Annotated in this window: 52 protein-coding genes and 2 pseudogenes (1 of these 54 running past the window's edge); 30 read left to right on the top strand and 24 right to left on the bottom strand. The window is 74.8% G+C overall.

Annotated features, from left to right (window positions below):
* Positions 1-589 carry the 3' portion of an HpcH/HpaI aldolase family protein gene (locus ACI79P_RS16120; RefSeq protein ID WP_456582062.1) on the top strand. 149 nt of this gene lie to the left of the window's left edge, so only the last 589 of its 738 coding nucleotides appear in the window; its start codon lies off the left edge, out of view; the stop codon is at positions 587-589.
* A 9-nt stretch (positions 590-598) separates the two neighbouring features.
* Here ACI79P_RS16120 and ACI79P_RS16115 read toward each other — a convergent pair whose 3' ends face one another.
* Positions 599-1,894 carry a D-arabinono-1,4-lactone oxidase gene (locus ACI79P_RS16115; RefSeq protein ID WP_456582061.1) on the bottom strand — a complete coding sequence of 432 codons (1,296 nt, stop codon included), beginning with the start codon at positions 1,892-1,894 and terminating at the stop codon, positions 599-601.
* Positions 1,895-2,020: 126 nt separating this feature from the next.
* Here ACI79P_RS16115 and ACI79P_RS16110 point away from each other — a divergent pair, with 126 nt between their 5' ends.
* The 3 genes from ACI79P_RS16110 (at position 2,021) to ACI79P_RS16100 (ending at position 4,930) form a co-directional block, all read left to right on the top strand.
* Complete coding sequence (locus ACI79P_RS16110; RefSeq protein ID WP_456582060.1) at positions 2,021-2,881, top strand: patatin-like phospholipase family protein; 861 nt, start codon at positions 2,021-2,023, stop codon at positions 2,879-2,881.
* Between the two features lies 1 nt (position 2,882).
* Positions 2,883-3,965: a 1-acyl-sn-glycerol-3-phosphate acyltransferase gene (locus tag ACI79P_RS16105; protein ID WP_456582059.1), complete on the top strand. Its 1,083-nt coding sequence runs from the start codon at positions 2,883-2,885 to the stop codon at positions 3,963-3,965.
* A 116-nt stretch (positions 3,966-4,081) separates the two neighbouring features.
* The gene (locus ACI79P_RS16100) at positions 4,082-4,930 is read left to right on the top strand and encodes an MsnO8 family LLM class oxidoreductase (protein WP_456582058.1); all 849 of its coding nucleotides are present in this window, start codon (positions 4,082-4,084) and stop codon (positions 4,928-4,930) included.
* Positions 4,931-4,950: 20 nt separating this feature from the next.
* On the opposite strand, the gene ACI79P_RS16095 is transcribed toward ACI79P_RS16100, so the two are convergent.
* Positions 4,951-6,012: a TerC family protein gene (locus ACI79P_RS16095; RefSeq protein WP_456582057.1), complete on the bottom strand. Its 1,062-nt coding sequence runs from the start codon at positions 6,010-6,012 to the stop codon at positions 4,951-4,953.
* 100 nt (positions 6,013-6,112) lie between these two features.
* On the opposite strand from ACI79P_RS16095, the gene ACI79P_RS16090 reads away from it, so the two are divergent.
* From ACI79P_RS16090 to ACI79P_RS16065, 6 genes and pseudogenes are all read left to right on the top strand, one after another.
* Positions 6,113-6,406 carry a winged helix-turn-helix domain-containing protein gene (locus ACI79P_RS16090; protein ID WP_456582056.1) on the top strand — a complete coding sequence of 98 codons (294 nt, stop codon included), beginning with the start codon at positions 6,113-6,115 and terminating at the stop codon, positions 6,404-6,406.
* Between the two features lie 28 nt (positions 6,407-6,434).
* Positions 6,435-7,106, top strand: a pseudogene (locus tag ACI79P_RS16085) (sulfotransferase family protein); the annotation flags it as partial.
* Between the two features lie 190 nt (positions 7,107-7,296).
* Positions 7,297-7,701 (top strand): hypothetical protein, encoded by a 405-nt coding sequence (locus tag ACI79P_RS16080; protein WP_456582055.1) that lies wholly within the window; start codon positions 7,297-7,299, stop codon positions 7,699-7,701.
* A gap of 72 nt (positions 7,702-7,773) precedes the next feature.
* Positions 7,774-9,333: a phospholipase D-like domain-containing protein gene (locus ACI79P_RS16075; RefSeq protein ID WP_456582054.1), complete on the top strand. Its 1,560-nt coding sequence runs from the start codon at positions 7,774-7,776 to the stop codon at positions 9,331-9,333.
* A gap of 89 nt (positions 9,334-9,422) precedes the next feature.
* The gene (locus ACI79P_RS16070; protein WP_456582053.1) at positions 9,423-9,875 is read left to right on the top strand and encodes a DUF1905 domain-containing protein; all 453 of its coding nucleotides are present in this window, start codon (positions 9,423-9,425) and stop codon (positions 9,873-9,875) included.
* A 29-nt stretch (positions 9,876-9,904) separates the two neighbouring features.
* Positions 9,905-10,390, top strand: coding sequence for a cupin domain-containing protein (locus ACI79P_RS16065; RefSeq protein WP_456582052.1), 486 nt, complete (start codon positions 9,905-9,907; stop codon positions 10,388-10,390).
* 105 nt (positions 10,391-10,495) lie between these two features.
* Here ACI79P_RS16065 and ACI79P_RS16060 read toward each other — a convergent pair whose 3' ends face one another.
* The 4 genes from ACI79P_RS16060 to ACI79P_RS16045 all read right to left on the bottom strand — a co-directional run bounded on the left by ACI79P_RS16060 (position 10,496) and on the right by ACI79P_RS16045 (position 16,811).
* Positions 10,496-11,167: a hypothetical protein gene (locus tag ACI79P_RS16060; protein ID WP_456582051.1), complete on the bottom strand. Its 672-nt coding sequence runs from the start codon at positions 11,165-11,167 to the stop codon at positions 10,496-10,498.
* A complete protein-coding gene (locus tag ACI79P_RS16055) occupies positions 11,164-13,152 on the bottom strand; it encodes a multicopper oxidase domain-containing protein (protein WP_456582050.1) in 1,989 nt (662 codons plus the stop codon). Before ACI79P_RS16055 ends, ACI79P_RS16060 begins: the two co-directional genes overlap by 4 nt.
* Positions 13,153-13,645: 493 nt before the next feature.
* Positions 13,646-15,259: a glycosyl hydrolase family 28-related protein gene (locus tag ACI79P_RS16050; RefSeq protein ID WP_456582049.1), complete on the bottom strand. Its 1,614-nt coding sequence runs from the start codon at positions 15,257-15,259 to the stop codon at positions 13,646-13,648.
* A gap of 58 nt (positions 15,260-15,317) precedes the next feature.
* On the bottom strand, positions 15,318-16,811 hold the full coding sequence (locus ACI79P_RS16045; RefSeq protein WP_456582048.1) for a sugar transferase: 1,494 nt from the start codon (positions 16,809-16,811) through the stop codon (positions 15,318-15,320).
* Between the two features lie 144 nt (positions 16,812-16,955).
* On the opposite strand from ACI79P_RS16045, the gene ACI79P_RS16040 reads away from it, so the two are divergent.
* Together ACI79P_RS16040 and ACI79P_RS16035 are read left to right on the top strand one after the other, a co-directional pair.
* Positions 16,956-17,879: a sulfotransferase family protein gene (locus ACI79P_RS16040; RefSeq protein ID WP_456582047.1), complete on the top strand. Its 924-nt coding sequence runs from the start codon at positions 16,956-16,958 to the stop codon at positions 17,877-17,879.
* Positions 17,876-19,129 (top strand): glycosyltransferase family 4 protein, encoded by a 1,254-nt coding sequence (locus tag ACI79P_RS16035; protein WP_456582046.1) that lies wholly within the window; start codon positions 17,876-17,878, stop codon positions 19,127-19,129. The genes ACI79P_RS16040 and ACI79P_RS16035 overlap by 4 nt, the downstream gene beginning before the upstream one ends.
* Here the strand turns inward: ACI79P_RS16035 and ACI79P_RS16030 are convergent.
* Genes ACI79P_RS16030 through ACI79P_RS16015 form a run of 4 tightly spaced genes read right to left on the bottom strand, consistent with a single transcriptional unit; the run spans position 19,092 to position 23,990 of the window.
* Positions 19,092-20,246 (bottom strand): glycosyltransferase family 4 protein, encoded by a 1,155-nt coding sequence (locus tag ACI79P_RS16030; RefSeq protein WP_456582045.1) that lies wholly within the window; start codon positions 20,244-20,246, stop codon positions 19,092-19,094. The two genes, ACI79P_RS16035 and ACI79P_RS16030, sit on opposite strands and share 38 nt — an antisense overlap.
* Positions 20,247-20,269: 23 nt before the next feature.
* Positions 20,270-21,196 carry a sulfotransferase family protein gene (locus ACI79P_RS16025; RefSeq protein WP_456582044.1) on the bottom strand — a complete coding sequence of 309 codons (927 nt, stop codon included), beginning with the start codon at positions 21,194-21,196 and terminating at the stop codon, positions 20,270-20,272.
* Positions 21,193-22,590, bottom strand: a complete 1,398-nt coding sequence (locus ACI79P_RS16020; RefSeq protein ID WP_456582043.1) for a lipopolysaccharide biosynthesis protein — start codon at positions 22,588-22,590, stop codon at positions 21,193-21,195. The genes ACI79P_RS16025 and ACI79P_RS16020 overlap by 4 nt, the downstream gene beginning before the upstream one ends.
* On the bottom strand, positions 22,587-23,990 hold the full coding sequence (locus ACI79P_RS16015) for a hypothetical protein (RefSeq protein ID WP_456582042.1): 1,404 nt from the start codon (positions 23,988-23,990) through the stop codon (positions 22,587-22,589). Before ACI79P_RS16015 ends, ACI79P_RS16020 begins: the two co-directional genes overlap by 4 nt.
* 148 nt (positions 23,991-24,138) lie before the next feature.
* Here ACI79P_RS16015 and ACI79P_RS16010 point away from each other — a divergent pair, with 148 nt between their 5' ends.
* Entirely contained in the window at positions 24,139-25,011 is an 873-nt protein-coding gene (locus tag ACI79P_RS16010; protein WP_456582041.1) for a sulfotransferase domain-containing protein, read from the top strand.
* Between the two features lie 54 nt (positions 25,012-25,065).
* On the top strand, positions 25,066-25,983 hold the full coding sequence (locus ACI79P_RS16005) for a Wzz/FepE/Etk N-terminal domain-containing protein (protein WP_456582040.1): 918 nt from the start codon (positions 25,066-25,068) through the stop codon (positions 25,981-25,983).
* A 61-nt stretch (positions 25,984-26,044) separates the two neighbouring features.
* On the opposite strand, the gene ACI79P_RS16000 is transcribed toward ACI79P_RS16005, so the two are convergent.
* The 4 genes from ACI79P_RS16000 to ACI79P_RS15985 form a co-directional block, all read right to left on the bottom strand.
* Positions 26,045-26,998, bottom strand: a complete 954-nt coding sequence (locus ACI79P_RS16000) for a UDP-glucuronic acid decarboxylase family protein (protein WP_456582039.1) — start codon at positions 26,996-26,998, stop codon at positions 26,045-26,047.
* 134 nt (positions 26,999-27,132) lie between these two features.
* Positions 27,133-28,785: a peroxidase family protein gene (locus ACI79P_RS15995; protein WP_456582038.1), complete on the bottom strand. Its 1,653-nt coding sequence runs from the start codon at positions 28,783-28,785 to the stop codon at positions 27,133-27,135.
* Positions 28,786-28,979: 194 nt separating this feature from the next.
* The gene (locus ACI79P_RS15990) at positions 28,980-30,632 is read right to left on the bottom strand and encodes an ABC transporter permease (RefSeq protein WP_456582037.1); all 1,653 of its coding nucleotides are present in this window, start codon (positions 30,630-30,632) and stop codon (positions 28,980-28,982) included.
* Positions 30,629-31,549, bottom strand: coding sequence for an ABC transporter ATP-binding protein (locus ACI79P_RS15985; RefSeq protein ID WP_456582036.1), 921 nt, complete (start codon positions 31,547-31,549; stop codon positions 30,629-30,631). Before ACI79P_RS15985 ends, ACI79P_RS15990 begins: the two co-directional genes overlap by 4 nt.
* Positions 31,550-31,624: 75 nt before the next feature.
* Here ACI79P_RS15985 and ACI79P_RS15980 point away from each other — a divergent pair, with 75 nt between their 5' ends.
* Positions 31,625-32,119 (top strand): GbsR/MarR family transcriptional regulator, encoded by a 495-nt coding sequence (locus ACI79P_RS15980; RefSeq protein ID WP_456582035.1) that lies wholly within the window; start codon positions 31,625-31,627, stop codon positions 32,117-32,119.
* 14 nt (positions 32,120-32,133) lie between these two features.
* On the opposite strand, the gene ACI79P_RS15975 is transcribed toward ACI79P_RS15980, so the two are convergent.
* On the bottom strand, positions 32,134-32,607 hold the full coding sequence (locus ACI79P_RS15975) for a hypothetical protein (RefSeq protein WP_456582034.1): 474 nt from the start codon (positions 32,605-32,607) through the stop codon (positions 32,134-32,136).
* A gap of 285 nt (positions 32,608-32,892) precedes the next feature.
* Between ACI79P_RS15975 and ACI79P_RS15970 the strand changes: the two genes are divergently transcribed.
* Positions 32,893-33,825, top strand: coding sequence for a sugar phosphate isomerase/epimerase family protein (locus tag ACI79P_RS15970; RefSeq protein ID WP_456582033.1), 933 nt, complete (start codon positions 32,893-32,895; stop codon positions 33,823-33,825).
* A gap of 85 nt (positions 33,826-33,910) precedes the next feature.
* Here ACI79P_RS15970 and ACI79P_RS15965 read toward each other — a convergent pair whose 3' ends face one another.
* On the bottom strand, positions 33,911-34,510 hold the full coding sequence (locus ACI79P_RS15965) for a TetR/AcrR family transcriptional regulator (RefSeq protein WP_456582032.1): 600 nt from the start codon (positions 34,508-34,510) through the stop codon (positions 33,911-33,913).
* A gap of 42 nt (positions 34,511-34,552) precedes the next feature.
* Here ACI79P_RS15965 and ACI79P_RS15960 point away from each other — a divergent pair, with 42 nt between their 5' ends.
* Positions 34,553-35,740 carry an MFS transporter gene (locus ACI79P_RS15960; protein ID WP_456582031.1) on the top strand — a complete coding sequence of 396 codons (1,188 nt, stop codon included), beginning with the start codon at positions 34,553-34,555 and terminating at the stop codon, positions 35,738-35,740.
* On the opposite strand, the gene ACI79P_RS15955 is transcribed toward ACI79P_RS15960, so the two are convergent.
* Both ACI79P_RS15955 and ACI79P_RS15950 read right to left on the bottom strand, forming a co-directional pair.
* Positions 35,737-36,615 (bottom strand): polysaccharide deacetylase family protein, encoded by an 879-nt coding sequence (locus ACI79P_RS15955; protein WP_456582030.1) that lies wholly within the window; start codon positions 36,613-36,615, stop codon positions 35,737-35,739. The genes ACI79P_RS15960 and ACI79P_RS15955 overlap by 4 nt on opposite strands.
* Positions 36,612-37,619 carry an asparaginase gene (locus ACI79P_RS15950; RefSeq protein ID WP_456582029.1) on the bottom strand — a complete coding sequence of 336 codons (1,008 nt, stop codon included), beginning with the start codon at positions 37,617-37,619 and terminating at the stop codon, positions 36,612-36,614. The genes ACI79P_RS15955 and ACI79P_RS15950 overlap by 4 nt, the downstream gene beginning before the upstream one ends.
* Before the next feature lie 176 nt (positions 37,620-37,795).
* Between ACI79P_RS15950 and ACI79P_RS15945 the strand changes: the two genes are divergently transcribed.
* Complete coding sequence (locus tag ACI79P_RS15945) at positions 37,796-38,188, top strand: hypothetical protein (RefSeq protein WP_456582028.1); 393 nt, start codon at positions 37,796-37,798, stop codon at positions 38,186-38,188.
* Between the two features lie 25 nt (positions 38,189-38,213).
* On the opposite strand, the gene ACI79P_RS15940 is transcribed toward ACI79P_RS15945, so the two are convergent.
* Positions 38,214-39,401 (bottom strand): transcriptional regulator, encoded by a 1,188-nt coding sequence (locus tag ACI79P_RS15940; protein ID WP_456582027.1) that lies wholly within the window; start codon positions 39,399-39,401, stop codon positions 38,214-38,216.
* A 128-nt stretch (positions 39,402-39,529) separates the two neighbouring features.
* On the opposite strand from ACI79P_RS15940, the gene ACI79P_RS15935 reads away from it, so the two are divergent.
* Both ACI79P_RS15935 and ACI79P_RS15930 read left to right on the top strand, forming a co-directional pair.
* Entirely contained in the window at positions 39,530-41,353 is a 1,824-nt protein-coding gene (locus ACI79P_RS15935) for a flavin-containing monooxygenase (RefSeq protein WP_456582026.1), read from the top strand.
* Positions 41,354-41,501: 148 nt separating this feature from the next.
* Positions 41,502-42,323, top strand: a complete 822-nt coding sequence (locus ACI79P_RS15930) for an SRPBCC family protein (protein WP_456582025.1) — start codon at positions 41,502-41,504, stop codon at positions 42,321-42,323.
* A gap of 91 nt (positions 42,324-42,414) precedes the next feature.
* On the opposite strand, the gene ACI79P_RS15925 is transcribed toward ACI79P_RS15930, so the two are convergent.
* Together ACI79P_RS15925 and ACI79P_RS15920 are read right to left on the bottom strand one after the other, a co-directional pair.
* Positions 42,415-43,236, bottom strand: a complete 822-nt coding sequence (locus ACI79P_RS15925; protein ID WP_456582024.1) for an alpha/beta fold hydrolase — start codon at positions 43,234-43,236, stop codon at positions 42,415-42,417.
* 72 nt (positions 43,237-43,308) lie between these two features.
* Positions 43,309-44,823, bottom strand: a complete 1,515-nt coding sequence (locus tag ACI79P_RS15920; protein WP_456582023.1) for a flavin-containing monooxygenase — start codon at positions 44,821-44,823, stop codon at positions 43,309-43,311.
* A 195-nt stretch (positions 44,824-45,018) separates the two neighbouring features.
* Between ACI79P_RS15920 and ACI79P_RS15915 the strand changes: the two genes are divergently transcribed.
* From ACI79P_RS15915 to ACI79P_RS15900, 4 genes are all read left to right on the top strand, one after another.
* Positions 45,019-45,324, top strand: a complete 306-nt coding sequence (locus ACI79P_RS15915) for a muconolactone Delta-isomerase family protein (protein ID WP_456582022.1) — start codon at positions 45,019-45,021, stop codon at positions 45,322-45,324.
* A gap of 46 nt (positions 45,325-45,370) precedes the next feature.
* A complete protein-coding gene (locus ACI79P_RS15910) occupies positions 45,371-45,583 on the top strand; it encodes a hypothetical protein (protein WP_456582021.1) in 213 nt (70 codons plus the stop codon).
* Positions 45,584-45,710: 127 nt separating this feature from the next.
* On the top strand, positions 45,711-46,718 hold the full coding sequence (locus ACI79P_RS15905) for an SMP-30/gluconolactonase/LRE family protein (protein WP_456582020.1): 1,008 nt from the start codon (positions 45,711-45,713) through the stop codon (positions 46,716-46,718).
* Positions 46,719-46,778: 60 nt separating this feature from the next.
* A complete protein-coding gene (locus tag ACI79P_RS15900; RefSeq protein ID WP_456582019.1) occupies positions 46,779-47,990 on the top strand; it encodes an MFS transporter in 1,212 nt (403 codons plus the stop codon).
* Here the strand turns inward: ACI79P_RS15900 and ACI79P_RS15895 are convergent.
* From ACI79P_RS15895 to ACI79P_RS15885, 3 genes are all read right to left on the bottom strand, one after another.
* Positions 47,926-48,627: a hypothetical protein gene (locus tag ACI79P_RS15895; protein WP_456582018.1), complete on the bottom strand. Its 702-nt coding sequence runs from the start codon at positions 48,625-48,627 to the stop codon at positions 47,926-47,928. The genes ACI79P_RS15900 and ACI79P_RS15895 overlap by 65 nt on opposite strands.
* 88 nt (positions 48,628-48,715) lie before the next feature.
* Positions 48,716-49,171 carry a hypothetical protein gene (locus tag ACI79P_RS15890; RefSeq protein WP_456582017.1) on the bottom strand — a complete coding sequence of 152 codons (456 nt, stop codon included), beginning with the start codon at positions 49,169-49,171 and terminating at the stop codon, positions 48,716-48,718.
* A 244-nt stretch (positions 49,172-49,415) separates the two neighbouring features.
* A complete protein-coding gene (locus ACI79P_RS15885) occupies positions 49,416-50,900 on the bottom strand; it encodes an AAA-type ATPase lid domain-containing protein (protein WP_456582016.1) in 1,485 nt (494 codons plus the stop codon).
* 190 nt (positions 50,901-51,090) lie between these two features.
* Here ACI79P_RS15885 and ACI79P_RS15880 point away from each other — a divergent pair, with 190 nt between their 5' ends.
* From ACI79P_RS15880 to ACI79P_RS15855, 6 genes and pseudogenes are all read left to right on the top strand, one after another.
* Positions 51,091-52,134: an amidohydrolase family protein gene (locus ACI79P_RS15880; protein WP_456582015.1), complete on the top strand. Its 1,044-nt coding sequence runs from the start codon at positions 51,091-51,093 to the stop codon at positions 52,132-52,134.
* Positions 52,135-52,147: 13 nt separating this feature from the next.
* Positions 52,148-52,369: pseudogene (locus ACI79P_RS15875) on the top strand (iron-sulfur cluster assembly protein); the annotation flags it as partial.
* 342 nt (positions 52,370-52,711) lie between these two features.
* Positions 52,712-53,080, top strand: a complete 369-nt coding sequence (locus tag ACI79P_RS15870) for a hypothetical protein (RefSeq protein WP_456582097.1) — start codon at positions 52,712-52,714, stop codon at positions 53,078-53,080.
* A complete protein-coding gene (locus tag ACI79P_RS15865) occupies positions 53,077-54,102 on the top strand; it encodes an NAD(P)-dependent alcohol dehydrogenase (RefSeq protein WP_456582014.1) in 1,026 nt (341 codons plus the stop codon). Before ACI79P_RS15870 ends, ACI79P_RS15865 begins: the two co-directional genes overlap by 4 nt.
* A gap of 116 nt (positions 54,103-54,218) precedes the next feature.
* Entirely contained in the window at positions 54,219-55,256 is a 1,038-nt protein-coding gene (locus ACI79P_RS15860; protein ID WP_456582013.1) for a zinc-binding dehydrogenase, read from the top strand.
* Positions 55,257-55,408: 152 nt separating this feature from the next.
* Positions 55,409-55,819 (top strand): YciI family protein, encoded by a 411-nt coding sequence (locus tag ACI79P_RS15855; protein WP_456582095.1) that lies wholly within the window; start codon positions 55,409-55,411, stop codon positions 55,817-55,819.
* The last annotated feature ends 103 nt before the right edge of the window (positions 55,820-55,922 follow it).

The raw sequence follows: 55,922 nt of genomic DNA, 5'->3' as shown, positions 1-55,922 counted from the left end.
GACGGCCGAGGCGGACCTCCCCGGCACCTGCGCGGCCATCACGGCCGCGGGCTCGGTGCCGTTGGTCCGCACCCGCAGCTCCCTGTTCCCCGACATCGGGCGGCCGCTGGACCTCGGCGCCCGCGGTGTGATCGTGCCCAACGTCCGCGACGCCGGCCACGCACGCGAGATCGTCGCCGCCTGCCGGTACGCACCCGCCGGTGGGCGGTCGATCGGCCGGCTCTCGGGCGGGGCCGACGAGCCGCTGGTGATCCCGATGGTGGAGACGGCGTCCATGCTCGACGACCTGGACGCGGTCCTCGGCGTCGAGGGCCTGGACGGGCTGTACGTCGGCCCCGCCGACCTCGCGCTCTCCCTGGAGCTGACCGGGGACGCCCACCGGACCGAGCTCGGCTCGGTGCTCTCCTCGATCATCGCCCGCGCGCGGGCCGCGGGCGTGCCCGTGGGGGTGCACGCCCGCAGCGGCGAGGAGGCGGCCGGCTTCGCCGCGGAGGGCGCCACGGTGGTGACGGTGGCCGTCGACGCAGTCGTGGTGGCCGAGGCCGCCGCGCACCACCTCGGCGTCGCACGGGACCGCGCCACCGGCTGACGGCGCCGGTCAGGTGAAGGCGTCGACGGTCCGGTCGAGGTAGTCGTTGCGGAAGGCCCCGCGCGGGTCCAGCCGCCGGACGAGCGCGCGGAACCCCGGCATCCGCGGGTACAGCGCGGCCAGCTCCTCGGCGCCGGTGGTGAACACCTTGCCCCAGTGCGGTCGCGCCCCGTACGGGCGCAGCGCCGCCTCGATCTCGGGCAGGAGCGCGCGCACCCGGGCCTCCTCGGGCAGCCAGGTGAAGTGCAGCGCCAGGACGTCCCCGCCGTACGCCGGGCTCAGCCAGAGGTCGTCCGCCGCCACGGTGCGCAGCTCGCTGACCTGGAGCAGCGGGGCGATGCGGGACGCGAGGGAGCGCAGCGCGTCGCAGGCCTCCCGGCCGTGCCGCCGCGGCACGAAGTACTCCGTCTGCAGCTCCTCGCCGCTGCTGGGGGTGAAGCCGGTGCGGAAGTGCGGCAGCCGCTCGTGCCACTCCCCGGGGAGGCCCAGCTGGTCGGTGAGGTTCTCGACCGGCGTGCCCGGCAGCATGTGGGTGGGCTCCGTCGCGGCCCGCGCGCCGAAGAACTCCTCCGGCGCGACCTCGTGCTCGTCGGGGCGCGCCTTCACCCACACCTGGGTCACCTCGCGCCAGTCGGTGAACACGCTGACGCTGTAGGCGGCGTCGGCGACGGCGTCGAAGTCGGCGAACAGCCGCTCCCAGGTCAGCCCGACGTAGACGTCGGTGCGCACCTGGAACGCCGGCTGGACCCGCAAGCCGATCCGGGTCACCACGCCGAGCGCGCCCAGGTGCACGACGGCGCCGGCGAAGTCGGGGTCCCCGTGCGTCAGCGTCTCCAGCTCGCCGTCGCCACGCACGAGCTCGAGCGCCGCCACGGCGGTGCTCAGCGACCCGTTCCGGTTGCCCGACCCGTGGGTGCCGGTGGCCGTGGCGCCCGCGACGGTGATGTGCGGCAGGGAGGCGAGGTTGTGCAGCGCGAACCCCTGCTCGGCGATACGCGGCACCACCTCGCTGTAGCGGGCGCCGCCGGGGATCCAGGCGAGGCCCGCGCCGTCGGGGCGGCGCTCCACCTCGACCTCGCCGGGCAGCCGGTCGAGGGAGACCAGGTCGGCGGTGGTGTCGGCGATGTCGTTGAAGCAGTGCCGGGAGCCCAGCACCTTGACCCGGTCGCTGCCGGCCACGAGGGCCTGCAGCTCGGCGAGGCTCGCGGGCCGGTGCAGCCGCGCCGCCCGGTAGGCGACGTTGCCGGCCCAGTTGGTCCCCGGCTCCGCCGCGTCCGCGGGGGTGGTGGACGACGTCTGCTGCATGCTGGCTCGCGTTCTCCTCCGGGTGACGGTCCCGCGGACTACCGGGGGCCGATGATCCCCGATGGCGGCAGCCGCCCGCGGCCCGCCTGCCCTGCCCGGCCCGCGCCCGGGTGACACGATGCCGGCATGGCATCGCCGGGGGCCGCGGCCCGGCAGGGCAGGACGGCGTTCGTCCTCGGGGGCGGCGGGGTGCTCGGCGCGGCCGAGGTGGGCATGCTGCTGGCCCTGGCCGAGGCCGGCATCCGGCCCGACCTGGTGGTGGGGACGTCGGTGGGGGCGATCAACGGGGCGCTCGTGGCCGCCGACCCGGCCCCGGACGCGGTGGGCCGGCTCCGCGCGGTGTGGGAGGACCTGGCCGAGCGCGGGGTCTTCGCGGGCTCGGTGCTCGCCCGGCTCGGCACCCTGGTGCGCACCCGCACGCACCTGCACCCGCGCGAGCCGCTCCGCGACCTGCTGGAGGCCCATCTCCCGGTGCGGACCTTCGCCGAGCTCCGCATCCCCTTCCAGTGCGTCGCCTCGAGCATCGAGCGGGCCGCCGAGCACTGGTTCACCGACGGCCCCCTGGTCGACGCGGTCCTCGCGTCGTGCGCCGTCCCCGGGCTGCTGCCCGCGGTCGAGATCGACGGCCAGCACTACCTCGACGGCGGCCTGGTGCACAGCATCCCGGTCGGCCGGGCGGTGGCCCTCGGGGCCGAGACGATCTACGTGATGCACGTCGGCCGGATCGACCGGCCGCTGCGCCCGCCGTCCCGCCCGTGGGAGGTCGGGCTCGTGGCCTTCGAGATCGCCCGGCGGCACCGGTTCGCGGCCGACCTGGCCGCGCTGCCGGCGGGGGTGACGGTGCACGTGCTGCCCTCGGGCGGTGCCCCTGCGCCGGGAGCCGGGGACCTGCGCTACCGCGATTTCTCCGGCGTCCCCGACCGGATCGACCGGGCGCACACGGCGGCGCGGGACTACCTGGGGCGCTCCGGCGCCGGGGCGGGCTGACGTGCTGCCCCCGCGGCGGGTGCGCCGGTTCACCGGCCCCCTGCTGGTCGTGGCGCTCGTGGCCGCGGTCCTGCTGCTGCCCGTGCTGGTCCTGGTGGCGGCCGTCGTCTCCGTGTGGCTGCCGGGGCACTGGCGCGGTCTCCGGCTGCTCTGCTTCGCGCTGCTCTACCTCGCGCTGCAGGTGGCCGGGCTGGTCGCGGCGGGGGCGCTGTGGGTGCTCAGCGGATTCGGTCGCCGGCTGACCTCGCCGAGATCCCGCGCGGCGCACTACACGGTGCTGCGGCTGCTGCTGGACGCGCTGATGCGGGCCGCCCAGCGGCTCTTCGCCCTCCGGCTGGTCACCGACGGCGCCTCGTGGTCACCGCTGGACGACGGGCTCCCCGGCTCGACCAACGCCATGGTGGTGCTCTCCCGGCACGCCGGTCCCGGCGACTCGTTCCTGCTGGTGCACACGCTGATGGACCGCGACCACCTGCGCCGGCCGCGCATCGTGCTCAAGGACGTGCTGCAGCTGGACCCGATGATCGACGTCTACCTCAACCGGCTGCCCAATCACTTCCTGCCGTCGGGGCCCGCGGACGGGTACAGCCCGGAGGAGGCGATCGCCGACCTGGCCCGCGACCTGGGGGAGGAGGACGCGCTGCTCATCTTCCCCGAGGGGGCGAACTTCACCACCCGGCGGCGCACCCGGGCCATCCAGCGGCTCCGCGACCGGGGCCTCCTGGCGGCGGTGCGCCGCGCGGAGGAGATGCGGCACGTGCTGCCGCCCCGCCCCGCCGGGGTGGCCGCGGCCCTGGGCGCCGCGCCGCACGCCGACGTGGTGTTCGTGGCCCACACCGGGCTCGAGCACCTGAACACGCCCCGCGACGTCTGGCGCGGTCTGCCCATGGACAAGACCCTGCACCTGCGCTGGTGGTTCGTGCCCGCCGCCGAGGTCCCGCGCGACCCGGCCGAGCAGCTCGACTGGCTCTACCGGTGGTGGGAGACGATCGACACCTGGGTGTCCACCACGTCCGCGGCCGAGGACGCGGCACGGGGCCAGCCGGAAGCCGGGCGGTCGGCGCCCGGTTGCACCCCCGCGTGAGGCTCTCGCTGCTCGACCGCTCCCGCACCCGCGCCGGTCACCCCGAGACGGCGGCCCTGCGGCACACGGTGGAGCGGGCGGTCGCGGCGGAACGGCTGGGCTAGGACCGGTTCTGGGTGGCGGAGCACCACGGCGTGCCGGGCATCGCCTCGGGCGCGCCCGCGGTGCTCCTGGCGGCCGTCGGTGCGCGCACGGGGACGATCCGGCTGGGGTCGGGCGGGGTGATGCTGCCCAACCACCAGCCCCTCGTGGTGGCGGAGCAGTTCCTGGTGCTGGCCGCGCTCCACCCCGGTCGGGTCGACCTCGGGGTGGGCCGCTCCCTCGGTTTCACCGCGCCCGTGCGCCGGGCCCTTCGCCGCACGGGCGAGGAGCCCGACGCGTTCGCCGCCGACGTCGCCGAGCTCCGGGGGTACCTGGAGCGGACGGCCGAGGTGACCGCCCGCCCCGTCGTCGAGGAGCCGGTCCCGCTGTTCGTCCTGGCCACGGCGACGGGGGCCGGCGTCGCGGCCGGGCTCGGGCTCCCGCTCGTGCTCGGCGGCCCGGTGCTGGACCGGCCCGAGCTCGGCGACGTGCTGGCGGGCTACCGGCGCGATTTCCGCCCGCACCGGGGCAGCCGCCCGCACGTCACCGTCTCGCTGGACGTCCTGGTCGCCGACACCGACGAGGAGGCCCGCGAGCTGGCGTTGCCCGAGGTCTGGGCGATGGCCCGTTCCCGGCGCACGGGCGTGTTCGACCTGCTGGAGCCGGTGGCGGCCATCCGGGACCGTCGGTGGGACGACCTGGACGCGCGCCGGGTGGAGCAGGGGCTCGCCGCCGTGGCCGCCGGCCGGCCGGCGACCGTGCGCCGCCGCCTCGAGCAGCTCGCCGAGCGCACCGGCGCCGACGAGCTGCTCGCGAGCGGCTCCACCCATGACCGGGCGGCGCTCGCCGCCTCCGATGCCGCCCTCGCCTCCCTGCTGCGCTGACGGCGTTCCCGGCCGCCGGGTCAGGTGCGCAGCGACTCGTCGGTGCGCTCCTGCTCCGCCGCGGCCGAGGTGCGGCGGCGGCGCCACACCGGCTCGAACGCGGCGTCCTCCTCCGGCGTCGCGACCGCGAACGGCGGGACGGCCGGCGCCGGCAGGGCCTGCCGCCCCTGGCCGCGGGTGGCGCGGAGGCTGAGCCAGATCGAGGTGCCGATGATCGTCGCCACGACGGCCAGGCTGATCGTGGTGGGGATGTAGAAGACATCGATCTTCAGCAGCATCTTGAGGCCGACCCACACGAGCACCAGGGCCAGCCCGGTCTTGAGGTACACGAAGCGGTGGATCAGGTCGGCGAGCAGGAAGTACATGGCCCGCAGCCCGAGGATGGCGAAGGCGTTGGCCGTGAAGACGAGGAACGGCTCGTCGGTGACCGCGAAGATCGCCGGGATCGAGTCGACGGCGAAGACGACGTCGGTGACCTCGACGAGCACCAGAACGGCCAGCAGGGGGGTGGCCAGCAGCCGTCCGCCGCGGCGGACGAGGAAGCGCTGACCGTGGTAGACGTCGGTCATCGGCACCCAGCGGCGGAACAGCCGCAGCGCCCGTGACTGCGCAGGGTCCAGGTGCTCGTTCCGCTGCCGGAGTATCCGGTAGCCGGTGAACAGCAGGAACGCGGAGAACAGGTAGAGCACCCAGCCGGCGGAGCTGGCGATCAGCACCGAACCGCCGGCGATGAACAGGCCGCGGAAGACCAGCGCCCCGAGCACGCCGAGGAAGAGCACCCGGTGCTGGTACTCCCGGGGGACGGCGAAGTAGGTGAAGAGGACGGCCCAGACGAAGACGTTGTCCACGGCCAGCGACTTCTCGATCAGGTAGCCGGCGTAGTACTGCTGCCAGAGCTCGGCCCCGTAGGACCACCACACCCAGGCGCCGAAGCCGACGCCGATCGCGACCCACACGGCCGACCAGGCCGCCGCCTCCCGCACCCCGATGACGTGGGCGCGGCGGTGGGCGAACAGGTCGACGGCGAGCATCGCGAGCACGAGGCCGAGCACGGCGGCCCAGAGCCACAGGGGGACGTCCACGAGCGTTCTCCTCCGGTCGGTGAACCAACCGGAGGTCTCTCCCGGCTCCTGCCGGAGCCCACCTCGCCGGGAGCCCACGGGGACCCGTACTGACGACGAGGTGCTGGGGGGTACTCCCCTCCGCAAGAAGAGTGGGCACGTCCTCCTCGCCGTCGCGGCGGACCCCGACGCGCGGGTGGAGGAGGTCGCGGCGACCGTGGGCATCAGCTCCCGGGGCGTGCTGGCCATCCTGCGGGACCTCGAGGAGGCGGGTTACCTGACCCGGACCCGGCGCGGCCGGAGGACGCACTACGAGGTGAGGCCGCACCAGCACTTCCGGCACCCCGCGACCGCCGGTCACGAAGTCGACGAGCTGCTGCGCATCTTCGTCCCGGGAGCCGGCCCGGCGGGCTGAGTGCTGCCGGCGTCGCCCGGGCCGGCCCGTGGACCTGGATAGGTTGGGGCCGTCGACGGCTCGCCGACCACCCACCCCTGGGGTCGGCACGCATTCGGGAGGTGTCGTGCGCCGGATCTTCGTCGTGGGCTGCCCGCGGTCGGGCACCACGTTGCTGCAGTCGTTCCTGGCGGCGCACCCGCAGGTCCACTCCTTCCCGGAGACCCACTTCTTCCACCAGCTGCGGCCACCGCGCGGTCTCCGGCACGCGGTGGGGCTGGCGGCGAGCGGGACGGCCCAGCGGCTCGACGACGTCGCCGGCTCTCCCCGTCGTCGGCGGCCCGCGCTGCCGACGGTGCGGGGCTACGGTGCGGCGTTCGTCGCGATGGCGGACGCCGCGGCGCGCGAGCGCGGGGCCTCCGCCTGGGTCGAGAAGACGCCGGCGAACATCTACGCCCTCGACCTCGTCGAGCAACGGGTGCCCGGTGCGCGGGTGGTGCACATCGTGCGGGACGGCGTCGACGTCGTCGCCAGCCTGTGCGCCGTCGCCGCGGGCTGGGGCACGCCCTACACCGTGGACACCGCCGTCGACCAGTGGGCGGAGTGCGTGGCCCTCACCGACCGGCACCGGGGCCGGGAGGGGCACTCCGTCGTCGGCTACGACGGCCTCGTGCAGGACCCCGAGGCCACCCTCTCCGTGCTCTGCGGCGAGCTCGGCCTGCCGTACGCGGACGAGATGGTGACCGGGCGCGCCACGGCGGCCCGGGGCCTGGTCAAGGACTTCGAGCACTGGAAGGCCGACAACGCCGGGCCGCTGCGCGACGGGGCGGGGCGGCGGTCTCGGGCCGGGGCGCCGGTCGCGCCGCGCGACCGCCGCCACGACGGGGGGAACGGCCCTACAGTGCGGCAGCATGGCGCGCCGGTCGACGCTCGTGGTGGTCTCCTCCGTCCAGCTCGCCGCGCAGCTCGCCGGCCACGTGCTCGCCCTGCGGCGGCGCCGGCACTTCGACGTCCCGCTGATGACGGGGAGCCCCGAGCACGTCGGCCGGGACTGGTGGTGGTTCGGCACGGCCTTCAGCGCGCCCTCGTACCTGGTGGCGATGCAGACGTGGGCGGTGCTCCGGTTGCTCCGCGGCCCGGACGACCGCGCGCGCTGGGTGCTGCGGTGGGTCGGCGCCGGGATGACGGTCGGGTACGCCACCGAGCGGTGCGTCCGGGCGCGGGTCCGCCCGGGCGGCGCCGACCCGCTGGAGACGCCGGTGGTCGTGACCGGGTGGGGCTGCGCTGCCGGCATGGCCCTCCTCGCCCGCCGTTGACCACCCGTTCGTGCGGCCGGGCGCGCGTGGGGCCTTGGTGACCCGCGCCGAGGCGGGCACACTGCGCGTGTGATGGGCGGCGGAGAGGCGAGCACCGATCCCGGGATCAGGCTCCCCGAGCCGCACGGGACCGACGGGCGGCCGCGGCCGGGCGCGCCGCTGCTGATCCCCGGCGAGACCTGCTGGCGCATCGAGCGGGCCACCAGCTTCGCCATCTTCGTCGACGCGGCCGACTACTTCGCCACCCTCAAGCGCGCGGTGCTGCGCGCCGAGCGCCGGGTGCTGTTCATCGGGTGGGACTTCGACCCGCGCATCCGGCTGGACCCGCTCGGCGGCGGCCGGCCGGAGGACGATCAGCTGGGCGCCGTCCTCGAGCAGGCGGTGGCGGCCAACCCGGAGCTGGAGATCGGCGTCCTCCAGTGGGACCTCGGCATGCTGCGCGCGCTCGGCCGCGGCCTGAAACCCATCGTGCTGCTGGACCGGAGCACCCCCGACCGCCTCACGTTCGCCGTCGACACCCACCACCCGGTGGGCGGGGCCCACCACCAGAAGATCGTGGTGATCGACGACTCGCTGGCCTTCGCCGGCGGCATCGACGTCACCGCCGACCGCTGGGACACCTCCGACCACGCCGACGACAACGTCCACCGGTGCCGGCCCGCCAACGGCCGCGTCCCGGGGCGGCCGACCGGGCCGTGGCACGACGCGACCAGCATCATGACCGGGCCGGCCGCGCAGGCCCTCGCCGAGCTCGCCCGCGAGCGGTGGGAGAGCGGGACCGGGGAGCGGCTGGAGCCCGTCCCCGGCGGGCGGGACCGGTGGCCCGAGGAGATCGAGCCCCTGTTCACCGACGTGGACGTCGCGATCTCCCGCACGCGGCCTGAACACGGTGGCACGTCGCTGGTGCACGAGGTGGAGCTGCTGTGGCTGGCCGTGGTCGCCGCGGCCCGGCGCTCGCTCTACATCGAGAGCCAGTACTTCGCCAGCCGGCGCATCGCCGAGGCGGTCGCCGAGCGGTTGCGCGAACCCGACGGCCCGGACGTCGTCGTGGTGAACCCCTGGACGGCCGACGGGTGGCTCTCGGAGAAGGCGATGGGCACCGCGCGCGCCGTCGTGCTGGAGCTGCTCCGCGAGGCCGACGTCCACGACCGCTTCCGGCTGTACACGCCGGTGACGGAGCAGCGCGCGCACATCTACGTGCACGCCAAGGTGACCGTCGTCGACGACCGCCTGCTGCGGATCGGCTCCAGCAACGTCAACAACCGGTCGATGGGGCTGGACACCGAGTGCGACCTGGCGATCGAGGCGGTGGAGGGGGAGCCGGGGGCCGACCGCCTCGCCGCCACGATCGGCGGCTTCCGCGACCGGCTGCTCGCCGAGCACCTCGGGTGCACCCCGCAGGAGGTCGCCGCCGCGATCACCGACGCCGGCTCCCTGGTGCGGGGCATCGAACGGCTGCGCCGGCCCACCGGCCGCTCGCTGGTCCCCTTCGAGCCGCCGGAGCTCGGCGCCGCCGACCGGGCCCTGGGTGAGTCCGAGGTCATGGACCCGGAGAAGACGCCGAACCGGTGGCGGCGGGTGGAGCGGTTCTTCGCGCGCCGTCGGCGGCCGCGGAACCGGACCCGCGCCTGACGGTGGGGGAGGCCGGGGCGTGCACCGATGAGTCCGCAGGACACCCGAGGTCTACCGGTCGTCAGCGACCCCGCACGGCAGGAGCCCCCATGACCGGCAACCCGACCACCTTCCGCACCACGCTCGCGGCCACCGGCGGCAGCACCGTCGGCATCGTCGTCCCCGAGGACGTGGTGCTGGGCCTCGGCCGCGGGAAGCGGGTGCCCGTGGTCGTCACCGTCGACGGCGGCCACACCTACCGCACGACCGTCGCCTCGATGGGCGGCCGGTTCCTGGTGTCGTTCAACGCCGCGACGCGGGCGGCCACCGGTCGCGGGGCGGGGGACGAGATCGAGGTGCGGCTCGAGGTCGACGACGCACCGCGCACGGTCGCCGTCCCCACCGCCCTCGCCGAGGCGCTCGCCGCGCACCCCGCCGCGGCGGAGGCCTGGGCCGCCCTGTCGCACAGCCGCCGGCGGGCGCACGCGGAGCAGGTCGCGGGAGCCCGCACGCCGCAGACCACCGCGCGCCGCGTCGAGAAGGTGCTCGGCGCCCTCTCCTGACACCCGGCCCCGGACAGACAGGAGCGACCGTGTCGCTGCACCGGCACTACCCACCGGACCTCTACCGCGGCATCACCGGGGAGGTGAGCGCCTGGCTGCGCCCTGCGGGCGGCCGCCCCGACACCGTCTCGGCGAACGACGTGACCTGCGAGTTCCTGGCCACGGGCGCGGAGACCGGCGGGCGTTTCGGGCTCTACCGCTACACGTTCGGGGAGGAGGAGGCCGGACCGGCGCCGCACTTCCACCGCTCGATCTCCGAGCAGTTCTACGTGCTCTCCGGGCAGGTGAGCCTCTACGACGGGCGGTCCTGGCAGGACGCCGGCGCCGGTGACTTCCTCTACGTGCCCGAGGGTGGCATCCACGCCTTCCGCGGCGGGGCGCACGCATCGATGCTCCTGATGTTCGCCCCGGGCGGCCCCCGCGAGGAGTACTTCGAGACCCTCGCCCGGGGCGAGCGGATGACCCCTGAGGAGCGGGCGGAGTTCATGCTCCGGCACGACACCTACTGGCTCTGAGCCGTCGCCTCTGAGCCGTCGCGCGGACGGCGCGGGGCCCGCCCCCGGGTGAGGACGGGCCCCGCGGCACCGCTGTGGTGCCGGGAAGACGTGACCGGGCAGCCGTCAGGCGAGGACGCCGGTGAACCACAGCCCCCAGGCGAGGAGGCCGAGGACCAGCACCGCGTCGACGGTGCGGCGGCGCCATGCGCCCGGCTGCAGGGCGGCGAGCGCCGCCAGCAGCAGGAGCTCGGCGGCGACGGCGATCTGGCCGACGAACCCCGGGGCGTGCCGGGCCGGGCCGATCTCGCCCTCCATGGCGACGGGGCCCGGGGTGTTCGCCGCCACGCCCTCGGAGAGGTCGATCCCGGTCACCGGGTCGATCCCCGGCACGTGCGACGGCCCGGCGTGGCCGCCGTGCGCGCCGTCGTGGACCGCGAAGGCGTCGAGCAGGCTCGTGGTGTGGGCGACGAGGTACAGCCCGATCAGCCCGACGGTGCCGGCGAGCGCGAGCGTGACCACGCGCGGCCCCGGCCGGAAGCCCGCCCAGCTGTTCAGCAGGAGCCAGGCCGCCAGGCCGAGCTGCGCCAGACCCGTGACCAGGAAGAACCCGACCGCGAGCTCACCTGCCTCCAGGTGGTCCACCGCGGCGACCAGGTGCAGCCCGCCGGCCACCCCGGCCCCGAGCGCGCCCACCCGGAGCCACCGGCCGACGATGCGGCCGTGCGCGCGGCCGTGCGCACGGCCGGGGGGCGAGGTCACCGCGGGCTGCGCCGCGGTGACCTCCGCCGTGCTCACGGCGTACCGGCCGAGGTCGTCGTGGTGGCCGCCTCGGTCGTGGTGGCCGCCTCGGTGGTGGTGGTCGCCTCGGTGGTGGTGGTCGCCTCGGTGGTGGTGGTCGCCTCGGTGGTGGTGGCCGCCTCGGTGGTGGCCGTCGGCTCCGTGGTGGCGGTGGTCTCCGTCGTCTCCGTGGTCTCCGTCGTCTCCGTGACGACGGGCTCCTCCACCGGCGCCTCCTGGGGCACCAGATCCGGCGCGGGCAGCGGCTGCGGGGGATCGGTGCGGATGGAGTCGCAGTCGATGTCGTGGTGGCCCACCTGGTACTGGACCATCATGTCGTGGTCCTCGTGCGAGAGGTTGTGGCAGTGGATCATGTAGCGGCCGTCCTCGTGCTCGAACTTCATGAGCAGGCGCACGGTCTCGTTCTCGCCGACGTAGACGACGTCCTTGGGGCCGCGCTCCTCCGGCCGCGGCGGCTGGGTGACCCCGGTCTCGGTGTTCGTGCGGCTGAGCACCTTGAAGTCGATCAGGTGGATGTGCAGCGGGTGGAACCAGCCCCCGGAGTCGTTCTCCACGTCCCAGATCTCGATGGCGTCCCGCTCCACGGAGGCGAAGAGCAGCTCGTAGTTCGACCTCACGACGTCGTCCCACGTTCTCTCGTTGATCTGCCAGAGGCCGTTGCCCCGGTCCAGCACCATCTTCCGGACCGCCGACCGGTCGGCGGCCTTGAGCGTCATCACGGGGTGGGGCGACCCGAGGACGTTCGGAGAGAGGTTGCCGTCGAAGCTCGTCACCCCCCGGCCGACCTCGAACTGCATGATCTTGCCGGTGTGGTCGAAGTCCCGGGCGTTCTCGACGCCGTCGTTGAGCAGCTGGACCTTGGCGCCCTTCAGGTCCTTGAAGTCGAGGATGAACTCGAGCCGCTCGGCCATCCCGATGGTGAACTGGGTGACCGTCTGGGCGCTCTGCATGAAGCCGCCGTCGGTCGCGATCACCTTGAACGGCATGCCGTTGCTCATCCGGACCTTGTAGCCGCGCGCCAGTGAGCCGTTGAGCATCCGGAACCGGTACTTGCGCGGCTCGACCTTCATGTTCGGCCACGGCACGCCGTTCACCAGGATCACGTCGCCGTAGACGCCGGACTCGCTGTCGTCGTCGAACAGCAGCTGGCCGTCCTGGGTGAACATGACGTCGCTGAGGATCAGGGGGAACTCGTACTGCGGCTTGCCCTCGGCGGCCTTCTGCCGGTCCCAGCGCGGGATCCCCAGGGCCTTCTCGAGCTCCTCGTCGACGATGTGGTACTGCGCGGCCAGGCCCATGTACACGTTCTGCGCGGTGTGGTGCACGCCGTGGTCGTGGTACCAGATCGTCCGCGGGGTGCAGCTGTTCGGGTACTGGTAGTTCTTCCACTCGCCCGGGTTGGTCAGGTCGCCGGCGTAGCCGTCGTACTGCGGCTTGGAGGGCGAGCCGTGCAGGTGGGTCGAGGTCCAGGGGACGTAGCCGAGGGTGGGGTGCCGCTTGGGCAGCTCGTTGAGCACCTGCATGACCGTCCGCCGGGGGATCTTGCGACCCGGGTTGTCGGGGTCGGGCTGCAGGTAGCTCCGGATCGTCGGACCGGGGACCGAGCGGTTGTAGCCCCACATCTTGGTCCACATGCCGGGGATCAGCTGGACCTGCACGTTGGTCTGGGTGATGCGGTAGTAGTCGGTGCCCAGGTACTCCGAGCCCAGGATCGGCTCGCCCGGGTAGTGGCTGTTGCCCGGCACCGGCACGTAGTCGTCGGGCACGTAGCCGAAGACGTTGCTGCGGACGTCGTCGCGGACGACCGGCTCCAGCACCGCCGGCGCCTTGAAGGCCTGGGTGTACGGCTGGGGCATCTTGCTCTCGTCCAGTTCGGACGCTGAGGCCGCTGACACGACGCCCTGGAGGGGCAGCGTCAGCGCGGCGGCGCCTGCTGCGGACAGCTTCAGGACGTCGCGTCGGTTCAGGCTGGGCGTTTCCATCGGTACCGCTCCTCGGCAGATCCGCTGTGTGCAGCAGGAATGCTCGTCGTGCGGCCACACCTGCCACAGCCGAAGCGAGGGGGAGGGGGGTCCCACCAATTGGGGGGTCAATTCCGGAGACGCGCGTTGTAATTGACCGAACGCGATCGCGGCATTTCCGTGCGTGTCCTTAGTGTGGAAAGTGAGCGTGTGACCTGCGCCGATCACAGCGCGCCACGGCCCACGCGGGCTGCTCCGGGACCACTGCACCACTGCTGGGAAAGCGCATGACGGACAGGCGTGGCGAGCCGACGACGGGTGGCTTCTCACGCGGGCCCAAAAGCCGCACGAATTCGTTTCGTGCGGGGCGGTAGGCAGCCGGGCCCGCCCGGAACGTCACCACGGTCTCGGCGCTGGTCGCCGCCGATCCACCCCGGAGGCCGGGTGCTCGCACGCCCGTGCCGCCCCGCCCCGGTGGGCACCGGGGCGCGGCGGCAGGCAGGAGGAGCGGCCGTCAGCCGCCGGTGTTGTTCCGCACGACGGTGTCGGCGGCGCGGTCGGTGACCGGCTCGGGGTGGCTGATGCCGGTGAAGTCGTTGCCCTCGATGACGACCGCGGTGGAGGTCGCCGACACCCGGATCGCCCGAGCGGTCGAGCCGGCCCTTGCTTCCTCGAAGGTGGAGCCCGCGACCAGGGCTCCGGAGACGCCGAGCAGGTCGACGGCCCAGAGGCTGTCGAGCTCGGTGAACCGGCAGTTCTCCACGGACAGGGCGGTCACCGGGGTCGCCGGCCCGACCACCAGCAGGCGCTTGCCCGGGGCGCCGACGAACGTGCAGTCGTGGAAACGCGGCCGGTCGGTGCCGTCCACCACGACGGTCGTCGGAGCGGCTCCCGACGGTGCGGAGAAGGTGCAGCCGTCGAAGGTCAGCCGGCTGATGTTCGGACCGCCCACCCGCACCGGGCTGTTCTTGGCGTTGGTCACGTCGGTGCGGGTGAAGGTCACGTCGCGGATGGCGCCCCGCGATGCCGGATCGGTCTGCACCCGGATCTCCTGGGTGGAGGCGTCCGCGGCTGCTGACATGTCGACGGTGCAGTCCGTGAAGGTGACCCGCTCGATCGCCCCCCGGCTGTGCGTGTTCTTGACGACGATGCCCCGGTTGGCGGCCGAGCCGTGGCAGTCCTGGAACGAGCAGTCGCTCACCGACGCGTCCATGTCGGTCGTCCCGGGCTCGCCGCCGGTGAACTCCAGCAGCGCGACCAGGAACCGGCTCGCCGCGCTGGCGCCGGTGCACCCGACGAAGCGGCCGCCGGTGATGCTCTGGTTGTAGAGGGTCGGCTCGGCCTCCGGGTTGCCGATCGGCACGAACTGGAAGCAGTCGTCGCCGGACTCGACGTGGCAGCCGGTGGCGAGGAAGTCCGCGCCGCCGACCACCCGGATCCCACCGGTGCCGAACGCCGGGGCGCTGCCGCGGACGGTGATCCCGTCCATCCGGCCGCCGTCGCCGGCGAACATGATCGCCTGCCCGCCGGCGTAGGTGTCGATCGTGATGTCCGCGATCGTCACGTCGTCGCCGTAGAGGGCGAGCACCACACCGGTCATGTCGTGGCCCCGGGCGCCGATCGTGCCGGAGCCGGTGATCTGGACGTGGTTGGACTTCACGGCGAAGTCGGCGTTGCGCAGGAAGGCGTCGACCATCCCGGGGGGTGCGGCCCAGTCCTTCACCAGGCGCGCCCGCCGGTCCAGGTGCAGCCGCACGTCGGAGCGCAGCAGCAGCCCGCTCGTGCACCGGTAGGTGCCCGAGGGCACGTAGGCGACCTCGCCGCGCCGCGACGACGCGTCGAGCAGCCGCTGCAGGGCACGGGTGTCGTCCTCGCGGCCGTCGCCCTCGGCGCCGAAGTCGCGGGCGTTCAGGACGTCGTCCTCGTCCTTCCGCGGGACCAGCGCGGTGGTGCCGGCGGGGGAGGGGCCGGAGGAGGTCAGCCCCGCCAGTAGCGGGGAGGCCAGCCCGGCGCCGCCGAGCATCAGCAGCCCGCGCCGGGTCAGGGAGGGCCCGGTCGGCCGCCCGGGAGTCCCCGGGGTCCTTGCGGGTGCGGGTGCGGGTGCGGGATCGGTGTCGTGCTCGCGCATGGGCTTCTCGTCTCGGACGGTGCACCGGGAGCGACCGGTGCGGTGCGCAGGGATGGACCTAGCTGTGGGCGACCGTTCGGACCGCCGTGCGGAAGGCCTGCCTCTGCACGGCGGCCACGGTGCGGATCAGGATGACGGCGTCGCGCCAGAGCGACCACTGCTCGATGTAGGCGTTGTCGAACCGGGCGCGCTCCTCGATGGAGGTGTCCCCGCGGAGGCCGTGGATCTGCGCCCAGCCGGTGAGGCCGACGGTCAGCCGGTGGCGGTCGCGGTAGCCGTGCACCGAGTCGGCGAAGCGGGCGGCGTAGGTGCACTCCTCGGGACGGGGGCCGATGAGGGACATGTCGCCGCGCAGGATGTTCCACAGCTGCGGCAGCTCGTCCAGGCTGGTCCGGCGCAGCACGTTCCCGATGCGGGTCTGCCGCTGCTCGACGTCGACCTGCCGCGCGTGCATCGTGCTCCGCGTCGAACCGGCCGCCACCGGCCCCTGCTCGCCTGCCACCCGCAGCGTGCGGAACTTGAGCATCTCGATCCGGGCGCCGTCCTGCCCGGTCCGCGGCTGCCGGAACAGGACCGGACCGGGGCTGCTCATCCGCACCGCGGCGGCGAGCAGCGCCATGACCGGGGAGAGCAGGGTCAGGGCCACCCCGGCCACCACCACGTCGATCAGCCGCTTGACCCGCCGGGCGCCCCGGCGCAGGGCGGCCCGGCGGACGCGGTGCAGCGGGATGCCCCAGAGGTCCTCGATGTCCGGCCCGCTCGGGGCCATGCCGACGTCGAAGAACCGCGGCACGACGTAGACCTCGACGTCGCGCAGCGCGGCGCTGCGCACCAGGTCGACCAGCGCGGCCTCGCGGGTGGGGCCGTAGGCGACGACCACCGTGCGCACCCCGTAGGTGTCCAGCACCAGCTCCAGGTCCTCCAGGCGGCCGAGCGGCTCCCGGTCGTCCAGCGGGCTGCCGTCGCTGAGGTAGCCGATGCCGCGCAGCCCGAGCTCGGGGTGGGCCCGCATGGTGGCCAGCAGCTCCATGCCGAGCCGGCCGCCCCCGACGACCAGGGTGGGGTCCTCGACCGCCCGCCGGCGCCGGGCGGCGCGGACGGCCGCGTAGGCGAGCCCGCGGCCGACCACCAGGCACGGCACCGCCCATGCCGCGTGCACGGCCACGCCGGTCAGCGAGGAGGAGGCGACGGGCGCCACCAGCAGCAGCGCCACGCCGAGCCGGGAGAGCAGGCGGGGGGCCTCGTCGAGGACGGAGAGGGTGATCCGGGGGTGGTGGGCGCCGGTCGCGGCCAGCACCAGGAGCGCGACGACGGTGAAGGCCGCAGCGGCGGCGTCCGCACCGCCCAGCCACGCCATCGGCAGCGCCAGCGCGGCGGCGTCCACGACCAGCAGCCCGGCGCGGACCAGCGCCGTGCGGTCCCGGACCTCCCGCTCGGGGAGGTGCAGCTCGGTGGCGGGGGCGGCCGCGGGACGGCCCTGCGCCCCACCCGCGCGCGGGCGTGGCACCCGCGTCAGGCCGGTCCGGCCCTCCTGGTAGGACACCTCGGTCATCGCGGCCCCGTCTCCGTCGTCGTGCCCACAGACTCCGTGGCCGTTCGTGCGGGGGACAGGTCCACGCGTGGGGGGCGCCCACCCCCCAAATCGTGGGGTGGCGCAACGAACCGTCCGGGGTTCCGCGCCGCTAGCATCCCGGCGATGGGGGCAGCCGCGAACTTCCTGGTCATCGGGGCAGCCCGGAGCGGGACCACCGCGCTCACCTCGTTCCTGGGCGAGCACCCGGACGTCTTCGTGTCCACCCCGAAGGAGCCGCACTTCCTGGCGTTCCCCGGTGGCGCCCCCCGCTTCACCGGCCTGGGCGACGACGACCTGGTCAACCGGACCGCCGTGCGCGAGGAGGAGGCGTGGCGGGCGCTGTTCGACGGCCGCGCCGAACCGCGGCTCGGGGAGGGGTCGGTGACCACGCTGGCCCACCCCGGCTCCGCGATCCCGGCCATCGAGCGGTGCTGCGCGCCCGGCTGCCGCCTCGTGGTCATGCTGCGTGACCCGGTCGACCGCGCCTTCTCCAGCTGGCTCTACCTGCGCTCGCGCGGCTACGACGCCGGGACGTTCGAGGAGTGCCTGGCCGCGGAGGAGGAGCGCACACGGGCGGGGTGGAGCCACATGTGGCAGCTCGCCCGCCTGAGCCGCTACGCCGAGCAGCTCGCACCGTTCACCGCCGCGTTCGGGGACCGCCTGCTCGTCGTCGTCCAGGAGGAGTTCAGCGCGGACCCCGCCGGTCACCTGCGGCGGGTGCTGGAGTTCCTGGAGGTGGACCCGTCGGTGCCGATCGACCCCACCCGCCGAATCAACGCCTCGGGCCTGCCGCGCAGCCGCGCGGTCACCGCCGCCCAGAACGTGCTGCGCCGCTCGCCGGGGCTGCGCCGGCTGGTCACCGCGGCGGTGCCGCAGCGCCAGCGGGAACGGGTCCGCGCGGCGAACCTGGAACCGACGACGATCGATCCCGCGACCCGCGCCGGGCTGGCCGCCTCCTTCGCCGACGACGTCGGTGCGCTGCAGGACCTGCTCGGCCGCCGGCTGACCGCGTGGCCGACCGCTGCGCTCGTGGAGGGGAGCTCGTGAGCGGAACACCCCGCGGGAGCGGATCGGCGTCACAGGACGACCGCGTCAAGGTGCTGCAGCTGACCGGCATCACCGTCGGCGGCTCGGCCGAGCACCTGCTGCAGCTGGCGACCCTGCTGCCCGCGGACCGGTTCGAGACCACGATCGCGCTGTCCGGCGGCGGGCCGCTGGACGCCGCGATCGGCGGCTCCGGGTTGCCGGTGCTCGACTACGCCCCGTCGCACGGCGCCGGCCACTTCAAGCAGGCGACGCCCGACGGGCCGCTGGAGCTGCTCCGCCAGTTCCGGCGCATCCGCGCCGACATCCGGCGGCACCGCTACGACGTCGTCCACACCCACACGTCGGTGGCGGGGGCGATGGGCCGGGTGGCGGCGTGGTCGGCCGGCACGCCGGTGCGGGTGCACATGCTGCACGCCTACGCGGGTCACGCCGGGGTCCCTCAGCCCAAGCGCTCGCTGTACCGGCTCGTCGAGCGCGCGCTCGGCCTGTTCACGACGCACTACGTCGCGGGTTCGGCGTTCATCCGCGACGTCGGCGTCCGTTCGCGGCTGTTCCGGCCCGGGGACTGCACGGTCATCCCGTACTCCACCCGGATGGCCGTGGGCGACGGCGCGGCGGCCGACCGCGCCCGCCTGCGGGGCGAGCTCGGGCTACCGCCCGACGTGCCGCTGATCGCCCTGGTCGGCCGGATCGAGGAGCAGAAAGGCGTCGACCTGTTGGTCCGCGCCGTTCCCGCGGTGCTCGCGCAGGTGCCACGGGCGCACGTCGTCGTCGTCGGTGACGGCACCCGGCGGGGTGAGAGCGAGGCGCTGGCCCGCGAGCTGGGACTCGCCGACCACGTGCACGTCACCGGTTGGCGGCACGACCTCCCCGACGTCATGCGGGCGATCGACGTGCTGGCCCTCCCGTCCCGCTGGGAGGCGTTCGGCATCGTGAACCTGGAGGCGATGGCGGCGGCCAAGCCGGTGGTCGGCTTCGCCGTCGAGGGCATCCCGGAGGTCGTCGTCCACGGGGAGACCGGGCTGCTCTCGCCGGCGGGCGACGTGGAGGGGCTCGCCCGCGACCTGGTGCGCGTGCTGACCGACCCGGAGCTGGCCGCCCGGCTGGGGGCGGCGGGACGACGGCGCTTCGTCGAGCACTTCGCCCCGGAGCGGATGGTGCAGGCGCACGTCGCGCTCTACGACGAGCTGCTGGCGCGGCGTCGCGACCGGATCAGCCGGCTTCCAGCACCCCGCGGACGAGCCGGCTGAACGTGCGGCCGAGGTCCTCGACCCGGTAGTGGGTGCGGATCAGGGCCGCACCCGCGGCGCCCATCGCGGCCCGATCGGCCGGGGAGAGCGCCGCCAGCTCCGCGATCCGTTCGCGGACCGACGCCGGGTCCTCGCTCACGGCCAGCAACCCGTCCCGGCCCGGCTCGAACACCGGCGGCCGCCCGGAGCAGTCGGTGAAGACCGTCGGGCAGCCGGCGGCCATCGCCTCCATGACCGCGAGCGGCAGCGCGGGCCCCTCCCACCGGGCGGTGTGCACGTACCCGTCGGCCGCGGCCAGCAGCCGGGCGACGTCGTCCCGCCAGCCGAGGAAGGTGACGGTGCGCTCCAGGCCGAGGTCGCGGACCTGCCGGTGCAGGGACGTGGCGTAGTCCTGGGTCCGGCGGGCGGCGACGGAGTCCCCGGCCGACCCCACCAGCGCCACCCGCACCGGCGCGGACAGTCCGTCGAGGGCCGCCAGCAGGACGTCCTGGCCCTTCTGCCGGTCCAGTCGGCCCACGTTGAGCAGCAGCAGGTCCTCCTCGCCGGCGCCCATCTCCGCCCGCAGCCGCTCCCGCTCCGCCGGGGCGAGCCGGACGGGCGGGGAGACGGCGATGCCGTTGGGGAGGACGACGGTGCGCCCGGGCGGGACCCCGAACCCGGTCATCTCCTCCTGCACGACGGCGGAGGTGCAGACCGCCAGCGTGGTCGACCGGGCGACGACGGCCCGGTAGCCGCGCCGCTTGAGGGCCGCCAGCGGTCGCGGCCCCCAGAAGTGGTGCTGGTTCTGCACCATCAGCACGCCCGGGACCCCGGCGCGGGCGGCGGCGAGCAGGGCCGGGGCGCGGTCCCGCTGGTTGACGCCGATGACGCAGCGCCCGCCGTCGCGGCGCACCCGATCGGCGAGCGCGGGCACGAGCCGGGGGTCCCAGGGGCGCTCCAGGCGCCGTTCCAGGACGGTCGCGACGCCGAGGGCGGCGACGTCGGGCAGGATGCTCGGGCCGGTCCGCGGGGCGGCGCCGTGCACGAGGGTCAGGTCGAAGCCGTCGGCGCGCAGCGCCCGGGCGAACTCCAGCGCCATCTTGGCCGCACCCGTGCGGTCGGGCAGCCGCAGGGTCATGAACAGGCGTCCGGCCGGGCCGGTCACCCGGGGCCGCCCGCCGGCCGCTCGGGCGCCCGCCACCCGGCGACGTCCAGGCCGGTGACCTGCTCGAGCACGTCGAGGTCGGGGGCGAGGTCCGCCACCAGCGCGCGCCGGGTCTCCGGCCGGTAGCCGATCCGCACGATGTTGCGGGCGACGACCCGCCGCCGCAGCCCGTGGCGCAGCGACGTCGGCAGGAGGGGCGAGACCAGCTTCTTCAGCGGGTGGTGGGTGCTGACCACCCGGCCGAGGAACCGGCTGCGCGGCTCGCCGGAGCGGTGCGGGTCCGGGGTGGTGGTGCGGGGGACCGGCGGCACCCCGAGGTGCGCGTAGACCCGGGCGAGGACGGCGTCCGGGTCGGCCGTCATGTCCTCGTGCCGCAGGACCAGGAGCTGCTCGCGCGGGAAGATTTCCAGCACCCGGCGCAGCTGCTCGCCGTAGCGGCTCATGCCGACGTAGTGCCAGATGTGGTGCCAGCCCTCGGCGATCCGGCGCGGCTCGTCGGCCAGCGCGTCCTCGAAGGTCGCGCAGGGCTCCCAGCCGCGGGTGCGCATGAAGCCGTAGGCGGAGAGCGCCCGGTCCACCGGATCACGCAGAAGGCAGACCAGCCGCGCGTCGGGGGCCATCTCCCGGACGCGGTCCGCGGCCCCGGGGTGGTACATCGTCGACACCGACGCCTCGCCGCGGAGCTGGTCGGGCCGGGCGTCCCGGTACAGCCGCAGATAGGCATCCCGGTCCGGTACGGCGAGCCGGTTGATGGTCTGCCGGTCGCCGGGGCCGGTGAACGCCGGCGTCGTCCCGGCGAGCGCGAAGTAGTGCGGCTCCTTCGGCTCGGTGAGGAAGAGCCCGGGGTGCTCGGCGAGGTACTGGTACAGCGCGGTCGTCCCCGACCGGGCGGCGCCGATGACGAGGAACTGCGGTCCGGTCACCACCCACCCCCGCGCGGGAGCGCGATCGTGCGGATCCCGAGCGTCCGGTGCGCCGCCCGGGCGAGGTGCAGGTTGCGGGCGCTCATGGACACCGCCGCAGCCGCCGCCACCCCGGTGCCGCCCCAGGCCGCCCCCCACCACGTGGCCAGGCCGGCGAACGCCAGCGCCGCCGCCAGGGCGCTGAGCGCGACGGTCCGCTGGTGCCCGGCGTGGGAGAGGACGACCGAGCACGGCCCGGTCCAGGCGTTGACCAGCACGCCGGCGCCCATCACCAGGGCCGGCACCAGGGCGGCGGCGTACTCGGCCCCGAACAGGGCCGGGAGCACGACCTGCCCCGTCGCGCCGAGCAGGACGACCGCCGCGGCGGTCGCCGCGGTGGACCAGACCGCGAACCGCCGGACCGGCTCCGCCAGCGTCGCCAGCCGGCCGGCGACCGACGCCGCCGCCACCCGCGGCGCCAGCGTGCGCATGCCGATGGCGGTCGGGACGGCGACCAGGACGGCGATCCGCACCGCCACCGCGAAGACGGCGACCTCCTCGACCGGGGCGACCACCGCGAGCAGCCACACGCCGGCCTGCGGCAGGGTCACCGAGGCCAGGGAGGCGACGGCGAACGCGCTGCCCGTGCGCAGCAGCCGCCACGGCGGACCGTCGCCCTTCCGGCCCTCGGTCGCGTCCGCCGGTACCTCCCCGGCCGTTCCGTCGTCCGCTGCCCGCCCGGCCGCGTGCCGGCCGGCAGGGGTCACCTCGCGGGACAGCAGCAGCAGGGCGGTGAGCACGACCGCGGTCTCGATCGCGACCGTCCACGCCACCGCGGCCCGCGCCGACAGGGTCGTGACGGCGCCGGCGGCGCCGGCCAGCAGGACCACCACGAGCACCACCCGGCGGACGTGCTCGCCGAACACCAGGGCCAGGCCGAAGCGGTTCCGCGCCCGCAGCACGTTGACCAGCACGGGGCAGAGGGCCGCCGCCGGCAGCCACAGCGCCACGAGCAGCACCAGCGGCCGGTACGCCGTGGCCGGGGTGCCGGCCGCGACCGCGGCCGGGCCGACCGCCCACTGCCAGATCGCGGCGGTCACCAGGACACCGGCGGCCTGCGCCAGGACCAGCCGCCGCAGCAGGTCCGCGTGGGTGCGGCGGGCCTGCTGCGCCACGGCGATGGTGGCCACCTGGGGGAGCCCGAACTGGGCGAGGACCGCGAGGAAGGTCAGCCAGCTCAGGGCCCACGACAGGGCCCCGAACTCGGCGGTGGAGAGGACGCGCGCCCCGACCACGGCGACGAGCAGGGCGCTGACGACGGCGGCGAGCTGGCCGACGGCGACCAGGACCGTGTCGCGGCGGAGGGACCGGCGCGCGCCGGCACGCCCCCTGTCACCGGTGAGCGGGGCGGTCACCGGGCGGACACCGTCCGCCCGGCGGCGGCATCCTCCCCGGCCGGCGGAGGCGTCGCCGTTCCCTCGTCGCCGGCGCGCGCCCGCCGGAGGAAGAGGTTGAGCAGCACGGTGAACGCGATGATCGGCAGGCCGATGGCCACCCACTTCGGTGCCGAGGTCGCCCAGACGCCACCCGGGAAGACCCGGATCATGAAGACCAGGCTGAAACCCCACACCAGCGGATCGCGCAGGAACCGGCGGAACGCGAACTGACCGGCCCGGGCGACGAGGCCGCTCACCAGGCCGCCGAGCACGATGCCCGGGTACCCGAGGTTCACGTACCAGTCGCCGACCGGGGTCGCCGGGAAGCCGTTGTTCCGGTCGATGTAGGTCTGGGCCAGCTGCACGGCGGGGGAGACGAAGGGCTCCTGCGGGCCGGACAGCACCGAGGGCACCGCGGCGACCGAGCCGTCGACGAAGTCGGAGCCGCCGGTGAAGTCGAACCGGTCCGGCCAGTCGTCGAGGTAGAGGAGCAGCGCGTCGTAGAACGTGTTGTTCGTGGCGACCGCGACCTGCCGGACGGTGCCCTGCCCCTCGATCGTGGGCGCCAGGTCGCCCCAGAGCACCGTGTCGCGGGCGGCGCGCAGCGTGAAGGCCAGCGACAGGGCCAGCACGGGCACCAGCAGGAAGCGGCGGCGCCAGCGGGGGTCGCGCAGCCACTGCCCGTCCGGGCGGCGGGCCGCGCGGCGTCCGATCCGGCCGAAGATCAGCCCACCGGCGAGCAGCGCGACGGCCGAGAGCACCGGCACGTCGCGGGCGCCCCAGGTCCAGCTCAGGTAGCCGTTCACCGCGACGAGCCCCAGGAGCAGCAGGCGCTGCGGGCCGCCGCCGCGCACCGAGAACCAGGCCGCCACGCCCAGCAGCGCGGCCAGCAGGGGAAGGGTCCGCAGCGCCCGGCTGTCGGTCAGGGACCGGTCGACCTTCGAGGCCTGCAGCAGCCCGGACGGACCGCCGTACCGGATCCACAGGGCCACGGTGACGGCGGAGGCGGCGGCGGTCAGGACGACGGCGAGGACGACCAGCATCTGCGGCGGCAGGGGTCCGCGCAGCTGCGGGAAGAGCACCGACACCGGCCGGACGAGGGGGGTGGTCAGCCGGGCGCCGGCCCACAGTGCGACCAGGAAGAGCACGACGACCGCCTGGCCGCGCAGCAGGAGGAGCTCGGTGTCCCGGTCCTGGAACAACAGCGTGGGGAACGGGCTGTCCAGCTCCGCCGCCAGCACCAGCGGGCGCCACAGCAGCTGCAGCGCCAGGTAGTAGAGGACCAGCGCCATCGCGTCGAGTGGGTGGTGCACCAGAGCGCGGTAGACCAGCACCCAGACGACCGCGGACGCGGCCACGGCGAGCAGCGGCGCGATCACGACCGCGCCACCACGTCGTGGGAGAGACCCACCGCACCTCCGACCTGAGCCGTCCCGCGACGGTTGGTCGGCGAGGCTAACGCAGCGGAGCGGGTTGCGGGAGGTCCGCCGTTCCGCAACACCGGCCGGTTCCCCTAGCATCCGGCGGATGCGCCCGGGCCCCAGACTGATGATCGTCGGTGCGCCGAAGAGCGGCTCGACCGCGCTGTTCCACTACCTGGCCCAGCATCCCGACGTGCGCAGCCACGTGCACCGGGAGATGCCGTTCTTCGGCCGGGACGAGGAGGTCGCCCGCGGCTGGGGGCACGCCGTCGAGAAGTACTTCCCCCCGTCGGTGGGGGACGCGCCGCTGGTCGCCAAGCACACGATGGCCATGTACGACGCGAACGCGGTGCGCCGCATCGTCGACACCACGTCCGCGGTCGTGGTCGCCGTCCTCCGCGATCCCGTGCCGCGCGCGTACTCGCACTTCCACTACGCCCGGCTGCGCGGGTGGGAGGACGCGGCCACCTTCGAGGAAGGGCTGGCGCGGGAGGCGGGCCGGGCGGTGAGCGCACCGCCGCAGGCCCGCGACATGCAGTACGTCGGGAACGGGGTCTACGCGCCGCACGTGCGGGCGCTCCTGGGGAGCGTGCCGCCGGAGCGGCTCCGCGTCTACCTCTCCGACGACCTGCGCGCCGACGCGGCAGGAGTCTGCGCGGAGCTGTTCGACCTGGCCGGCCTCGCCCCGCACACGCCGGACGCGACGGCGGGTCACAACCAGGGCAGGTCGCCCCGGTCGGCGTGGTTCGCCCGGGCCTTCCTCGCCGTGCAGCGGCCCGGGAGCCCCGCCCGCCGGCTCGTCGCCCGTGTCCCCAGCCGCATGCTGTACCGCGCCCGCCACCTGGTGAACCGGCTGAACGAGGGGCCGGCGACCTACCCGCCCATGGCGCCCGAGACCGCCGCCGGGCTGCGCGAACGCTTCGCCGGACCGAACGACGACCTCGCCGCGGTGCTCGGCCGGTCGCTGGGCGCCTGGTGATCGTGATGCGACCGAGACCACAGGAACCCGTGAGTTGCCGGTACGTTCACCGCCGTGCTGGAGACCGCGCCTGACGGAACGTCGCACCCGACCGCGGACCGCAGTGGCGGCACCCACCGGGACGACGCCACGCGATCCGGGCTCGTCGAGTACCTCGCCGCGCTCCGGCGCTACTGGTGGGTGGCGCTGGCCACCTTCCTCGTCGTGCTGGTGGTCGCGGTGGGCTCCCTGTTCGTCCTCGGCCCCGTGTACCGGTCGGACGCGGAGGTGCTGGTCCGGACCGAGGACAGCCGCCAGCTCTTCCCTCGGACCGGCGGGACCTCGGCCGGCGCCCTGATCCGCTCCCCGGGGGCGGAGCTCGTCTACGTGAGCGGCGACGAGTTCCAGCAGCTCGCCGCCGAGGCCGCCGGGGGAGAGGCCGAGGTCGAGGTGCGCGCCGCCGCCGAGTCCAGCTCGCTGCTGTTCGTCGCCGAGGCCGGCGCCGCGGACGCCGCCCGGGACGCGGCGCAGACGTGGGCCGAGACCTACGTGGCGACCCGTCACGCGAGCGACGTCGCGGAGACCGCCGCGCTGCGGGACCTGCTGATCGCCGACCGCGACGCGCTCCAGGCGCGGCAGCAGGAGATCCTCCAGCCGGTGGCCGCGCTGGACGAGGCGGTGGCCGTGGAGACCGACCCGGTCGAGCTCTCCCGGCTGCTCAACCAGCGGCTGGCGATCCAGCGGACGCTCAGCTCGGAGCTCGACCCGGTGGAGACGGAGCTGCGCCGGCTCAACACCCAGATCGCGAGCCTGGAGGTCGACCTGCGGGTGATGGAGAACCCCGAGGCGCTCGCCTACATCAGCAGTGCGGCCGAGCTGCCGGAGGAGCGGGCGGACGGATCGCTCCGGCGCAACCTGCTGGTCGGGGTGGTCGCGGGCCTGGTGCTCGCGGGGGGCGCGGTCGCGGCGGCGCAGGCGCTGAGCCGCCGCTGAGGGGCGCTGCCCTCGCCCCCCTGCTGGGCCGACGGTCCGAGGGGCCGTTCCCCGTCACCCGTCACCGGGTGGCGCGCACGACGTCCGGATGCGTGGAGAACCAGTCGATGGTGCGCTTGAGGCCCTCGTCGAGGGAGACCTGCGGCTCCCAGCCCAGCGTCCGGCGGGCGAGGCCGATGTCGGGCTGGCGGACCGTCGGGTCGTCCTCGGGGCGGGGGATGAAGTCGATCGGCGAGCCCGAACCGGTCAGCTCCCTGATGCGCCGGGCCAGGTCGATGACCGGGAACTCGTGCGGATTGCCGATGTTCATCGGTCCCGGCTCCGACGAGAGCAGGAAGCGGACGAGCCCCTCGACGAGGTCGCTGACGTAGCAGACGGACCGGGTCTGGTTGCCGTCACCGGCCACGGTGATCGGCTCCCCGGCCAGGGCCTGCCGGATGAACGTGGGGATGGCCCGGCCGTCTCGTGGTCGCATCCGGGGGCCGTAGGTGTTGAAGATGCGCACGATGGCCGTGTCGACGCCGTGGGTGCGCCGGTAGGCCGACGTCAGCGCCTCCGCGAACCGCTTGGCCTCGTCGTAGACCCCCCGCGGCCCCACCGGGTTGACGTTGCCCCAGTAGCTCTCCGGCTGAGGGTGGACCAGCGGGTCGCCGTAGGTCTCCGACGTGGAGGCGAGGAGGAAGCGGGCGTTCTTCTCCTTGGCCAGACCCAGCGAGTGCAGGGTGCCGATCGAGCCGACCTTCATCGTGTGGATGGGCAGCTCGGCGTAGTCGATCGGGGAGGCCGGGGAGGCGAAGTGCAGGACGTGGTCGACCGGCCCCGGCACGTGGATGAAGTCGGTGACGTCGGCCCGTACCAGCCGGAAGCCCGGTCGCTCCAGGAGGTGCGCGACGTTGGCCGGCGTGCCGGTCAGGAAGTTGTCGAGGCACAGGACGTCGATGTCGCGGTCGAGCAGCGCTTCGCACAGGTGCGACCCGAGGAAGCCGGCCCCGCCGGTCACGACAGCACGGGACATCGGTCGGTCCTCTCCTCCTGCAGCAGGCGATCCGTGGTCGGGCACCGTAGCCCGGCCGGCGGCCCCGTGGGGCCCTGGCCGGGGCGGCACGGCGATCACGGGGCGGGACCCCTCACCGCGAGCGATCCCGGACGTCAGGGGGTGAGGAGGTTCTCCGAGCCGACCGGGGAGGTCGCCTCCGGGTTGATCTCCTCCTCCGGCTCGAGCGGGAGGGCGCCGACCTCCACGACCTCGTCCTCCGGCTGGACGATCCGCGAGCGCGGGTCGAGCGCGCCGGCGAGGAGGATCAGGTCGCCGATCGTCTTCTTCTCCTGCCACTGGAAGGACGGGCGGCGGTTGAAGTACGAGTCGGGGTCCAGGGCCATGATGCCGAGGATGGTCTCGGCGACGATCCGGCCGCCGACCGGGCCCAGCCGGCGGCCGCCGTTGACCAGCTCGGCCTCCTTGAGCACGTAGTACCAGAGCGGGGCCTTGCCGTCCCAGCCCGGCTGCTTGAGCCCGAGCTCGGCGTTGGTGAGCGGGGTGACGCCCATGGCGGTGGCGACGTCCTGACCGCAGGGCAGCCCGAGCCGCTTGCCGCGCAGGAGGTTGCGCTCGGCGAGCGCGACGATCGCCTTGCTGGTGGGCGCCACGACGGTGGACGGGAGCGTGAACAGCGGCAGCGACAGCTGGGAGTCGATCAGCCGCGCCATGTTGCGGTCGTCCGGCGACGAGAGCCCCGGGATGTCGAAGAAGTAGTTCCAGTCGCACCAGAGGTTCTCGGGGATCGGCCGGTTGCCGCGCAGGTCCTCGTAGCCGTCGGCGCCGAAGATCGGGACGGTGTGGCCGTCCTGCATCTCGTACTCCGCGCGGATCATGCTGTGCCCGAACCGGTAGGCCGCCCCGGAGTACTCGATCGGCATGTAGGGGTTCAGCGGGTTCCCGGGCTGGTAGAGCGTGCCGGTGAACTTGATCGTCCCGTCGCGCTTGATCAGGCTGCTGACCAACGGCTTGCCGACGATGCGCGGCAGGTAGTCGTTCACGATCAGCCACTGGTAGTGCCAGCGGGTCTGCTGCCGGGCCTGGGCGTAGGTCATGCCCTGGTCCATGAAGCTGTTGTGCAGCCGGAGGAAGACGGTGTGCAGCTGGGCGACGATGAGGTTCTCGTCGTTGCGCGGGTCGCCGAGGTAGGCGGCGCCGACGTCGTCGCGGGGCAGGTCCACCAGCCCGTCGTGCTCCCACACCCGCAGGTAGCCGTAGCGCGCGGGGTCGTAGAGCTGGGGGCTGCCCTTGATGCCCTTGCCGTAGACGCTCCCGAGGTCGAACCACGGGGTGTCGTAGTTCTTCATGGCCATCGGGTCCTGCAGCCGGTGGGTCAGCGGCGTCTTGTCCAGGGTCATGTCGTGGTCGACGAACTGGCCGAAGTAGATGTAGCCGGCCGGGATACCGGGGTTGTCGAAAGCGACGTCGCTGTCCTTCACGTCGGAGAGCGGGGCCTTGCCGTCGTTCATGCTCGCCGCGAGCCACAGCAGCAGCCCGTCGGTGGGCGCGAAGGGCGGCAGATCCTTGAACATCAGCCCGAACCGGGCCTCGAGGTTCCGGTCGACACGGGCGGCGACCTCTGCGCCGCGCGGGTCGCCGACGGCGTGCGCGGCCGTCTCGGCGGGCCCCTCGGTCACCGGCGCGGTGGGATCGGTGACCGGGTCGGTGGTCGTCAGCTCCTCGGCGCGGGCGGTGCCCCCGATCCCCCCGACGACGGGCGCGACCGCCACGGCCAGCGCACCGGCGAGGAACCCGCGCCGGGCCACCCCCCGCTCCTGGCCGGCCCCGCTGAACGGGCACCCGCCGCCCGCAACCCGGTGCTCCGTCTCCACCCTCATCGCCTCCGTGCGTGATCCGGGCCCCGCGGCCCGTGACGGGACGAGCATCACCAGCGCGGAGGTGGCAGCGGCAGACGCGACCGTGGGGGTCGGCCGACCCCTAGATCTGGGGGGCGCCGGTGCTAGCCGGTCGCCAGGTCACGGCGGCGGAAGCCCGCGAAGCCGACGCCGAGCAGGGCGGCGGCGACGGCGAGGAGCCCGAGCACGGGGCCGGCGGTCCACGGTTCCAGCGGCATGAGCGGCACCCAGGCGACGGGGGAGAGGTCGCCGACCCAGCCCGGCCAGTCGAAGGACTCGGCGAACATCGTGATCACCAGGAAGAGCCCCACGGCGGTCCAGGCCAGCGCCGTCGCCGCCCGGGGGAGGAGGCCGAACAGCGCGACGGCGAGGCCGGCGACCACCCAGACCGCCGGCACGTACGCCACCGCGGCGGCCAGCATCCGGCCGGACGCGGCGGACTCGCCGGTCTGGAGGACGCGCACGATCCCCGTGGTCACGCCGGAGGCCGCCATCGCCAGGGCGGAGCCGGCCAGGGCGACGGCGACGTGGCTGCCCAGCCAGGCCGCCCGGCTGGTGGCCGTCGCCAGCACCGGCTCGGCGCGGTGCTCGGACTCCTCGCTGCGCGCCCGCAGGACCGCCGACACCGCGTACGCGGCGGCCAGCAGCGCGGTGATGCTGAACGTGGTGCCGAGGTAGGCGTCGACGAGGTCGCCGACGTCGGGGTTCCCGAACATCTCGAGGGCCTGCTCGTTGCCGGCGACCAGCGTCTCGACCGACTCGGCGAGCGCGCCGTAGACCAGGCCCAGCGCGGCCAGGCCCAGCGCCCAGGCGAGGAACGCCCCGCGCTGCAGCCGCACGGCGAGTCCCAGCGGCGAGCGCAGCGACCGCGGCGCCCCGGCGCGGCCCGGGCGCGGCTGGGTCAGCCCGGCGCCGAGGTCGCGCCGGTCGAGCATGGCGAACCCGGCCAGGGTCAGCCCGGCGGCCACGGCTCCGCACAGCAGCAGCGGCGCGAGCGCGTTCGCGGACCACGGGTGGGTGGCCTGCGCCCAGCCGATCGGCGAGGTCCAGACGACCCAGTTGCCCTGGATGTCGCCGATGGCGCGCAACACGAAGGACACCGCGAACGCGCCTCCCACGAGGCCGTAGACCGACCGGGTGTGCCCGGTGACCTGCACGGCGACGGCGGTGATCCCGGTGAAGACCAGCCCGCAGGCCCCGAAGGAGGCGCCGAGGACGAACGAGCCCGCGGCCGGCAGGCCGGTGACCGTGGCGCCGACCCCCACGGCGACGGCGAAGAGGGCGCAGGCGAGGGCGGAGAGCAGCACCGCGGCGAGCAGCGGCGCGTGCCGGCCGACCTGCGCGGACCGGATCAGCTCGGTGCGCCCGGCCTCCTCGTCGGCACGGGTGTGCCGGGTGACGGTGAACATCGCCATCAGGGCGGCGATGAGCATCACCGTCGCCGAGATCTCGAAGGCGACGGCGCCGGCGACCGTGTCGAGCCCGACCGGCGGCCCGCCGAGCGCGATGGTCGCGGCGTTGCTCCCCACCGAGGCGCGGTAGGCGGCCAGCGCACCGGGGGAGTCGTAGAAGGACTGGCTGGAGACCGACTGCAGCGCCACCATCGACGCGCCGGCGGCGATCCAGACCGGCAGTCGGACGCGGTCGCGGCGGAGCGCGAAGCGGAGCAGCGCCCCCGTTCCGGCGGTGGTGGACGAGCGGCCGCTCCGTGGCGGCGCCGCGGGGCGGGCGGCGGCCTCGGACAGCTGGGTGCTCACGACCGCACCGGCTCACGCGCGGCGGCGTCCTCGGCGAGCTCGTCGCCGTAGTGCCGCAGGAAGAGCTCCTCCAGCGTCGGGGGCGTGCTCGTGAGGCTCACGACGCCGAAGCCGGTGAGGTGGCGGAGGGCGCCGTCCAGAGCGTCGGTGTCGACGTCGAACCGCAGCCGGCCCTCCTCGTGCCGCAGGTCGTGCACGCCGGCCAGGGTGTCCACACCGGTGGCCGGGCGGGCCGTCTCCACCGTGATGGCCGTGCGGGTCAGGTGGCGCAGCTCCTCGAGGCTGCCGCTCTGCACCGTCGCGCCGTGGCGGATGATGCTCACCCGGTCGCACAAGGCCTCGGCCTCGGCCAGGATGTGGCTGGACAGGAGCACGGTGCGCCCCTCGGCGCGCACCTCCCGGATGCACTCCTGGAACACCGCCTCCATCAGCGGGTCGAGGCCCGAGGTCGGCTCGTCGAGCACGAGCAGCTCGGCGTCCGAGGCCAGCGCGGCCACCAGGGCGACCTTCTGGCGGTTGCCCTTGGAGTAGGTGCGCGCCTTCTTGCGGGGGTCGAGGTCGAAGCGGTCGAGCAGCTCGGCGCGTCGGCGCGGGTCCAGCCCGCCCCGGAGGCGGCCGAGGAGGTCGATCGACTCGCCGCCGGAGATGGTCGGCCACAGCGTCACGTCGCCGGGCACGTAGGCGAGGCGGCGGTGCAGCGCGACGGCGTCCCGCCACGGGTCGCCGTCCAGCAGCCGCACGCGCCCGGAGTCGGGACGCAGCAGGCCCAGCAGCACGCGGATGGTGGTGGACTTCCCCGAGCCGTTCGGGCCGAGGAAGCCGTGCACCTCACCCGTCGCCACCTCGAGGTCCAGCCCGTCCAGCGCGCGGGTCGCTCCGAAGGTCTTGACCAGTCCGGAGACCGAGATCGCTGTCATGCGGGCGAAGCTACAGATCCTTCACGAATTTGTGAAGGTCATTGATTCTCCGACGCTTCGGGTACCGTGGGCGGCGTGACGGTCGCGGAGAACACCGACGCGGAGCGGGCGACGCTCCTGCGCTTCGTGGAGCGGTTCGCCCTGGTGCTGCGCGAGTCGGGCATGCAGCCCATGCCGGCCCGGGTCTTCGCCTACGCGCTGGCCGACGACGCCGACCGCTACACGGCCGCCGAGCTGGCCGAAGGGCTGCAGGTCAGCCCCGCGGCGATCAGCGGGGCGGTCCGCCAGCTCGTGCAGATCGGCTTCCTCGTCCGCGAGCGGGAGCCGGGTACCCGCAGCGACCTGTACGTCCTGGACGACGCCCACCTGTGGACCCGGTTCGTCTCCGCCGAGCTGCAGGCCCTGCAGCGCTTCCAGGACGTCGTCGGGTCCGGCATCGACCTGCTCGGGACCGATCGACCGGGCGGGCGCCGGCTCGCCGAGACCCGCGAGTTCCTCGCCTTCCTGCACGAGGTCCTGGCCGACGCGGTCACGCGCTGGCCCGAGGAGCGCGAGCGCCGGCTGGGCTGACGAGCCCCTCGGGATCAGGCAGGTGGCCCGCCGCCGGTCGCGGCGTCCGTGGCCGGCGGGGGAGGGGAGAGCCAGAGCGTGCTCGCCAGCGCGCCGTACACCAGCGCCGGGCCGGCGTGCGGCCACCGCTTGCCGGCGGCTGCCCGCGCCTGCCCGCGGCGGAAGGCCCACCGCTCGCCGACCACCACGCCGGCGGTCGAGGCCGCCAGCGCGGTGACGCCGATGCCGATGAGAGCCGCCTTGCTGCGCGCGGGGAGAGAGCGGAACGCCTGCGCCGGCCGCACCTCCTCGCGGACCTCGCGCACGGCCTTCCGCGCCGCCCGCAGCTCCGGGGCCGACGCGGCCAGCGAGGCGACCATCAGGGCCGCCTTCGCCCAGACGCGGCCGGTGCGGGAGGGGATGAGGTCGGGCAGGGCGTAGTACAGCGCGGTGGTGGCCCCGCCCAGCAGGGCCTGGCCCACCCGGGAGCGCATCGGAGGGGTGCTCATGCCGCCATCCTGCCCTCTCCCGGCGCCCGCTCTCGCCCGCATGACCAGCGCTTTCCCGAGCGGCTGCGAGACCGGCCGACATCCGCCCAGGGTTGACCGGACTTCCGTTTTCCGTCGCGCAGAAGTGTTGCTAGCTTCTGTGGCGCAGCACACAGTCTTCGGCGCAGGCGTGGAACCACCGGTGACGGTCGGGAGCCCCGACGGGCTCCGCAGCGGGCGGCACGGGTCACGCGGACTGCGGTCGACGACGAGCGATCGCCACCCCACTCGAGAGGATCCACGACCTTGAAGAGAAGCCACCGCCCCCTGCGGGCAGTGCTGTTCGCCGCCCTGACCTCACTGCTGTTCCTCGGCCTCGTCGGCACGGCGAGCGCGGCTCCGCCCTCGACCCGAGGGCACGGGAGCTCCGACTGCGTCGACCGGGCGGTGCCGGCACGCATGGTCTCCATCCAGCTGTGGACCTTCGCCGAGCACATCGGCTTCGGCACCGACGAGGCCACGCAGGCCCGGCACGAGGAGGTCCTCCGCCGGCTCAGCGAGATGGGCTACCGGAACGTCGAGCCCTTCACCCTGAGCGGCATGTCGGCGGAGGAGTACGCGGAGCTCCTGCGCGAGTACCGGCTCAAGGCCTCCGGGCGGCACGTCGACGTCGGCACCCCCGACGAGCCGGCGGACATCGGGCAGATCCTCCAGGAGAACCGCGTCCTGGGTGTGCAGTACTTCGGCTCCGGCGCCACCCCGCAGCTCGAGACGGAGGCCGAGTGGATCGCCTACGCCGAGTACCTCGACACGGTCGGCGAGCAGGCCCGCAAGGCCGGCCAGTGGCTGATGATCCACAACCACGACTGGGAGTTCGAGACCACCTTCGGTGACCGGACCGCCTTCGACATCCTGATGCAGCACTCCGAGCGGCGGCACGTCGTCTCCCAGCTCGACCTGTACTGGGCGGTCTTCGCGGGTGTCGACCCGATCGACGTCATCCGGGAGTACGGCAACCGGATCCGGCTCTTCCACGTCAAGGACCTGAACGAGGACATGGACCGGCGGATCGAGATCGTCGGCCGCGGTGACATCGACTTCTCGGAGATCTTCCGGGCGGCCGGCGGCAGCACCCGGTACTACGTCGTCGAGCACGACCCCCGCTTCGGCGACCCGACCTACGACCCCTTCGAGGCCGCTCAGGAGGGCTTCGCGTACCTCATCTGCTCCACCCGCTGACGCATCCGGCACGCACGAGAGGGGCGGCTCCGCACTCCGGGGGCCGCCCCTCTCGTGCGCCGTCGGGGCGGACGGCGGCAGCGGTTCACCGGTCGGGGAGCCGGGTCGCCAGGACCAGGCGCGCGGTGGCGCGGGCGCGGCCGAGGGGGTCGTCGCCGATCGGCCCCGGGGTGGTCGCCCGTCTGGCGAGCCCGGCCAGCGCGCCGTCGTAGAGCAGCAGGAGGTCCGCGGCGAGCTCCGCCGGCCGGTCGGCGCCGGCGGTGCCCGCGAGGTCCTGCAACCGCCCGGTGAGGAACGCGGTGTCCGCCGCCAGCCACACCTGGCCGGGATGGCCGGCCGGCAGCTCCGTGGCGGCGGCCAGGAATCCGCAGCCCCGGCGGTCACCCGACCTCTCCCGGTAGCGGGCGAGCGCGTCGAACACGGACAGGAGCCGGTCGCGAGGGTCGTCCCGGTCGGCGAGGACCTCGTCCCACACCGCGCGCCACCGGTGGTGCCGCTGCTCCAGGTAGGCGGCCACGAGCGCGTCCTTGCCGGCGAAGTGGGCGTACATGGTGGCCGGGGAGACGCCGGCCCGCCGCAGCACGGCGTCGACGCCCGTCGCGGCGATGCCCGACTCGTAGAAGAGCTCGGCCGCGGCCGAGAGCAGCCGCTCCCGCGCCGTCGCGGTCGCGGGGGTCCGGGGCACGGCACTACGGTAACGAGCGTTATGGCGAAACGATCGTTACGTATGTCCGACCGCGCCGCCCCGGTGCGCCCTGCTGTGCTGATCGGCGCCGGTCTCGCCGTCATCGCCGTCACCTACGGACTCGCCCGGTACGGGTTCGGCCTCTACCTGCCGCAGTTCCGGGCCGAGTTCGGCTTCTCGGGCGACACCGCGGGTGCCCTCGCGGCGGGGGGTTACCTGGCCTACTGCGTCGCCGCGCTGCTGGCGCCCCTCCTGGTCGCGCGCGGCCACGGGCGGGCCGCGCTGTGGGCCGCCGGTGGCAGCGCCGCGGCCGGGTCCGTGGTGGTCGCCGCCGCACCGGGCACCGCGGTGCTCGCGGTCGGGGTGCTGATCGCCGGCAGCGGGGCGGGCGCCGCGACACCCGCGCTGGTCGCCGCGATCGCCGCCTCCGTCCCGCCCGCGAGCGAGGGGCGAGCCCAGGGCGTGGTCAACAGCGGCACGGGAGCCGGCGTGGTGGCCGGCGGCCTGCTGGTGCTCGCCGCCCCGGCGGCCTGGCGGGAGGCCTGGCTGGTGTTCGCCGTCCTGGCGGTGCTGGTGACCTGGGCCGCCGACCGGGCGGCCCGCTGGCCGGGGCCCGGCGCGCTGCCCCACCCGGCCGGCCGGCCCTGGCGCGGGCTCGGCCGGCCCACCGTGGCCGCGGTCCTCGCGGGCGCGGGGTGCGCCGGCGTCTGGACGTTCGGGCGGGACCTGCTGACCGGGGCGGGTGAGCTGTCCGCCGGGGTGAGCGGGGCGCTGTGGTGCGTCCTGGGCGCGGCGGGGTTGCTCGGCGGGGTCAGCGGCGCGCTGGTCGAGCGGTACGGGGTGCGCGCTGCCTGGCGCGCCGCCCTGGTCCTGGCGGCGGCGGCCTCCGCGCTGCTCGCCGTCCGGCCCGGCGTCCCGTGGCTCGCCGGCATCGCCCTGGCGGTCTTCGGCGGTGCCTTCGTGGCGCTCAGCGGCGTGCTGATCGCCTGGGGCGCTCGCGCCCGCCCCGACGGTGCCGCGGCCGCCGCGGCATTCCTCTTCGTGGGCCTCACCGCCGGCCAGGCGCTCGGCGCCGTGGCGCTCGGTGGGGTGGCCGCGGGCCCCGGGCTCCCGGCGGCTCTGCTGGTCGCGGCCGCGACGGTGCTCCTCGGCGCCGGCGCCGCCGCGCCCCCCGGGTGGGCGGGGGTGATCGCCGCCGGCTCGCGGGAGCAGGCCCGGAGCCGGCGCTAGCCGCGGGGCGAGCGACGGAGGAAGTCCTGCGCGATCTCGTCGAAGGTCGCCCAGCGGACGCCGTCGTGACCGTTGATGTGGTCGATGAGCCGCTCGAGCATCAGCAGCACCTGCGGGCGCCCGGAGACGTCGGGGTGGATGGTCATGGTGAACGCCGCGTAGTCCATCTCGCGGTGCACCCAGTCGAACTGGTCCCGCCACATCTGCTCGATGTCCCGCGGGTTGACGAAGCCGTGGCTGTTCGGGCTGGACTTGATGAACATCATCGGCGGCAGGTCGTCGAGGTACCAGTTCGCCGGGATCTCGACGAGGTCGGTCTCCTCCCCGCGGACCAGCGGCTCCATCCAGCTCTCCGCCGGGGCGTCGTAGTCGATCTTCGTCCAGGAGTCACCGACCCGGACGTAGTAGGGCTCGAAGTCCCGGTGCATGAGCGAGTGGTCGTAGGTGATCCCCCGCTCGAGCAGCAGCTCGTTGGTGACGCCGCTGAACTCCCACCACGGGGCCACGTAGCCGGTCGGCCGGCGGCCGGTCCGCTCCTCGATCAGCGCGATGCAGCGGTCGAGCACCGCCTGCTCCTGCTCGCGGCTCATCGCGATCGGGTTCTCGTGGCTGTAGCCGTGGACGCCGATCTCGTGGCCGGCGGCGACGCAGGCGTCGAACTCCTCCGGGAACGTCTCGATCGAGTGGCCGGGCCAGAACCAGGTGGTCGGCAGCTCCCGGCGGCGGAACAGCTCCAGCAGACGCGGCACGCCCACCTCGCCGGCGAAGACGCCGCGGGAGATGTCGTCGGGGGAGTCCTCCCCGCCGTACGAGCCGAGCCAGCCACCGACGGCGTCGACGTCGACGCCGAAGGCCACGAAGATCTCCTTGCTCATCCCTGCTCTCCATCCACTCGGTCCGGTGCCGGGTCGCCGGCTGCCAGGTGGCCGGCGACGAGCGCCAGCGGGTCGTCGGGGGCGACGGCGAGGGCGGCGGCGAGCAGCAGGCGGGCCTGCCACGGGCTCAGGTCACCGGCGAGCAGCGCGCCGTCCCGGGCGAGGTCGGCGCCCCCGCCCCCGGTGTAGAGCGGGGCGACCGGGCCCGACGGGACGCGGGAGCACACCAGCACCGGCATGCCCCCGGCGGCCAGCTCCGCCACGGCGGCCGCCACCGCCGGGGTCGCGTTGCCCGCACCGAACGCCTGCAGCACGAGGCCGGCCGCGCCGGCCGCCACCGCGGCGCGGAGCAGCACGTCGTCGGTGCCCAGGTAGAGCGGGACGACGTCCACGCGGGGGAGGTCCGCCTCCAGGTCGAGGGGGAGGGGGGCGCCGCGAACCGGACGGGCCAGCGCCGTCACCGCGTCGCCGTGCACCCGGAGCACCGGGCCGCGGCCCGGCGCGGCGAAGGCGCCGCTGCGCAGGGTCTCCACCTTGCGCACCCCGCGCGCTGCGAAGGCGAGGCCGTCGAACAGCAGCAGGGCCCCGGCGCCTCGGGCCACCGGCGCGCCGGCCACGCGCAGGGCGTCGGCGAGGTTGCGCGGACCGTCGGGGGCGGGGGAGTCGAAGGGGCGCTGGGCGCCGGTGAAGACGACCGGCCGCGGGTCGTCGTGGACCAGGTCCGCGAGGAACGCCGACTCCTCCATGGTGTCGGTTCCGTGCGTGACGACGACGCCGTCGACGCCGTCGGCCAGGCACCGGCGCACCTCCGCGACGAGCCCCCGCAGATGCGCGGTCGTCAGAGCGAAGCTGCCCACGGTGCTGAGGTCGCTGGTCGTCACCGTCAGCCCCGTCGGCGTGCCCGCGGCGGCGAGGAGATCGGCGGCGGGGGTGACCGAGGCCAGCCCGCCGGGTCCGCGCCGGCTGGCGATCGTCCCGCCCGTCGCGAGCAGGTGGATGCGCACTCGTCCTCCCGGCAGCCTTCGTCGCGTCGACGTCTCCCCGACCCTGCCCCGGCGGCCGCCCCCGCGCGACCGGAGGCCGCCGTGCCCGCGCCGTCGGCGAGGAGTGACCTGCGGCCCTGTGCCGCGGCGCCGGCGGGGTCCAGGCTGGACGGCACCCTGCGACGAGAGGAGCCGTCATGACCGTCGTCGGCGGAACGCCTCAGCCCCCCGGGGAGACCGGCCGGCGGCGCGGCGGGTGGGATCCGCTCCAGATGACCGAGGCGGAGAAGCGCGCCTGCGAGCGGGAGGCCCGGCACGACGTCGCCGCGCGCGGCAGCCGGCTCGCGCCGGAGAGCCTCCAGCACTACCTGGCGCACGAGCGGGTCGCCCACGAGCACCGGGACCGCGCCCGGGTCGCCGCCGCCGGTGCCCGCTCCGCGGCTCCCCGCTCGGCGGCTCGCGTCTGGGTAGCGCCCCGCTCGGCGGCTCCGGTCTGGGCGGCTCCCCCGGTGGCGGCCGGGTCGCCTGCACCTGCGCACGAGCAGCGGAGGTCCGGGCTGCTCCGCCGCATCCTCGGCCGCCGCGGCTGACCGGGCCCCGCCCGTCGGCGGCTCGTCAGGACCGGACGACCGAGAGGGTGACGCCGCTCGCGAGCCGGTAGGGGGCGGTGGCCACGAGGGCGCCGACGACCCGGCGCAGCCGCGACACCTCCGCGCGCACCGTCACGCAGTGCTCCTCGTCGCCGTACAGCGCCGTGCTCAGCCCCGCGGCGGTCAGCCCCGCGCGGCCGGCCCGCTGCAGCAGCACGAGCACCTCGGCGTGGCGCCGGGTGAGCGGGGTCCGCCACGACCCGGCGTCGGTCCGCAGCCGGAGCACCGGCGGGCCGGTCAGGTCCAGCTCGGCCAGGATGTCGGCACCGGGGCCGCGCGGGCGCACCAACCAGCCCTCACCGAGCCGCTCGGGGGTGCACAGCCCCAGCCCCGGAACTGCGAGGAGCCGGTCGGGCCGCGGCACCTCGATCCGGTCGCGCACCGCGATGCCGGAGCGGTGCGCGACCCAGCCGTCGTCGTCGACCAGCAGGACGGGGCCCCGGACGGTCTCCAGCGCGGCGCGGGCCGACCGGCGCAGCCGCTCCAGGCGGTGCTCGTGGTGGCGCCACAACTGCGACTCGGCCAGCTTGACGGCGGTCTCCACGAGGGCGCCGATGACCGGGTGCAGGGTGAGCGCCGGCCCGCTGACGTCCACGACGCCGAGCAGCTCCCCGCTCACGGGGTGGTGGAGCGGCGCGGCGGTGCAGTACCAGGGGTGCTGGGCCGTCTCGAAGTGCTCGGCGGAGAACAGCTGCACCGGCGCGGCCTCGGCCAGGGCGGTCCCGATCGCGTTGGTGCCCACCGCGGCCTCGGTCCAGCGCGCCCCCTCGGCGAAACCGAGCGCGTCCGCCCGCACCCGGAGCCGCGCGGACCCCTCCCGCCAGAGGATCACGCCGTCCGCGTCGGTGACCACCACGAGGAAGGAGGAGGCCTCGGCGACGCTGCCCAGCACCTGCCGGAGCTCGCCGACCACCAGCGACAGGGGGCTGGCACGGCGGCGCCGCTCCACCTCCTCCAGGGGCAGCGGCTCCCGGGCGTTGGAGCGGGAGGCGTCGAGGCCCAGGCCCAGGACCCTCGACCACGAGCGCGCGACCACGCCCCGCGGGCGGACCGGCGGGCGCCCGCCCGCGATCACCGCGTCGTGCACCCGGACCAGCACCCGGGCGTGCTCCGCCAGGTCGGTCCCGGGAGCGATCGCCGAGTAGCCGGCCACGACCACCTCCTCCGGGCGGGCGCCGCGGCCGGGGGCGTGCAACTCGCTGCAACGCTTCCCCCACGGGCCGCGGCGCGTTGTGCTGCACATCACACCACGCCGTCCGGTGCCCGGAGGAGGAGCAGCGCATGACCCAGACCCTGGACACGCCCACGCAGACCCCGGAGCAGCGGGCGCACCGCTGGCTCACCGGCTTCGAGGAGGCGCTGCGGGCCAGAGACGTGGCGCGCGCCGCCGGGATGTTCGCCGGGACGAGCTTCTGGCGCGACCTCGTCTCCTTCACCTGGAACATCACCACCGTCGAGAACCCCGCGGGCGTCGCCGACCTGCTCACCGCGACGCTCGACGGGACCGATCCCCGCGGTCTCACCGTCGACGAGCAGCCCGAGGAGGCCGACGGGGTGACCACCGCCTGGTTCACCTTCGAGACCGCGGTCGGCCGGGGGCGCGGGCTCGTGCGGCTGGTCGAGGAGGACGGCGAGGCGAGGGCGTGGACGCTGCTGACCACCCTGTCGGAGCTGAAGGGCCACGAGGAGCCGCGCGGCCCGGCCCGGCCGATGGGGGCGGAGCACGGGGCGAACAAGGAGCGCCGCACCTGGCTGGAGCGCCGCGAGCAGGAGGAGGCCGATCTCGGCGTCGGCGTCCAGCCCTACGTCCTCGTCATCGGCGGCGGGCAGGGCGGCATCGCCCTCGGCGCCCGGCTGCGCCAGCTCGGCGTGCCGGCGCTCGTCGTCGACAAGCACCCGCGGCCGGGGGACCAGTGGCGCGGGCGCTACAAGTCCCTCTGCCTGCACGACCCGGTCTGGTACGACCACCTGCCCTACCTGAAGTTCCCCGACAACTGGCCGGTGTTCTCGCCCAAGGACAAGATCGGCGACTGGCTGGAGAGCTACGTCAAGGTCATGGAGGTGCCCTACTGGGGCAGCACCACGGCGACGTCGGCGACCTTCGACGAGGAGAAGGGCGAGTGGACCGTCCAGGTCGAGCGCGAGGGCAAGCCGCTCACCCTGCGGCCGAAGCACGTCGTCCTGGCCACCGGGATGTCCGGGAAGCCGAACGTCCCCGTCATCCCGGGGCAGGACGTCTTCCGCGGTGACCAGCAGCACTCGTCGGCGCACCCCGGGCCCGACGCCTACGCCGGCAAGAAGGTCGTCGTCATCGGCAGCAACAACTCCGCCTTCGACATCTGCGGGGCGCTGTGGGAGCACGACGCCGACGTGACCATGGTCCAGCGCTCCTCGACGCACATCGTCAAGAGCGACAGCCTCATGGAGATCGGGCTCGGCGCGCTCTACTCGGAGGAGGCGGTGGCCGCCGGGGTGACGACGGAGAAGGCGGACCTGATCTTCGCCTCGCTGCCGTACCGGATCCTGCACGAGTTCCAGATCCCGCTGTACGAGCAGATGAAGCAGAAGGACGCCGACTTCTACGACCGGCTGGAGAAGGTCGGCTTCTGGCTGGACTGGGGCGAGGACGGCTCGGGCCTGTTCATGAAGTACCTGCGCCGCGGCTCGGGCTACTACATCGACGTCGGCGCCGCGGAGCTCGTGGCCGACGGCCGGGTCAAGCTGGCACACGGCCAGGTGGTGCGCCTCACCGAGGACGCCGTCGTCCTGGACGACGGCACCGAGCTGCCCGCCGACCTGGTCGTCTACGCCACCGGCTACGGGTCCATGAACGGCTGGGCGGCCGACCTCATCAGCCAGGAGGTCGCCGACCGGGTGGGCAAGGTGTGGGGCCTGGGCTCGGACACCACCAAGGACCCGGGGCCGTGGGAGGGCGAGCAGCGCAACATGTGGAAGCCCACCCGGCAGGAGGCCCTGTGGTTCCACGGCGGCAACCTGCACCAGTCCCGGCACTACTCCCTCTACCTGGCGCTGCAGCTCAAGGCGCGCTACGAGGGGATCCCGACGCCGGTGTACGGGCTGCCGGAGGTGCACCACGTGAGCTGACCCGGCCTGGTGGAGGGCGGCGACGGGGCACGTGCGGCGGGGTGGCCCGGCGCCGCATCTCCGGGCGTTCCGCATCAGGGGGCGTCGGCGGGCCGGTGTGCGGGTAGGCGGTGGGTGAGTGACGCAACTCACCATGGGAGGACGAACGATGACGACGAAGGCTGAGAAGTCGATCCAGGTCGACGTACCGGTGACGACCGCCTACAACCAGTGGACCCAGTTCGAGGACTTCCCGCACTTCATGGGCGGGGTCAAGGAAGTTCGACAGCACGGCGACAAGCGCCTGCACTGGGTGGCCGAGATCGCCGGCGTCCGGCGGGAGTGGGACGCCACCATCCTGGAGCAGGTTCCCGACCAGAAGGTCGCGTGGGCCGCGACGGAGGGCGCGACCAACGCCGGGGCGGTGCGCTTCCAGCCGGTGGGTGCGGGCGCCACGCTCGTGCACCTGTCGCTGGAGTACGAGCCGGAGGGGCTCGTGGAGAAGGTCGGCGACAAGCTGGGCGTCGTGGAGCGGCAGGTCGAGTCCGACCTGCGGCGGTTCAAGGAGCTGGTGGAGAGCGAGGGCTACGCCACCGGGGGCTGGCGCGGGACGATCAACCCCGGCGAGGACGTCGGCACGCCCGGGGTGAACGCGGCCTTCCCGTCCCGGGGGGACAGCGGCAAGGCCGGGGTCTCGGGCAAGGCGGTCGCCGCGGGCGCCGCCGCCGTGGCCGGGGTCGCGGCCGCCGCCGCGGGCGCCGTCGCGGCCGGGTCCAAGAGCGGCGAGCAGCAGCCGCACGAGCAGGTGCCCCCGAGCCGGCCCGAGGGGGTCGCCGTGGTTCCGCAGCCTCCCGCGGACGAGGTCCGGGACGACGTGATGGTCGACGAGTCGGACCCGGGTCGCTACACCACGGGCTCCTCCACGGAGGGTGCCGAGCGGGGCACGGTCGATCGCGGCGACGATCCGATGATCGGCGGCGGCAGCCGCTGATCATCGGGGTCGGTGGAGGACGGGTGCGTCCTCCACCGACCCGCGCGTGCTCGTGGGTCCTGCCCGCTGACCGTCCCGGGCCGCCCCCGGCTCAGCTCGACTGCAGCAGCGTGTGCTCGGTCAGGAACGCGGTCACCAGGCGCACCAGGTCGTCGGGTCGCTCGATGTGCAGCCCGTGGCTGGACCCCGGCCCCGTCATCAGCTCGTACCGCGCGCCCGGAACGGCGTCGGCGACCGCCTTCGCCTGCCAGGGCGGGGTGAGCAGGTCCTGCTCGCCCACGACCACGAGGGTGGGGGCGGTGATGCCGCCCAGCCGGTCGAGGGTGTCGTGCGCCAGGTCGGCGTCCCACTGCTCGACCGTGACCTGCATCTGCTCCTCGGTCTGGGGGAACGCCGGCAGCATCGGCTCGAGCATCTTCTCGAAGTCGGGGTGGTCGAGCAGCTGCGGCGAGAAGGCGATGCCGGCGCTCGCCAGGGCCGCCTCCATGTCCCACGTGGCGTAGGGGTGCCGCAGGGCGGAGAGGACCGAGCGCTGGAAGCCGTCGCACCGCGCCCAGGTCGCGTACATGACCGCGGTCGCGACCTGCTCCGGGTGCGCGAGCGCGAGCTCCTGCAGGATCGCCGAGCCGAGCGACCAGCCCATGACGTGCGCCCGCGGGACGTCCAGTGCCTCCAGCAGGGCGGAGGCGTCCTCGGCCAAGGAGGCCACGGTGATCTCGCCCTCGCCTCGCTCGCTGCCGCCGAGCCCGCGGTTGTCGTAGGCGATCACCCGGTGGTGCTCGGCCAGCCGCGGGATCAGCTCGCCCCAGAGCAGCAGCGATCCCGACGTCCCCATGACGAGCAGCAGCGGGTCGCCCTCGCCGCTGATCTCGTAGTTGAGCGTCACTCCGGTCCGGACGGCCGTCTGCGGCATGGTTGCTCCTCGCTGAGCTGTGGAACCCGCCGGGCACGGCGCCCGTCGGGAGATCTGGGCAGGGCGTCGGCGTCACCGGTAGACGAGCGACCCGTCGTCGAGATCGGCCTTGGGCAGGATCTCGGCCTCTGCCGCGTGCTCCAGCATGTGCGTCCACGGCTCGCGGTCGCCTTGCTTGAACAGCACGTGCTGGGACCGCATGACGTACCCGGCGTTGAAGTCCTCCGGGTCGCACCACGGGCGCACCTGCATGCCGGCGTCCTCGTCGCGCAGCGTCGGGACGACCATGGTGGCGTCCTTGAGCTCCATGGTCTCCATCAGCCGGACCACGAGGTCGCTGACGAGGTCCACCCGAAGCGTCCAGCTGTGCCGGAAGTAGCCGAAGACGTAGGCCATGTTGGGGACGCCGCTGATCATCAGGCCGCGCCAGGTGAAGCGTTCGGTGAAGTCCACCGCTTCGCCGTCCACGGCGAAGGCGACGTCCCCGAGCACGGAGAGGTCGAACCCCGTGGCGGTGACCACGACGTCCGCCTCCAGCTCTTCCCCGGAGCCGACCCGGATCCCCGTCTCGGTGAAGGTCTCGATGGTGTCGGTGACGATCGAGGCCTTCCCCTCCCGGAGCGCCGCGAACAGGTCACCCTCGGGGACGATCGCGATGCGCTGCTGCCACGGGCGGTAGCGCGGCGTGAAGTGCTTCTCGACGTCGAAGCCCTCCGGGAGCAGCGGCTTCATCGACTCCATGAGGAACGTGTGCAGATCGTCGGGGGCCTCGTGCGCCAGCCGGGCCAGCTCGTTGAACTCGGCGGTGTAGGCCCGGCGGAGGATCTCGTGGGTCCAGTCCTCCGGGATGTCCAGCTGCCGCAGCGTCACCGCGAGGTCGTGCGTCAACGGCGGGGCGAGGAAGTAGGACGGCGAGCGCTGCAGCATGGTGACGTGCGCCGCCTGCCCGGCGATGGCGGGGATCAGCGTCGCCGCCGTGGACCCGGACCCGATGACGACGACCCGCTTGCCGGAGAGGTCCAGGTCGTCGGGCCACTGCTGCGGGTGCACGACCTGGCCCTCGTACCGCTCCATCCCCTCCCAGCGCGGCTGGTAGGGCCGGGCGTGGTTGTAGTAGCCCTGGCACATCCACAGGAAGCCGGTGGTGAACCGCAGCTCCTGCCCGGTGTCGGTGCGGGTGACGTGCACGGTCCACCGTCGGTCCTCGCTCGACCAGTTCGCTGCCGTGACCTGGTGCAGGAAGCGGATGTGCGGCGCGAGGCCGTCCTCGGCGATGACCTCGTCCAGGTACTTCAGGATCTCCTCGCCCGCCGCGATGGAGGGTCCGCGCCAGGGCTTGAAGCGGTAGCCGTAGGTGAACAGGTCGCTGTCCGAGCGGACGCCGGGGTACCGGTGGGTCCACCAGGTCCCCCCGTGGCGGTCCTGGGCGTCGAGGAGCACGAGCGACTTCTCGGGGAAGCGTTCCCGGAGGTGGTGGGCGGCCCCGATGCCCGAGACGCCGCTCCCGACGATCAGGACGTCGACGTGCTCGGGGGCGGACGGGTCGCCCGCCTGCTCCGGCTCGGTGCGCTGCTCGGTCAGGGTCATGGTGCCGACCTCCACGTGCTGCTGTGGTCCAGGTCACAGAAGGTACCCACCGCGACGGCCGCTGCGGGAGACCCGGCGCGCCCGGGAACACCGGCCGGTCCGAGGCCTTGTCGCGCGGAGGACGCGGGAGCACCCTGACGGCCATCCCGCAGCGGCGGCGCCGGACGGCGCCGCCCCGCACCTCAGGAGCGCCCGATGCTGTTCCACCTCAGCTTCCGCGTCGAACACACCCGCCTGGACCGCGACGAGTTCTGGGACGAGTGGGAGCGGGAGACCCAGGCGGCGGTCGGCGCGATGGAGGCGGGGCTGATCAAGAGCCTGTACAAGGTGGCCGGCCAGCGCCGGGTGATCGGCATCGTGGAGGTCGAGTCGCACGACCAGCTCGACCAGGTCGTGATGGGCGCCCTGCCCATGAGCCACCACCTGACCCTCGAGGAGGTCCTCCCGGTCCGGGAGTACACCGCCTTCGCCGAGGACGTGCGCAGGCGCTGGCAGTCCTGACCGCGGCCGGTGCGGATGGGCCTCCCCTCCCGGCGAGCCCATGTCCGTGACGCCGCCGCCCCACCGGCGCGAGATCCGCTCGGCCCGGTTCCCCCACGGGCTGCCGGACCGCTGCGACGACACGGTCCTCGAGGCGTTCGACGGCGCCTGGCTGCTGCTGGAACGCACCCCGAGCGGCTACCGGGTCCTCGGGACCGCCGAGGACTACGCGGCGGCGCGGGCGTGGCTGACCGCGACCGGGGACGCGGCCGAACCCTGATCCGGAGCGCCGTCGCTGCCGGCTGGTCGCCCGGAGCGCGCGGCGCGCAGGCCGCGCTGGCGCTCCGGGGACGGCCGCGTCATCGTGTGGGTCGCACGGGGGTCCACCCACTCCACACGGAGGCCTCATGCGCCCGACGCTCCGCCGCACCGCCGCGGCGGTCTTCCTCCTCCCGCCGTTCGTGCTGGCGCTCGCCCCGCCCGTCGCCGCGGACGACCGCCGTCCCGGTGAGGGCCGCGGCCAGCCGGTCACCTACGCGCTGTCCGGCGATCCGGAGGGCTCCCAGTTCGAGGGGATCGCCGTCGCCGGGAAGGGCCGGGCGTTCTACGTCACGGAGACCACCGGCGGGGAACTCCACCGCGGCCGGCTCGACCACCCGCGGACCGATGTGTGGCTGGACGAGGACGACGCCCTGGCGGACGGCCGGCGCGTCGCCGTCGGCATCGCCACCGACCGGCGCGAACGGGTCTACGTCGCCGGGGGCGACAACCGCACGCAGGACGGCGCGCCCGCGGACGCCCCGGACTTCTGGATCTACGACGACGACCGCGACCTGTTGGCGGCCCTGCGGATGCCCGTCGACGGCCCGCTGTTCCTCAACGACGTCGTCGTCGGCCCGGACGGCGCCGCCTACGTCACCGACTCGACCACCCCGCGGATCTTCCGGATCGCCCGCGAGCACGGGGAGTGGACGGCGTCGCTGTGGTCGGACGCGGCCGGCACCATCGCGCAGGAGCCGGGCACGTTCGGCCTCAACGGCATCGAGGTGGCCCCCGACCGCCGGTCGCTCGTGGTGGCGCACAGCGCGGCCGGGCAGTTGTGGCGCTTCGAGCTGGCGACGGCGGCGCCCACCCTCGTCGACACCGGCGACGTCGACCTGACCTCTGCCGATGGGCTCGTGGTGCAGGGGCGCACGCTGGTCGCCGTCCGCAACTTCCCGCGCATCCTCACCTACCTGCGGCTGGACCCGGACGCCACGGCGGCCCGGGCGGTCGCCGAGGTGGCCACCGACCCCGACCGCGTGCTGACCACCGCGGACGTCGCCCGCGGGCGGCTGCTGCTGGTGGACAGCCAGTTCGACGAGGCCCCCCCGTCGCAGGACTCGGAGGTGGTCGTCCTGCGGTTCCGCCCCTGACGACCCGGCCGGTCCCGGCCTCGCACCGTCGCGCCCGGCGGTCTCGTATCGTCCGACCCCATGCGCTCCTCGGCAGCGGTCGACTCGGTCCGCGGCTGGGTGATGGTCGCCGCGGCGTTCGCCGGGATGTTCGTCTCGTTCGGCATCGCCTACTCGTTCGGTGCCTTCCTCGCCCCGATGGCCGAGGAGTTCGGCTCCGGTCGTGGCGCGACGTCGGCGTTCTTCGCCCTGACCTCGCTCACCTACTTCGGCCTCGGCGCGCTCAGCGGCGTCGCGGTGGACCGCTACGGCCCCCGGCGGGTGCTGCTGGTCGGTGCCGTGGCCCTCGGCGCCGGGCTGACCGCGACCTCGCTGGCCGGTGAGCTCTGGATAGGCCTGGTCACCTACGGGCTGGGGGTCGGCATCGGGGTGGCCTGCGCCTACGTCCCGATGGTGGCCGTCGTGAGCGGGTGGTTCGAGCGGCGCCGCACGCTCGCGATCGGGGTGTCGGTGACGGGCATCGGCCTGGGCACCCTCGCGGTGGCGCCGCTGGCCGCCGCGCTGATCGGCGAGCTCGGGTGGCGCACCACCCACCTCGTCCTGGGGCTGGCCGGGGCGCTGGTCCTCGTGGTGTGCGCCCTGGTGGTCCAGGCGCCGCCGGTGGAGGCGGGCCAGGCGGCGCTGACGCTCCGCGACGCGGTGCGCAACCGCGACTACCGGCGGCTGTACCTGGCCTCGGGGCTGCTGTCCGTGGCCCTGTTCGTGCCGTTCGTGCACCTGCCCGGGTACGCCGTGCAGCAGGGCGTCGACCGGGTCGCGGCGGCGGCCCTGGTCGGCGTGATCGGGCTGGCGAGCACCGCCGGCCGGCTGCTGCTGGGGCTGATCGCGGCGCGGACCGGGTCGTTGCGCGCCTTCCAGGGGTGCTTCCTCACCATGGGGCTGAGCTTCGCGCTGTGGGCGCTGGGCAGCGGGTACGGCATGCTGCTCGCCTTCGCCGTGGTGCTCGGCGTCGGCTACGGGGGCTTCGTGGCGATCGGGCCCGCCGTCGTCGCCGACCGCTTCGGCACCACCCGCCTCGGTGGGCTGCTCGGCGTCCTGTACACCAGCGCCGGGATCGGCTCCGCCCTCGGCGCACCGCTGGCCGGCGCGGCCGTCGACGCCTCGGGCTCCTACCTCCCGGCGATCGGCGGCTGCCTGGTCCTGGGGCTGGCCGCCACCCTGGTCGTGCTCAGCGTCGGTCGCGGAGCTCCGGCGCCGGAGAAGGCAGCGACGGCGCAGCCGGCGGCGCGGTGAGCTCCTGGTAGGCGGTGGTGTGCGCGCGCAGGGCGGCGACCGCATCGGCGACGTCGGTGACCGGGCGGCTGCTCGCCACCACCGCCCGCTCGGCCTCGCGCACCGCCTCGCAGACGTCGGCGACCGTGTCCAGGTAGGCCCGGGCCTCGGGCTCCGGATCGGAGCGGTCGGTCGGGTCGGCCCCCAGGGCTCGCTGCCGCAGCCGCTGCTCGAGCCGGCTGCCCTCGGCGACCAGCGACGGCAGCAGGTCGGGCACGTCGCCGAGGTGCGCACCGGCCGCCTGCGCCGCGGCCACGTGGCGGCGCAGCCCGTCCCGCGCCCGGCAGATCTCCAGCTGCAGTTCCGCCGCGGACCGCCGGGAACCCGGTGGCAGGCGGCGCGCGGCGACGGCGGTGGCCCCCTGCAGGCCCAGCTCGCGGCCGCGGGAGGCCAGCTCCCGGCCGCGGGCGACCAGCGGGCTGCGCCGCACGCGCCGCACCACCAGCCAGGCGGTGAGCAGGGTGACGAGCAGGAACACCAGCACGGTGCCGCCGAGGACCGCCAGGACCGTGGGGTCGAGCGACATCAGCCACGACAGCTCGCCGTCGTCGCCCACCTCGAGGGCGACGGCGGGGCCGGTGGGCAACGGGGTGGTCATGGAGCTCCTCGTGCAGGGCGGTGGCCGGTCCCCAGGCAACGCTCACGGACCGCTCGACGGTTCCCGACCCCGCCGGGCTCCCGGGTGCTCAGGTGCGCGCCCCGCTGCCCGCGCCCGCGGTGAGCTGCGTGACCGGGACACCGCAGGCCTTGCGCAGCCGGGCCGGGAGGTCGCGGCGGAGCCACTGCGACAGGCCGCGCGGCAGCGTCGAGACGACGATCTCGTCGGCCGGGAAGTGGCCGAGCGCGGCCCGGACGGCCTGCAGCGGATCGGGGTCGCCGACCTCGCCGTCGACCTCGGCGCCCACGGCGCGGAGCTCGTCCAGCGCCCGGTCCAGACGCTGCCGCGCCAGCGCGAAGGCGCGCTCCTGCACGGAGGGCCCCACGGCCGCGTACGCGCTGGGGCCGTCGACCTCGTCCCGCGCCGGGGTGGCCGGCGCGACGAGGTGGAAGGAGTGCGGCCCGGCGGCGATGCGCTCCTGCACGGCCCGGCCGAGGCTCTCGCTGGACAGGGTCTGGTTGGCGACGACGAGGCAGCGGCGCATGGACGGGCTCCTGTTCGGGCGGTGCCGACGACGGCCAGTGTGTGCCACGTCACGGCGTCCGACCACGCCGACCACCGCCGGCCGCCGATCCGACGCGCCCGGCCCGCGCGCCGTCCGTCGTCGGCATGCCTGCCGTTCACGCAGCGGCCAGGCCCGTCCACCAGGTGGCCGGACCCGCCGGGGAGCCGGGGGCGCCGCACTGCTACGGGGTGCAGGGTCCGCGGCTGCTGACCACGGCTGACGCTCAGCCGGGCGCCTCGGGCAGGGCCAGCCCGTAGCGCGCGATCTTGCGGTACAGGGTGGCCCGGCCGATGCCGAGGGTCTGCGCGGCCCTGGTCACCGTGGTGCCCGGCTCGGTGAGGCAGCGGACGATCTCGTCGCGCTCCAGCCGCTCCAGCCGGCTCAGCACGCGGGAGCCCCCGTCGAGCACCTCCGGGGCGAGGTGGTGGACGTCGACGACGTCGGCGCGGGCCACGGCCTCGCGCACCACCCGGCGCAGCTGGCGGGTGTTGCCCGGCCACGGGCAGCCGGTCAGCGCGCGGGCCGCGCGGGCGGTGAACTCGACGGGGCGGTGCCGCTCGGCCCGTGCCACGGCGTGCGCCACCGCCATGACGTCATCGGTGCGCAGGCGCAGCGGCGGCACCTCGACGACGGCGTCGACCAGCAGCGCCAGCGGCGGGGGGAGCGCGGCGTACTCCCGGCTGGTCAGGACGAAGGGCTGCGGGCGGCCGTCGGTCCGCCGTGCGGCGGCCAGGACGGCGGCGAGCTCCTCGGCCGCCCACGCCGGCAGCCGGTCGGCGGCCGACACGACGACGTGCACCTCGGGGTCCCGCAGCTCGGGTGTCCACAGGTCCAACCAGGCCGCAGCGCCGTCGTCGCCGGGCGCACGGGCGTGCAGGACCCGGCGGCCGAGGCCCCGGTGCCGGCGCGCCGTGACGGCGAGCGTCGACTTGCCGACCCCCGGCTCGCCGACGACGGCGAGCACCCGGCCCGCCGCATCGGCCGCCCTCGCGGACGCGAGGGCCGCGTGCCACGCGGCCGAGACGCACGGGTCCTCGTCGCCGGCGGCCCCGGCGACCACCCGGAAGACCTCGCCCCGGGGTGCCGATCCCGCCGGCCGACCGGTGGCCCGCTGCAGCATGAGCCCGCTCGTGGCGCCGGCCGCCGCCTGCGCCAGGGCCAGCAGCAGCTCGGAGGACGAGTCCGACCAGGTGGTGAGGTTCATCGACCCCGCCAGCTCGCCGGACACCGGGTCCAGGACGGGGACGGCCGCGCAGGTGTACCCGCGCAGCTCGGCGCAGTAGTGGTCCGCGGCCCGGACGAGCGTGGGGGCGCGGTCGGCGAGGGAGAGGCCGAGCCCGTTGGTGCCGGCCTGCCGCTCGGAGTAGTAGAAGCCCGGCGCCAGGTGCACCGCGTCCAGGGAGCGCCGCATCCCCGCGTCGCTGCACAGCCGGGTCAGCACCAGCCCCTCGCGGTCGGCGACCATCAGGCTGACCGGCTCGTTGGCGATCGTGGCCTGCAGCCCCGCGAGCACCTGCGATCCGCACTCGTACAGCAGCGACCCGGTGTCGACCGAGCCGGTGAAGCGCGGCAGGACCTCGTCGGGGGATACCCCGTACTGCTGGCTGCGCCGCCACGAGGCCCGCAGCCGGGGCGCCGCGAGCCGCCCGTCGGGGCGCGGGCCGGGGCCGAGGGGTGCCGGTGGCGACCCGGGCCGTTCCGTCTCCACGCCGGAGCACCTCCTCCGGGGGTGCGTGCGCCTCCGCACCCGCCTCGTTGCCGGTTGGCCCGGCACGGTACGCCTCAGCGGCGTCTCAAAGTGAGACAGACCACATCTTCCGGGTGGAGCGCGACCCTCCTAGCGTCGTCTCCGAGCGGCGTGACCGTCGCCACACCGGGAGACGCTGGGAGGCCGGCAGATGTACCGCAGGGACGGCGAGGAGTACTTCATCGTGGACGCCCACATCGCGCTGTGGGACGCACGCCCGGAGAACCAGCGGAACGTGCACGGCAAGCAGTTCATCGACTGCTTCTACGACTACCACCGCAACCTCAGCCCCGAGTCCGAGGTCTGGTCCTACGAGGAGTACCTCTACCAGGGCGGGGAGCGGCTGATGCGCGACGTCTTCGGCGACGGGATGGTCGACCACGCGATCTTCCAGCCGGCCCGGCTCGCCGAGTTCTACCACCGGGGCTTCGGCCAGACGGAGGAGGCGTTCGCCCTCGCCCAGGCCCACCCCGACAAGCTGACCTACAACCACTACTGGGATCCGCGCGACGGCGAGAACGGCCTGGACGCCCTGCGGGCCGCGGCGGAGCGGATGAACCTCAAGGGCGTGAAGCTCTACACCGCGGACTGGCACGGCGAGTCCCGCGGCTGGAAGCTCACCGACCCGATGGCCTACCGGTACCTCGAGGTGTGCCGCGAGGTCGGCATCCGGAACATCCACGTCCACAAGGGCCCGACGATCCGGCCGCTGGACCGCGATGCCTTCGACGTCGCCGACGTCGACCACGTGGCCACCGACTTCACCGACCTGACCTTCGTCGTCGAGCACTGCGGCCTCCCGCGGCTCGAGGACTTCTGCTGGATCGCCACCCAGGAGCCCAACGTGGTCGCCGGCCTGGCCGTGGCCATCCCGTTCATCCACACCCGGCCGCGCTACTTCGCCCAGATCATGGGCGAGCTCCTGTACTGGATCGGGGAGGACCGCATCCTCTTCTCCAGCGACTACGCGCTGTGGACCCCGCAGTGGCTGGTGCAGAAGTTCGTCGACTTCCAGATCCCCGAGGACCTGACCGAGTACGCGCCGCTCACCACCGTGCAGAAGAAGAAGGTCCTCGGCCTCAATGCGGCCAAGCTCTACGACCTGCCGGTGCCGCCGGAGCTGCAGCTGCCCGACGCCGACCAGACCCTGACCGGCCCCCGGGACCCGTCCGCCGCCGACCTCGCGACCGTCTGAGGCCGAGGCCCCCGTGACCGCCCTCCTGCCCGACCTGCGAGCCGCGGTGCGCGCGGCCCTGGACACCGTCGCCGATCCGGAGCTGGACGAGCCGATCACCGACCTCGGTTTCGTCCGCTCCGTGTCGGTGACGGGCGCCCGTGCCGAGGTGCACCTGCGGCTGCCGACGTCGTTCTGCGCGCCCAACTTCGCGTGGCTCATGGCGTCCGATGCCCGGGCCGCGGTAGCCGCCGTCCCCGGGGTGGAGTCCGGGGGGGGGGGGGGGGGGGGGGGGGGGGGGGGGGGGGGGGGGGGGGGGGGGGGGGGGGGGGGGGGGGGGGGGGGGGGGGGGGGGGGGGGGGGGGGGGGGGGGCTGCCGGCCGGCGGCGGCCGGGCCCGCCCCGCCGCCGGCGCCGGCGGCCCCCCCCCCCCCCCCCCCCCCCCCCCCCCCCCCCCCCCCCCCCCCCCCCACGACTCCGATCTGATCAACCGCGGCCTGGCCGCCGGATCGGGCTACCGCGGCACCTTCGGGCCCGAGGCCGAGGACTCGCTGGACGAGCTCCGCGCGACCTTCGTCCGCAAGGCGCACACCGCCGCGATGGAGCGGGCGGTCACCGCCCTGCTGCGCACCGATCCCGGCGTGGACGTCGCGGCGCTCGTGCTCGGTGACCTGCCGGCGGGGGAGCGCACCACCGAGGCGTTGCTGCACCGCCGGGCCGCGCTCGGCCTGCCGCTGGACGACGACGCACCCGTGCTCGTCGACGCCGACGGCACCCGCCCCACCAGGGAGGAGGCCGCGCTGTTCCTGCGCCGGGCCCGCTCCGTGCGGATCTCCATCGACGGCAACGCGCACTTCTGCCGCGGCCTGCTCACCACCCGCTACCCGGGGTCGGAGGCCGACCAGGCGCCCCGCCCCGAGGACCGACCGCTCCTCCCGCTCACCGTCTCGAAGGGAATCCGCCCGTGAAGGCCGTCCGCGTGCACGCCTACCACGCCGACCCGAGCATCGACGACATCCCCGAGCCGCAGCTGCGGGGGCCGCTCGACGTCATCGTGAAGATCGGTGGCGCCGGGGTCTGCCGCACCGACCTGCACATCCTCGAGGGCCAGTGGGCGGAGCTGCAGAACCCCGACCTGCCCTACGTGATCGGGCACGAGAACGCCGGGTGGGTCCACGCGGTCGGCGAGGGCGTCACCAACGTCGCCGTCGGCGACACCGTGATCCTGCACCCGCAGCCCAGCTGCGGGCTGTGCGCGGCCTGCCGCGCCGGCCGGGACATGCAGTGCGAGAACGCCTTCTTCCCGGGGCTGTCGAACGACGACGGCGGCATGGCCGAGTACCTGCGCACGACCGCCCGCGCCTGCGTGAAGCTCGACCCGTCGACCAACCCGGCCGACGTCGCCGCGCTCGCCGACGCCGGCATCACCGCCTACCACGCCGTGCGCAAGGCCCTGCCGCTGCTGCACCCGGGCACCACCGCCGTCGTGCAGGGCGCCGGCGGGCTCGGCCACATCGGCGTCCAGTGCCTGGCCGCGCTGTCGGGCACGCGGATCGTCGTCGTCGACCGCAACCCCGACGCCCTGGAGCTCGCCCGGCAGATCGGCGCGGACGAGACCGTGCTCGCCGACGGCGACCAGGTGCAGGCGGTGCAGGAGCTGACCGGCGGGGGTGCCGACGTCGTCTTCGACTTCGTCGCCGAGCAGGGCGCGGAGATGGACGGCTGGCGCATGACCGGCCCGGCCGGCTCGCTCTACGTCATCGGGTACGGCGGTGAGCTGCGGATCCCGACGCTGGAGTTCGTCGCCGGGGAGAAGAACGTCGTCGGCAACATCGTCGGCTCCTACACCGACCTGGCCGAGCTGATGGTGCTCGCGCAGGCGGGCAGGGTCACGCTGCACACCCAGCAGTACCCGCTGGACCGGGCCGTGGACGCGATCCGCGATCTCGACGCCGGGAAGGTCCGGGGCCGGGCCATCCTCGTGCCCTGACCGGGCCGGCCCCTCCACCGCCCCGACCGGCGCCCCCGACGACGACGGCCTGCGGATCAACCGGCTCCGCCGCATCGCCTGACGGTCGGGTGTTCAGCGGCTGACAGCATGGCGGCGTGCGCGCCGTCGTCGTCGACTCCGTCCGAGCCAGACCCGAGGTGCGGGAGGTGCCGGCACCCACGGCGCCGGCGGGCGGGGTGGTGGTGCGCGTGATGGCCACCGGGATGTGCCGCAGCGACTGGCACGCCTGGGCCGGTCACGACGAGATCGCCTTCCCGCACGTGCCCGGGCACGAGCTCGCCGGCGTGGTCGCCGAGGTCGGCGCCGGTGTCGCTCGCTGGCAGCTGGGGGATCGGGTCACCGTGCCGTTCGTCTGCGGCTGCGGTCGGTGCCGGTGGTGCCGGTCGGGGGAGGCCCAGGTCTGCCCCGACCAGCAGCAGCCCGGCTTCACGCACTGGGGGTCGTTCGCCGAACAGGTCGCCCTGCACGGTGCCGACACCAACCTGGTCGCGATCCCCGAGCGCGTCGACTTCCCGACGGCGGCCGCGCTCGGCTGCCGGTTCGCGACGGCCTACCGCGGCCTGGTGGGCCGTGCGCGGGTCGCCGCCGGTGAGTGGGTGACCGTGGTCGGAGCCGGCGGCGTGGGGCTGAGCGCCGTCATGATCGCCCGCGCGACGGGTTGCCGCGTCGTCGCGGTCGACCGCAACCCCGCGGCGCTCGCCGCCGCGGCCACGCTGGGCGCGGAGCACACCGTGCTGGCCGACGGCGCCGACGTCCCGGCCGTCGTGGGGGAGCTGACCGGCGGCGGCAGCGACGTCGCCGTCGACGCCGTGGGGAGCGAGCAGACCTGCGCCGACGGCATCCGGAGCCTCCGGCGGCGAGGCCGCCACGTGCAGATCGGGCTGCTGCCGCCGGTCGGTGGGCACCCGCGGGTCCCCATGGACCGGGTGATCGGCTGGGAGCTCGACCTGCTCGGCAGCCACGGCATGGCGGCGGCCGACTACCCGGGCATGCTGGCGCTCATCGAGCGGGGCGCGCTGCGGCCCGACCTGCTGGTGGAGCGCACCATCGGGCTCGCGGAGGCGGCGGACCTGCTGCCCGTCCTCGACCGGGTGGAGGTCGCCGGGATGACGATGGTCGACCCCGCCCGCTGACGGCCCGCCGCCCGTCGGGCGTGAGCCCGCCCGCGTGAGGGCATCGGAAGATGTCACGCCGGCTGTCGATCCGGTGGTGTCGCCGTTCGACCCAGGGGTGAGAGGGTCCGACCGGGACCCGGACACCACGCAGGAGCGACGCCGTGAAGTACATGCTGATCATGCGGGCCACCGACGAGAGCTACGCCGAGATGGCGAACGTCGACTTCGACGAGGTCCTCACGACGATGGGCCGGTTCAACGACGAGATGATCCGGGCGGGCGTCCTCGTCGCGGCCGAGGGTCTCGACGACGCGGCGACGGGCGTCGTCGTCGACTACTCCTCCCAGCCACCGGTCGTCACCGACGGCCCGTACGGGGAGACCAAGGAGCTGTTCGGGGGCTTCTGGATCCTCGACGTCGCCTCGCAGGAGGAGGCCATCGAGTGGGCGAAGCGGGCGCCGCTGGCCGGCCCCGGCATGAAGGCCGAGATCCGCCGCGTCAGCAGCATCGACGAGTTCCCCCGGGACAACGAGTGGATCCAGAAGGAGCGGGCGTGGCGGGAGCGGACCGGCCAGCTGTGAGCCCGCCGGGGGGGGGGGGGGGGGGGGCCCCGCCGCCCCCCACCCGCGGCCGCCCCCCCGCCCCGCGCGGGCGGAGCCCCACCCCGCCGCTCCCCCCCCCCCC

It is taken from the genome of Blastococcus sp. SYSU DS0510 (assembly GCF_054050835.1).
The sequence above is the reverse complement of the archived record's forward strand: the minus strand, read 5'-3'. Positions and strand labels throughout refer to the sequence as shown.

What these genes read in the sequence shown, in the direction of transcription:
- ACI79P_RS15945 (WP_456582028.1), top strand. Translation starts at nt 37,796, where the DNA reads ATGACCGTCGTCGGCGGAACGCCTCAGCCCCCCGGGGAGACCGGCCGG.
- ACI79P_RS15890 (WP_456582017.1), bottom strand. Translation starts at nt 49,171, where the DNA reads ATGCGCCGCTGCCTCGTCGTCGCCAACCAGACCCTGTCCAGCGAGAGC.
- ACI79P_RS15955 (WP_456582030.1), bottom strand. Translation starts at nt 36,615, where the DNA reads ATGAGCAAGGAGATCTTCGTGGCCTTCGGCGTCGACGTCGACGCCGTC.
- ACI79P_RS16075 (WP_456582054.1), top strand. Translation starts at nt 7,774, where the DNA reads ATGGGCGGCGGAGAGGCGAGCACCGATCCCGGGATCAGGCTCCCCGAG.
- ACI79P_RS15855 (WP_456582095.1), top strand. Translation starts at nt 55,409, where the DNA reads ATGCTGATCATGCGGGCCACCGACGAGAGCTACGCCGAGATGGCGAAC.
- ACI79P_RS15925 (WP_456582024.1), bottom strand. Translation starts at nt 43,236, where the DNA reads ATGCCGCAGACGGCCGTCCGGACCGGAGTGACGCTCAACTACGAGATC.
- ACI79P_RS15915 (WP_456582022.1), top strand. Translation starts at nt 45,019, where the DNA reads ATGCTGTTCCACCTCAGCTTCCGCGTCGAACACACCCGCCTGGACCGC.
- ACI79P_RS15985 (WP_456582036.1), bottom strand. Translation starts at nt 31,549, where the DNA reads ATGACAGCGATCTCGGTCTCCGGACTGGTCAAGACCTTCGGAGCGACC.
- ACI79P_RS15870 (WP_456582097.1), top strand. Translation starts at nt 52,712, where the DNA reads ATGGAGCGGGCGGTCACCGCCCTGCTGCGCACCGATCCCGGCGTGGAC.
- ACI79P_RS16030 (WP_456582045.1), bottom strand. Translation starts at nt 20,246, where the DNA reads ATGACCCTGCGGCTGCCCGACCGCACGGGTGCGGCCAAGATGGCGCTG.
- ACI79P_RS16040 (WP_456582047.1), top strand. Translation starts at nt 16,956, where the DNA reads ATGGGGGCAGCCGCGAACTTCCTGGTCATCGGGGCAGCCCGGAGCGGG.
- ACI79P_RS15935 (WP_456582026.1), top strand. Translation starts at nt 39,530, where the DNA reads ATGACCCAGACCCTGGACACGCCCACGCAGACCCCGGAGCAGCGGGCG.
- ACI79P_RS16045 (WP_456582048.1), bottom strand. Translation starts at nt 16,811, where the DNA reads ATGACCGAGGTGTCCTACCAGGAGGGCCGGACCGGCCTGACGCGGGTG.
- ACI79P_RS16010 (WP_456582041.1), top strand. Translation starts at nt 24,139, where the DNA reads ATGCGCCCGGGCCCCAGACTGATGATCGTCGGTGCGCCGAAGAGCGGC.
- ACI79P_RS15880 (WP_456582015.1), top strand. Translation starts at nt 51,091, where the DNA reads ATGTACCGCAGGGACGGCGAGGAGTACTTCATCGTGGACGCCCACATC.
- ACI79P_RS16055 (WP_456582050.1), bottom strand. Translation starts at nt 13,152, where the DNA reads ATGGAAACGCCCAGCCTGAACCGACGCGACGTCCTGAAGCTGTCCGCA.
- ACI79P_RS15900 (WP_456582019.1), top strand. Translation starts at nt 46,779, where the DNA reads ATGCGCTCCTCGGCAGCGGTCGACTCGGTCCGCGGCTGGGTGATGGTC.
- ACI79P_RS15905 (WP_456582020.1), top strand. Translation starts at nt 45,711, where the DNA reads ATGCGCCCGACGCTCCGCCGCACCGCCGCGGCGGTCTTCCTCCTCCCG.
- ACI79P_RS16050 (WP_456582049.1), bottom strand. Translation starts at nt 15,259, where the DNA reads ATGCGCGAGCACGACACCGATCCCGCACCCGCACCCGCACCCGCAAGG.
- ACI79P_RS15930 (WP_456582025.1), top strand. Translation starts at nt 41,502, where the DNA reads ATGACGACGAAGGCTGAGAAGTCGATCCAGGTCGACGTACCGGTGACG.
- ACI79P_RS16080 (WP_456582055.1), top strand. Translation starts at nt 7,297, where the DNA reads ATGGCGCGCCGGTCGACGCTCGTGGTGGTCTCCTCCGTCCAGCTCGCC.
- ACI79P_RS16070 (WP_456582053.1), top strand. Translation starts at nt 9,423, where the DNA reads ATGACCGGCAACCCGACCACCTTCCGCACCACGCTCGCGGCCACCGGC.
- ACI79P_RS16000 (WP_456582039.1), bottom strand. Translation starts at nt 26,998, where the DNA reads ATGTCCCGTGCTGTCGTGACCGGCGGGGCCGGCTTCCTCGGGTCGCAC.
- ACI79P_RS15920 (WP_456582023.1), bottom strand. Translation starts at nt 44,823, where the DNA reads ATGACCCTGACCGAGCAGCGCACCGAGCCGGAGCAGGCGGGCGACCCG.
- ACI79P_RS15895 (WP_456582018.1), bottom strand. Translation starts at nt 48,627, where the DNA reads ATGACCACCCCGTTGCCCACCGGCCCCGCCGTCGCCCTCGAGGTGGGC.
- ACI79P_RS16115 (WP_456582061.1), bottom strand. Translation starts at nt 1,894, where the DNA reads ATGCAGCAGACGTCGTCCACCACCCCCGCGGACGCGGCGGAGCCGGGG.
- ACI79P_RS15975 (WP_456582034.1), bottom strand. Translation starts at nt 32,607, where the DNA reads ATGAGCACCCCTCCGATGCGCTCCCGGGTGGGCCAGGCCCTGCTGGGC.
- ACI79P_RS15960 (WP_456582031.1), top strand. Translation starts at nt 34,553, where the DNA reads ATGTCCGACCGCGCCGCCCCGGTGCGCCCTGCTGTGCTGATCGGCGCC.
- ACI79P_RS16110 (WP_456582060.1), top strand. Translation starts at nt 2,021, where the DNA reads ATGGCATCGCCGGGGGCCGCGGCCCGGCAGGGCAGGACGGCGTTCGTC.